This window comes from Pseudomonas peli, from assembly GCF_050563605.1.
Classification (GTDB): Bacteria; Pseudomonadota; Gammaproteobacteria; order Pseudomonadales; family Pseudomonadaceae; genus Aquipseudomonas; species Aquipseudomonas peli_A.
The window spans coordinates 55,289-112,229 of record NZ_JBNXUH010000008.1; the positions used below are offsets into that span (position 1 = coordinate 55,289).

At 61.2% G+C, this 56,941-nt stretch carries 49 protein-coding genes and 1 riboswitch (2 of these 50 cut by a window edge); of the genes, 24 read left to right on the forward strand and 25 right to left on the reverse strand.

The features are described 5' to 3' along the window. A protein-coding gene (locus tag ACQ4LH_RS11595) for a globin (protein WP_430697299.1) crosses the window boundary here: on the forward strand, positions 1-217 show its 3' portion. It extends 176 nt beyond the left edge of the window; the window shows 217 of its 393 coding nt (coding positions 177-393); the start codon falls outside the window, past its left edge; it ends in the stop codon at positions 215-217. Here ACQ4LH_RS11595 and ACQ4LH_RS11600 read toward each other — a convergent pair whose 3' ends face one another. Next, positions 218-787 (reverse strand): pseudouridine synthase, encoded by a 570-nt coding sequence (locus ACQ4LH_RS11600; RefSeq protein WP_430697433.1) that lies wholly within the window; start codon positions 785-787, stop codon positions 218-220. 204 nt (positions 788-991) lie between these two features. Between ACQ4LH_RS11600 and ahr the strand changes: the two genes are divergently transcribed. Further along, the gene (gene ahr, locus ACQ4LH_RS11605) at positions 992-2,026 is read left to right on the forward strand and encodes an NADPH-dependent aldehyde reductase Ahr (RefSeq protein WP_430697300.1); all 1,035 of its coding nucleotides are present in this window, start codon (positions 992-994) and stop codon (positions 2,024-2,026) included. 58 nt (positions 2,027-2,084) lie between these two features. Beyond that, the gene (locus ACQ4LH_RS11610) at positions 2,085-2,525 is read left to right on the forward strand and encodes a GNAT family N-acetyltransferase (protein WP_430697301.1); all 441 of its coding nucleotides are present in this window, start codon (positions 2,085-2,087) and stop codon (positions 2,523-2,525) included. Positions 2,526-2,529: 4 nt separating this feature from the next. Here ACQ4LH_RS11610 and amn read toward each other — a convergent pair whose 3' ends face one another. Together amn and ACQ4LH_RS11620 are read right to left on the reverse strand one after the other, a co-directional pair. Beyond that, positions 2,530-4,002 (reverse strand): AMP nucleosidase, encoded by a 1,473-nt coding sequence (gene amn / locus ACQ4LH_RS11615; RefSeq protein ID WP_430697302.1) that lies wholly within the window; start codon positions 4,000-4,002, stop codon positions 2,530-2,532. Between the two features lie 83 nt (positions 4,003-4,085). Beyond that, positions 4,086-4,412 (reverse strand): DUF3703 domain-containing protein, encoded by a 327-nt coding sequence (locus tag ACQ4LH_RS11620; protein WP_430697303.1) that lies wholly within the window; start codon positions 4,410-4,412, stop codon positions 4,086-4,088. A gap of 107 nt (positions 4,413-4,519) precedes the next feature. Between ACQ4LH_RS11620 and ACQ4LH_RS11625 the strand changes: the two genes are divergently transcribed. Then, entirely contained in the window at positions 4,520-5,263 is a 744-nt protein-coding gene (locus ACQ4LH_RS11625) for a hypothetical protein (RefSeq protein WP_430697304.1), read from the forward strand. 4 nt (positions 5,264-5,267) lie between these two features. Here the strand turns inward: ACQ4LH_RS11625 and ACQ4LH_RS11630 are convergent, their stop codons facing one another. From ACQ4LH_RS11630 to ACQ4LH_RS11650, 5 genes are all read right to left on the reverse strand, one after another. After that, the gene (locus ACQ4LH_RS11630) at positions 5,268-5,948 is read right to left on the reverse strand and encodes an energy-coupling factor ABC transporter permease (RefSeq protein WP_430697305.1); all 681 of its coding nucleotides are present in this window, start codon (positions 5,946-5,948) and stop codon (positions 5,268-5,270) included. Between the two features lie 55 nt (positions 5,949-6,003). Next, a riboswitch (cobalamin riboswitch) is annotated at positions 6,004-6,211 on the reverse strand. Between the two features lie 32 nt (positions 6,212-6,243). Next, complete coding sequence (locus ACQ4LH_RS11635; protein WP_430697306.1) at positions 6,244-6,699, reverse strand: PaaI family thioesterase; 456 nt, start codon at positions 6,697-6,699, stop codon at positions 6,244-6,246. A 10-nt stretch (positions 6,700-6,709) separates the two neighbouring features. After that, the gene (locus tag ACQ4LH_RS11640; protein WP_430697307.1) at positions 6,710-8,362 is read right to left on the reverse strand and encodes an acyl-CoA dehydrogenase family protein; all 1,653 of its coding nucleotides are present in this window, start codon (positions 8,360-8,362) and stop codon (positions 6,710-6,712) included. After that, a complete protein-coding gene (locus tag ACQ4LH_RS11645; RefSeq protein WP_430697308.1) occupies positions 8,359-9,012 on the reverse strand; it encodes a TetR/AcrR family transcriptional regulator in 654 nt (217 codons plus the stop codon). The genes ACQ4LH_RS11640 and ACQ4LH_RS11645 overlap by 4 nt, the downstream gene beginning before the upstream one ends. 188 nt (positions 9,013-9,200) lie before the next feature. Next, positions 9,201-11,582 (reverse strand): 7TM diverse intracellular signaling domain-containing protein, encoded by a 2,382-nt coding sequence (locus ACQ4LH_RS11650; protein ID WP_430697309.1) that lies wholly within the window; start codon positions 11,580-11,582, stop codon positions 9,201-9,203. A 246-nt stretch (positions 11,583-11,828) separates the two neighbouring features. On the opposite strand from ACQ4LH_RS11650, the gene ACQ4LH_RS11655 reads away from it, so the two are divergent. The 5 genes from ACQ4LH_RS11655 to ACQ4LH_RS11675 all read left to right on the forward strand — a co-directional run bounded on the left by ACQ4LH_RS11655 (position 11,829) and on the right by ACQ4LH_RS11675 (position 15,920). Then, complete coding sequence (locus tag ACQ4LH_RS11655) at positions 11,829-12,623, forward strand: hydroxymethylpyrimidine/phosphomethylpyrimidine kinase (protein ID WP_430697310.1); 795 nt, start codon at positions 11,829-11,831, stop codon at positions 12,621-12,623. 27 nt (positions 12,624-12,650) lie between these two features. Further along, positions 12,651-13,277, forward strand: a complete 627-nt coding sequence (gene thiE, locus ACQ4LH_RS11660) for a thiamine phosphate synthase (protein ID WP_430697311.1) — start codon at positions 12,651-12,653, stop codon at positions 13,275-13,277. A gap of 53 nt (positions 13,278-13,330) precedes the next feature. Further along, complete coding sequence (hemL, locus tag ACQ4LH_RS11665; RefSeq protein WP_430697312.1) at positions 13,331-14,620, forward strand: glutamate-1-semialdehyde 2,1-aminomutase; 1,290 nt, start codon at positions 13,331-13,333, stop codon at positions 14,618-14,620. Beyond that, positions 14,620-15,276, forward strand: coding sequence for a DUF6962 family protein (locus ACQ4LH_RS11670; protein WP_430697313.1), 657 nt, complete (start codon positions 14,620-14,622; stop codon positions 15,274-15,276). Before hemL ends, ACQ4LH_RS11670 begins: the two co-directional genes overlap by 1 nt. Before the next feature lie 92 nt (positions 15,277-15,368). Further along, the gene (locus ACQ4LH_RS11675; protein WP_430697314.1) at positions 15,369-15,920 is read left to right on the forward strand and encodes a tetratricopeptide repeat protein; all 552 of its coding nucleotides are present in this window, start codon (positions 15,369-15,371) and stop codon (positions 15,918-15,920) included. Between the two features lie 132 nt (positions 15,921-16,052). On the opposite strand, the gene ACQ4LH_RS11680 is transcribed toward ACQ4LH_RS11675, so the two are convergent. Further along, a complete protein-coding gene (locus ACQ4LH_RS11680; protein ID WP_090249225.1) occupies positions 16,053-16,376 on the reverse strand; it encodes a DUF1820 family protein in 324 nt (107 codons plus the stop codon). A 135-nt stretch (positions 16,377-16,511) separates the two neighbouring features. On the opposite strand from ACQ4LH_RS11680, the gene miaB reads away from it, so the two are divergent. The 5 genes from miaB (at position 16,512) to lnt (ending at position 21,900) form a co-directional block, all read left to right on the forward strand. Continuing rightward, positions 16,512-17,855, forward strand: a complete 1,344-nt coding sequence (gene miaB / locus ACQ4LH_RS11685) for a tRNA (N6-isopentenyl adenosine(37)-C2)-methylthiotransferase MiaB (RefSeq protein WP_430697315.1) — start codon at positions 16,512-16,514, stop codon at positions 17,853-17,855. An 88-nt stretch (positions 17,856-17,943) separates the two neighbouring features. Further along, entirely contained in the window at positions 17,944-18,948 is a 1,005-nt protein-coding gene (locus tag ACQ4LH_RS11690; RefSeq protein ID WP_397492658.1) for a PhoH family protein, read from the forward strand. Continuing rightward, positions 18,941-19,399, forward strand: a complete 459-nt coding sequence (gene ybeY / locus ACQ4LH_RS11695; protein ID WP_430697316.1) for an rRNA maturation RNase YbeY — start codon at positions 18,941-18,943, stop codon at positions 19,397-19,399. Before ACQ4LH_RS11690 ends, ybeY begins: the two co-directional genes overlap by 8 nt. 40 nt (positions 19,400-19,439) lie before the next feature. Further along, entirely contained in the window at positions 19,440-20,279 is an 840-nt protein-coding gene (locus ACQ4LH_RS11700) for an HlyC/CorC family transporter (RefSeq protein ID WP_430697317.1), read from the forward strand. Positions 20,280-20,379: 100 nt separating this feature from the next. Continuing rightward, on the forward strand, positions 20,380-21,900 hold the full coding sequence (gene lnt / locus ACQ4LH_RS11705) for an apolipoprotein N-acyltransferase (RefSeq protein ID WP_430697318.1): 1,521 nt from the start codon (positions 20,380-20,382) through the stop codon (positions 21,898-21,900). Here lnt and ACQ4LH_RS11710 read toward each other — a convergent pair. Genes ACQ4LH_RS11710 through ACQ4LH_RS11730 form a run of 5 tightly spaced genes read right to left on the reverse strand, consistent with a single transcriptional unit; the run spans position 21,897 to position 28,957 of the window. Further along, entirely contained in the window at positions 21,897-22,799 is a 903-nt protein-coding gene (locus tag ACQ4LH_RS11710; RefSeq protein ID WP_430697319.1) for a biotin-dependent carboxyltransferase family protein, read from the reverse strand. The genes lnt and ACQ4LH_RS11710 overlap by 4 nt on opposite strands. Next, the gene (pxpB, locus tag ACQ4LH_RS11715) at positions 22,796-23,473 is read right to left on the reverse strand and encodes a 5-oxoprolinase subunit PxpB (protein ID WP_430697320.1); all 678 of its coding nucleotides are present in this window, start codon (positions 23,471-23,473) and stop codon (positions 22,796-22,798) included. Before pxpB ends, ACQ4LH_RS11710 begins: the two co-directional genes overlap by 4 nt. Further along, positions 23,470-24,213: a 5-oxoprolinase subunit PxpA gene (locus tag ACQ4LH_RS11720; RefSeq protein ID WP_430697321.1), complete on the reverse strand. Its 744-nt coding sequence runs from the start codon at positions 24,211-24,213 to the stop codon at positions 23,470-23,472. Before ACQ4LH_RS11720 ends, pxpB begins: the two co-directional genes overlap by 4 nt. A gap of 48 nt (positions 24,214-24,261) precedes the next feature. Continuing rightward, on the reverse strand, positions 24,262-26,784 hold the full coding sequence (locus ACQ4LH_RS11725) for a PepSY domain-containing protein (RefSeq protein WP_430697322.1): 2,523 nt from the start codon (positions 26,782-26,784) through the stop codon (positions 24,262-24,264). A gap of 55 nt (positions 26,785-26,839) precedes the next feature. Then, complete coding sequence (locus ACQ4LH_RS11730; protein WP_430697323.1) at positions 26,840-28,957, reverse strand: TonB-dependent receptor; 2,118 nt, start codon at positions 28,955-28,957, stop codon at positions 26,840-26,842. A 303-nt stretch (positions 28,958-29,260) separates the two neighbouring features. Here ACQ4LH_RS11730 and ACQ4LH_RS11735 point away from each other — a divergent pair, with 303 nt between their 5' ends. From ACQ4LH_RS11735 to ACQ4LH_RS11750, 4 genes are all read left to right on the forward strand, one after another. Beyond that, the gene (locus ACQ4LH_RS11735; RefSeq protein WP_430697324.1) at positions 29,261-29,860 is read left to right on the forward strand and encodes a PepSY-associated TM helix domain-containing protein; all 600 of its coding nucleotides are present in this window, start codon (positions 29,261-29,263) and stop codon (positions 29,858-29,860) included. A 10-nt stretch (positions 29,861-29,870) separates the two neighbouring features. After that, positions 29,871-30,383: a DUF2271 domain-containing protein gene (locus ACQ4LH_RS11740; RefSeq protein WP_430697325.1), complete on the forward strand. Its 513-nt coding sequence runs from the start codon at positions 29,871-29,873 to the stop codon at positions 30,381-30,383. A gap of 32 nt (positions 30,384-30,415) precedes the next feature. Beyond that, complete coding sequence (locus ACQ4LH_RS11745) at positions 30,416-31,279, forward strand: DUF4198 domain-containing protein (protein WP_430697326.1); 864 nt, start codon at positions 30,416-30,418, stop codon at positions 31,277-31,279. A 91-nt stretch (positions 31,280-31,370) separates the two neighbouring features. Continuing rightward, positions 31,371-32,885 carry a sulfite reductase subunit alpha gene (locus ACQ4LH_RS11750; protein ID WP_430697327.1) on the forward strand — a complete coding sequence of 505 codons (1,515 nt, stop codon included), beginning with the start codon at positions 31,371-31,373 and terminating at the stop codon, positions 32,883-32,885. A gap of 335 nt (positions 32,886-33,220) precedes the next feature. Here the strand turns inward: ACQ4LH_RS11750 and ACQ4LH_RS11755 are convergent, their stop codons facing one another. The 5 genes from ACQ4LH_RS11755 to ACQ4LH_RS11775 form a co-directional block, all read right to left on the reverse strand. Beyond that, positions 33,221-35,431, reverse strand: a complete 2,211-nt coding sequence (locus ACQ4LH_RS11755; RefSeq protein WP_430697434.1) for a TonB-dependent receptor — start codon at positions 35,429-35,431, stop codon at positions 33,221-33,223. 85 nt (positions 35,432-35,516) lie between these two features. Continuing rightward, a complete protein-coding gene (locus ACQ4LH_RS11760; protein WP_430697435.1) occupies positions 35,517-36,638 on the reverse strand; it encodes an alpha-hydroxy acid oxidase in 1,122 nt (373 codons plus the stop codon). 5 nt (positions 36,639-36,643) lie between these two features. Beyond that, positions 36,644-37,324 (reverse strand): Fe2+-dependent dioxygenase, encoded by a 681-nt coding sequence (locus tag ACQ4LH_RS11765; RefSeq protein WP_430697328.1) that lies wholly within the window; start codon positions 37,322-37,324, stop codon positions 36,644-36,646. Positions 37,325-37,539: 215 nt separating this feature from the next. Next, positions 37,540-39,837 (reverse strand): TonB-dependent receptor, encoded by a 2,298-nt coding sequence (locus ACQ4LH_RS11770; protein ID WP_430697329.1) that lies wholly within the window; start codon positions 39,835-39,837, stop codon positions 37,540-37,542. A gap of 283 nt (positions 39,838-40,120) precedes the next feature. Beyond that, the gene (locus ACQ4LH_RS11775) at positions 40,121-41,284 is read right to left on the reverse strand and encodes a type III PLP-dependent enzyme (RefSeq protein WP_430697330.1); all 1,164 of its coding nucleotides are present in this window, start codon (positions 41,282-41,284) and stop codon (positions 40,121-40,123) included. 477 nt (positions 41,285-41,761) lie between these two features. Between ACQ4LH_RS11775 and ACQ4LH_RS11780 the strand changes: the two genes are divergently transcribed. The 3 genes from ACQ4LH_RS11780 to ACQ4LH_RS11790 all read left to right on the forward strand — a co-directional run bounded on the left by ACQ4LH_RS11780 (position 41,762) and on the right by ACQ4LH_RS11790 (position 44,576). After that, entirely contained in the window at positions 41,762-43,345 is a 1,584-nt protein-coding gene (locus ACQ4LH_RS11780) for a peptide chain release factor 3 (protein WP_430697331.1), read from the forward strand. Between the two features lie 120 nt (positions 43,346-43,465). Beyond that, entirely contained in the window at positions 43,466-43,783 is a 318-nt protein-coding gene (locus tag ACQ4LH_RS11785; RefSeq protein WP_430697332.1) for a hypothetical protein, read from the forward strand. A 10-nt stretch (positions 43,784-43,793) separates the two neighbouring features. Further along, positions 43,794-44,576, forward strand: a complete 783-nt coding sequence (locus ACQ4LH_RS11790) for a TatD family hydrolase (protein ID WP_430697333.1) — start codon at positions 43,794-43,796, stop codon at positions 44,574-44,576. 62 nt (positions 44,577-44,638) lie between these two features. Here ACQ4LH_RS11790 and ACQ4LH_RS11795 read toward each other — a convergent pair whose 3' ends face one another. Continuing rightward, the gene (locus ACQ4LH_RS11795; protein ID WP_430697335.1) at positions 44,639-46,669 is read right to left on the reverse strand and encodes a methyl-accepting chemotaxis protein; all 2,031 of its coding nucleotides are present in this window, start codon (positions 46,667-46,669) and stop codon (positions 44,639-44,641) included. Between the two features lie 219 nt (positions 46,670-46,888). On the opposite strand from ACQ4LH_RS11795, the gene ACQ4LH_RS11800 reads away from it, so the two are divergent. Continuing rightward, a complete protein-coding gene (locus tag ACQ4LH_RS11800; RefSeq protein ID WP_430697337.1) occupies positions 46,889-47,791 on the forward strand; it encodes an ROK family protein in 903 nt (300 codons plus the stop codon). Here the strand turns inward: ACQ4LH_RS11800 and ampE are convergent. The 3 genes from ampE to ACQ4LH_RS11815 form a co-directional block, all read right to left on the reverse strand. After that, the gene (ampE, locus tag ACQ4LH_RS11805; protein ID WP_430697338.1) at positions 47,784-48,620 is read right to left on the reverse strand and encodes a regulatory signaling modulator protein AmpE; all 837 of its coding nucleotides are present in this window, start codon (positions 48,618-48,620) and stop codon (positions 47,784-47,786) included. The two genes, ACQ4LH_RS11800 and ampE, sit on opposite strands and share 8 nt — an antisense overlap. Further along, positions 48,617-49,180 carry a 1,6-anhydro-N-acetylmuramyl-L-alanine amidase AmpD gene (gene ampD / locus ACQ4LH_RS11810; RefSeq protein ID WP_430697339.1) on the reverse strand — a complete coding sequence of 188 codons (564 nt, stop codon included), beginning with the start codon at positions 49,178-49,180 and terminating at the stop codon, positions 48,617-48,619. Before ampD ends, ampE begins: the two co-directional genes overlap by 4 nt. A gap of 140 nt (positions 49,181-49,320) precedes the next feature. After that, positions 49,321-51,636, reverse strand: coding sequence for a DUF1631 domain-containing protein (locus tag ACQ4LH_RS11815; protein WP_430697340.1), 2,316 nt, complete (start codon positions 51,634-51,636; stop codon positions 49,321-49,323). A 363-nt stretch (positions 51,637-51,999) separates the two neighbouring features. On the opposite strand from ACQ4LH_RS11815, the gene nadC reads away from it, so the two are divergent. After that, positions 52,000-52,848: a carboxylating nicotinate-nucleotide diphosphorylase gene (gene nadC / locus ACQ4LH_RS11820; protein ID WP_430697341.1), complete on the forward strand. Its 849-nt coding sequence runs from the start codon at positions 52,000-52,002 to the stop codon at positions 52,846-52,848. A 106-nt stretch (positions 52,849-52,954) separates the two neighbouring features. Here nadC and ACQ4LH_RS11825 read toward each other — a convergent pair whose 3' ends face one another. Next, positions 52,955-54,613, reverse strand: a complete 1,659-nt coding sequence (locus ACQ4LH_RS11825; protein ID WP_430697342.1) for a Wzy polymerase domain-containing protein — start codon at positions 54,611-54,613, stop codon at positions 52,955-52,957. Positions 54,614-54,690: 77 nt separating this feature from the next. Further along, positions 54,691-55,134: a pilin gene (locus ACQ4LH_RS11830; RefSeq protein ID WP_430697343.1), complete on the reverse strand. Its 444-nt coding sequence runs from the start codon at positions 55,132-55,134 to the stop codon at positions 54,691-54,693. Positions 55,135-55,357: 223 nt separating this feature from the next. Here ACQ4LH_RS11830 and pilB point away from each other — a divergent pair, with 223 nt between their 5' ends. Then, positions 55,358-56,941: the 5' portion of a type IV-A pilus assembly ATPase PilB gene (gene pilB / locus ACQ4LH_RS11835; protein WP_430697344.1), read on the forward strand. Its footprint extends 120 nt past the window's final position; 1,584 of the gene's 1,704 nt are visible here — the first part of the coding sequence; the start codon lies at positions 55,358-55,360; its stop codon lies off the right edge, out of view.

A 56,941-nucleotide genomic window follows, 5' to 3' on the forward strand; every position in this document is an offset into this window, starting at 1 on the left:
GATGCATGCGCGCGGCATGCCCGACACCAAGCTGCGCGCCCTGGGCTGCAGCCACTCCCGCGCCGCCATGGACATTCGCCCAGAGCTGTATGTGCTGTGGCAGCAAGCGTTGCTGCAGACCATCGGCGAGCATGATCAGCAGTACTGCAGCGAAACCCGTAGCGCCTGGAATGAGGTGCTGGATAAAGGCATCGCGGTTATCAAAGCCGGTTACTGATCAATCCAGCCGGGCCGGCACTTCGCGCCACTGCCCAGGCTGCAAGCCGTCCAGGCTGAACGGGCCGATACGCACCCGCACCAAGCGCAGCGTCGGCAGGCCAACGGCAGCGGTCATACGGCGCACCTGACGGTTGCGCCCCTCGCGAATTACCAGCTCCAGCCAGGCCGTCGGAATGCTTTTGCGAAAGCGTACCGGCGGGTTGCGTTCCCACAGTTCAGGCGCTTCCAGTAGACGCGCCTCGGCCGGCAAGGTCGGGCCGTCATTCAACTGCACGCCGTCACGCAACTGCTGCAGCTGCGCCTCGCTCGGCTCGCCCTCCACCTGCACCCAATAGGTTTTCGCCAACTTGTGTTTGGGATCGGCGATGCGCGCCTGCAGGCCGCCATCGTTGGTCAGCAGCAGCAGGCCTTCGCTGTCGCGGTCCAGACGCCCGGCCGGATATACGCCGGGCACGCTGACAAAGTCCTTGAGGGTGGCGCGGCCCTGCTCGTCGTTGAACTGGGTCAGCACGTCGAAGGGCTTGTTCAGAACCAGCAAACGCGGCTCGGCGGGTGGCGCCTTGGCCACGCGGCGCACCGCAGGTTTGCCGCTGTGCGGACGGGAGGACGCAGGACGGGGTGGGCGCGACATAGGTGATCCAGCAACAGGTTACGAGGCGGCCAGTGTAACCGAGGCCAAGGTTGGACTATCAGGCTGAGTGATCCGCACAGCCTTGGCCGGTGTAGCGGGCTATGCTGGCAAAGTTGTGTTTCCCGTCCCGAGGCCATTGTTATGAGTTCGTCCGAATCCATCGTCGATACCTTTACCGGCTGGGCCGCCAAAGCCCCCGGCGCGCCCCTCGAACCGCACAGTTATGACCCCGGCCCGCTGGGCGCCGAAGAAGTCGAAGTGGCGGTGGAATACTGCGGCATCTGCCACTCCGACCAGTCAATGATCGACAACGAGTGGGGCAACGCGCGCTACCCCTTTATCCCCGGTCATGAAGTGGTCGGCACCGTGGTGCGCCTCGGCCCGCAGGCACGTGGCCTGAAACTCGGCCAGCGCGTGGGCATCGGCTGGTACAAGGGCAGCTGCATGCATTGCAGCTCGTGCATGGAAGGCTCGCATCAACTATGCGGCACGGTAAAACCCACGATTGTTGGCAGCAACGGTGGTTTCGCCGACCGCCTGCGCAGCCACTGGGCCTGGGCCGTGCCGCTGCCAGACGGCCTCGATCCAGCACTGGTCGGCCCACTGTTCTGCGCCGGCTCCACGGTGTTTAGCCCGTTGCTGGATTTCAACGTGAAACCCACTGACAAAGTCGGCGTGGTCGGCATCGGCGGCCTTGGTCACCTGGCGCTGGGCTTCCTCAATGCCTGGGGCTGCGAAGTCACCGCCTTCACCTCATCGCTGAGCAAACAGGAAGAAGCCAAACGCCTGGGCGCGCACAAGGTGGTGGCCTCCACCGACAGCGCGGCGCTGAAAGCGATTGCCGGCAGCCTGGATTTCCTGCTGGTTACCGCCAGCGCCGACCTCGACTGGAACGCGATGATCGGCACCCTGCGCGGCAAGGGCCGTCTGCACTTTGTTGGGATCGTGCCGAGCGCGATTCCGGTGCATGTATTCAACCTGATCCCGAAACAGAAGAGCCTGTCCGGCTCGCCCGTTGGTTCGCCGGCGAATATGGCGACCATGCTCGAGTTCTGTGCGCGTCATCAGATCCTGCCGCAGGTCGAGCACTTCCCCATGAGCAAGGTCAACGAGGCCATCGACCACCTGCGTGCCGGTAAAGCGCGCTACCGCGTGGTGCTGGACGCCAGCAAGTGACAGCGGGGGCAAATCAGTCGCATGATTTGCCCCTTTTTTACCGCCTCATGAGCCACAGATGTCACACCAGATTGAAACACCCCGAACCGCCGACCTCCCGTGCCTGCTGGAGGTTTGGGAGGCGGCAGTACGCGCCACCCATGACTTTCTCGAAGAACACGACATTCAGCTGCTCAAACCCTTACTGATCGAGCAGTACTTCCCCCAGGTTCAGCTCAGTTGCATCCGTGGCCCGGATGGCAATATCACCGGCTTTCTCGGCTATGCCGAGGGCAAGGTAGAAATGCTCTTCGTTGACCCAGAGGATCACGGCACGGGTATTGGTCGAGCACTACTCAGCGATGCGGTGGCACGCCTCGGCGCAACCCAAGTCGACGTCAATGAACAGAACCCCAAGGCGCTGGGTTTTTACCTGAGCCAAGGCTTCGCAGTCGAAGGCCGCTCACCGCTGGATGGCGGCGGGCGGCCTTTCCCGATTCTGCACCTGCGCCTCGCTTGATGCGTTAGCGGAACGGCGGTTCGTCAAAGCTGCGCAGCTTGCGCGAATGCAGCGAGTTGAGCTGGTTGCGCAGCAGATCCAGCGCGGTGATGCCGATATGCAGGTGCTGGGTGACTGCGCGCTCGTAGAACGCACCTGCAGCGCCGGGCAGTTTGATCTCGCTATGCAGCGGCTTATCCGAGACGCACAGCAGCGTGCCGTAGGGCACCCGCAGGCGGTAGCCTTGGGCGGCGATGGTGCCGCTTTCCATATCCACCGCCACGGCGCGCGACAGGTTGATCAGTGGTCGTTCCTGGGCCCAGCGCAGTTCCCAGTTGCGGTCGTCATAGGTCAGCACGGTGCCGGTACGCAGGCGCTTTTTCAGCTCGTCGCCCTGCTCGCCAGTGACCAGCTTGGCGGCCTCCTGCAATGCCTGCTGCACTTCTGCCAGGGCCGGCAGCGGGATATGCGGCGGCAGCACGCGATCGAGAATGCCGTCGCGGCGCATATAGGCGTGGGCCAGCACGTAGTCGCCGATGGTCTGCGACTGACGCAAGCCGCCGCAGTGGCCAATCATCAGCCAGCAGTGCGGGCGCAGCACCGCCAAGTGGTCGGTGATGTTCTTCGCGTTGGACGGGCCGACGCCGATATTCACCAGGGTAATGCCATGGCCGTCCTCGGCCTGCAGATGGTAGGCCGGCATCTGGTAACGGTGCCAGATGACGTTCTCGATAATCGCCTGCATCTCGCCTTCGGCCATGCCGCGCTCGATCACCACGTTGCCCGGCAGCACCATACGGCTGAAGCGCGACTCACCGACCAGCATGTCCAGGCCATGGCGAATAAATTGGTCGACGTAGCGGTGGTAATTGGTCAGCAGAATCCACGGCTGCACATGGCGCCAGTCGCTGCCGGTGTAATGCACCAGACGGCGCAGGGAGAAATCCACCCGCGCCGCATCGAACAGCGCCAGCGGCAGCGGGTCGGTGTTTTCCCAGTCATACAGGCCATCGGCGGTGCCATCGGTAGCGGCGGACAGATCGGTGCTAGGGAACACCCGCGCCAGCTCGGCGGCGGTCACCCCGGAACCGGCCAGCTCATCGCCCTGCTCGACCACGTACGGATAAGGAATGTTCTGCTGGCTGATGCCCACTTCCACGCGCACGGTGAAGTCGCTCATCAGCGGGCGCAGCTGCTCCAGTAGGTATTTGCGGAAAGCTGCGGGGTGGGTGACGGTGACGCTGTAAGTACCCGGCACCTGCACCTTGGCATAGGCGCGCACGGTGGTCGGCACTTCGCCCTGGCACAGGTAGATCAGGCGCAGCTCCGGGTAGCGAAAACGCGACTGCTCCTCAGCATCCGGCTTGATGCGCTCCTTGAGATAGCGCTTGAGCGCCTGGCTCAAGCCCGTGGTCGCCTGCAGGTGCAAGGCGGCCAGACGATCCACCGCTTCCTCAGCGGTGTTGGCGACAATAAAGTCATCGGAACAAGGGTTCACAAAGCACCTTCCTGGCTGATCTCAATGGCTCTATCTTGCCCTGATCCGCCGCATTTGCGATAGCGCGACGTTGCCCGCGCAGGCTACTTGAGCAGCGTTTGCAAATCCTCGGGCACAGCCTGCGGGGTCAGCGGACCGACGCGTCGCGTACCCGGATTACCCAAGGGAAACAGCCCCAGCAGCGAGCCCAGGCTGCCGGGGATGCGCAGCAGTTGCGCCAGGCCCTCGGCCCAATCACGCTGACGCCAGGCCCAGGCGAGCATCCATAAATGGCTGCGCAGGTGTTCGCCGAAATAACGCTGGCCGAGAATATGCGCCCGTTCCAGGTGGCGCAGTTCGGCAGCGGGATCAATACCGCGCTGTGCGCGGGCCAGTTGGTATTCCTGCCAGAAAGCTTGTTCGCGGGTCATGGAAACACTCCAATTTAAGCTGCGCCGTCAGTCTGCAAGTGCGGGGCGGCCCCCAGGTCAAGCATCCGTTGCTAATCTTCTGTCAGCTCATCTTCTAAGGAAAACTCATGCCGCGCGCCCTGCTCACACTTGTGCTCTGTCTGTTACCCAGCTTTCTGCTGGCCGATAGCCTGGATGGCCATTACCTGACCACGCTGGACGGCCAGCCAGCCGAAATGCACCTGCGCAGCCAGGGCCAGCAAGTCACGGGGGAATATGTAGAGGGCGCGACGCTGCGCCTGCAGATCAGCGGCAACTTTGACGGCCAACTGCTCAGTGCGCAGATCAGCGAACCGAAGTCCGGGCAAGTGATTGCCAATATGAATGCCACCTACGGCAATGGCGTGCTCAACACCCATATCGCCGCACGCAACCCGACGACCGGGGCCACCCTGGAGCGCAAGGCGCTGTTCCACCGGCAGAACCTTAATGCTGCAACGGCAGTGCCAAGCAGTAGTCCAAGCAGCAGCGCCACACGCGATCCGGCGCTGATCGGCACCTGGGTGCACGAGAAGATCATCAACAGCGGCGGCGCCAATTTCGCCTCCATGACCACCCAGATGATCCTGCAACTGCAGGGCGACGGCAGCGTCTCGCAGTGGACGCGCAGCGTCGCAGGCGGTGCCGACTGGAACTACGACAGCCCTGGCGAGCTGCAGTACAGCGGTCGCTGGCAGAGTAACAACGGATTGCTGGAAGTGCAGATGCAGGGCCGCAATGACTATCAGCCCGCCGCCTACTATCGCTTCAGTGACCAGTACCTGGTCACTGAGAGCAATACCGGCAAGCTGATCTGGCAGCGTCGCCAGTGATCAATCAGGCCGGCTGGTGCAGACGCGAGTTGAACAGCGGCCCACGGCTATAAGCGGACAGCGCCTTGGCAGCGGCCAGCACACCCAGATCAACCAGTGGCTCGATCAGAATCACGCTCATATACGCCAGACCAAAACTGCCCACGGCCATCAGGTTCTCGCCGGAGAAACCGTTGCCGTAAAACGCCCAGAAGCCGACCCAGGCGACGATACCGCCCTGATAAGCAGTCGACAGCGCCAGCGCCTGCTTGTAGGAGAGATCAACATAAGCGGTACCCGGCGCGATAATGCGCTTGGCCAGCAGGCTGATACCCCACAGAGGTAACAGCAGCGTGGTGACGTTCATGCCGTACTGCGGCAGGTCGAACTGAGCGAACAGCAGCCCCTGCAGCAGTAGACCGAGCGCCAGACCAACAGCCGTGGCGCCCGCGCCGAACAGCAGCAGCAGGGTCGAACCGAGGATCAGGTGAACCTCGGAAACCCCGACCGCATGATGCGGAAAGACCTCGAAGAAGCAGAACACCAAGGCAGTGGTCAGCAGGCTACGCAGAGCCAGGGCGGCGGCGCCACCGTTGCTGCGTACGCTGTCGAGGGCAAGCTTGGCCGTAAGGCCAAAAGCGCCTGCGGCGGTTGCATAACTGAGGAAGAGTTTGGCGCCAGTGACGACTTCTGGTTCGATGTGCATAGAGATTCCTGTACCGCGCCCACCGCGCGATGATCTGGATTGAGGGGTTGGGCATAAGCGCCCGGCTTCGATGGCAGGTCTCCTGGCTCACGGTTTGACACTTCGCCCGCCTTCCCGACCTTGTGGCCAGTGGCATGTGGGCGTCATTCACCGTTTACAGTTGCGGGGGCAGCCATGGCTTCGGCACCGGTTGTGGTGCTTTCCATGTTCCCTTTTCATCCAGTCGCATCACACGAGCTGGAACCATCGGCGGCCACCTTACCCGGCGGCCGAGAGAAATGACAGAGCCCGGCGTTTACCGCGCAGGTAAACCAACGGACTGAGTAGCGCCTGACGCCGTATGACGCAAGCTGGTGAAGACGGCGCTGGCGTTGGCGCACAGCTGCCCCTGAGCATCATGCAGAGTGGCTTGCGCAGATACCTGTCGACCCTCGCGCTGCAGCACTCGTGCTTCGGTGCGCAGCGGCAAAGCCGCAAGACCAATCGGGCGCAGGTAATTTACCTGCAGGCTGGCGGTCACATAGACCTCTTCGGCGCTGGCCTGCGAATACACCGCCACCCCCAGTGCCGCATCGAACAGCGTGGCGGTGTAGCCACCGTGCACTCCGCCGAGCGGATTGAAGTGCACGCCCGGCGGCTGACTGCTGAAGCTCGCCACTCCGGCTGCCGCCTGCAGCTGAGAGATACCGTAGTCCGTACCGATATCACCGGCCAGCCAGGCCTGTAACTGCTGAAAAAGACTCGCGTGCATGCTCGGCGCCTTAGATCAAATGCGGCGTGCTGCGCGCCACCAGCGCGTCAACATCCTGCCCGCGCGGCAAGGTGCCGTACACCCGTCCGCCCTGCCCGCCCAGACGGCTGGCGATAAAGGCATCCGACACCGCCGCATTGCCGGCTTCCAACAGCAGCTTGGCTTGCAGCGCCAGGGCCACATCCTCTGTCAGCTGACGGGCGCGGTACTGGATATCGGCGGTGTCGCGAAAGTCCGCCTGCAGCTTGGCGATATGCGCCTTGAGCCGTGCATCGCCATGGCCATCGCCGAGCTCATGGAACAACGCATCGAGCACGCCCGGTTCCTTGGACAGGGCGCGCAGCACGTCCAGGCACTGCACGTTGCCCGAGCCTTCCCAGGTGGAGTTAACCGGTGCTTCGCGGTACAGACGCGGCAGGATGGTGTCCTCGACATACCCGGCGCCGCCCATGCATTCGGCGGCCTCGTTGATCATGGCCGGCGCGCGCTTGCAGATCCAGTACTTGCCTACGGCGGTGACCAGACGGGCGAACTTGTCTTCCTGCTCGTCGTGCGGATTGTCCAGCGCCTTGCCCATGCGCATGGTCAGCGCCAGCGCCGCTTCGCTTTCCAGGGCCAGGTCGGCCAGCACGTTCTGCATCAGCGGCTGTTCGCTCAGTACACGACCGCCAACCTGGCGATGGGCGCAGTGGTGCGCGGCCTGGGTCAGGGCCTGACGCATCAGGGCGCTGGAGCCGATCATGCAGTCGAAGCGGGTCAGCGCGACCATCTCGATAATCGTCGGCACGCCACGGCCTTCTTCGCCAACCATCCAGGCCAGGGCGCCGCGAAACTCCACTTCACTGGAGGCGTTCGACCAGTTACCCAGCTTGTTTTTCAGGCGCTGGATATACAACTCGTTGCGCGTACCGTCCGGACGGTGGCGCGGCAGCAGAAAGCAGGTCAGGCCCTTGGAGGTGTACGCCAGGGTCAGGAAGGCATCGCACATCGGCGCCGAGCAGAACCATTTGTGGCCGACCAGCTCATAGGCCTGACCGGGGCCGCCGAGGCCAACCGGATAAGCCCGCGTGGTGTTGGCGCGCACATCGGTGCCGCCCTGCTTTTCGGTCATGGCCATGCCGATGGTCGCACCGGTTTTCTGCTCGATCGGCAGGTTGCGCGGGTCGTACTGGGTGGAGAGGATCTTCGGCAGCCACTTCTCGGCCACATCGGCCTGCAGCTTGAGCGCGGGCACGCTGGCGAAGGTCATGGTCAACGGGCAGCCGCTGCCGGCTTCGGCCTGGCTGTGCAGGTAGCTCATGGCGGCGCGCGCCACCTGAGCGCCGGCACGCGGGTCGGTCCAGGGCATGGACGGCAGGCCATGCTCGATGGCCGCACTCATCAGCTGGTGATAGGCCGGGTGAAACTCCACCAGATCGGCGCGATGGCCATAGCGGTCGTGGCTTTTGAACACCGGCTTGTTCTCATTGGCGAGAAAGCCTGCGGCCATCAACTCGCCGCCCGCCAGGCCGCCATACACATCCAGGCGCTGCTCGGCCCAGCCACCGCCGAAGCGTTTGCTCCACTCCTGCAGTGGCAGGTCAACACGGTACAGGTTGGCACCGTCCAGCGGCGGCACCTGGTTGAACACTTCATGGGTTTCGGCGTGTTGGCTGGCATTCATGGCTGAGGCTCCTCTTCGGGCAATGGGGCGCCCACGGCGCGTAGACAAAAGGTGACCAGGGCCTGGCTGACTTCAGCCAGGCTGGGGGCGGGATAACCGGCTTCGCGGGCCGCACGCGCTGGCGGCGACAAGGGTCCGACCAAGGCTTCGGCAATGGCGCCGACCAAGCAGGCGGCGACCAGATTGATCTGCTGTACGCGAAACACGCCCAACGCGGTGCCTTCCTGCAGCAATTCGACGAACAGATCGGCATAGGCTTCGCGGTAGAGCAGACGCTGCTCGTCGACCTCTGCGTCGACCGGCTCGGCGATCAGCGCGAAGGCCAAGCGACGGCTGTCCCAGGCCCGCGCGGCAAAGCGCTCAAGCCCTGCGGCCAGACGCTGTACCGGACTGCCGAGGCCGCGCACGGTGGCAGCCAATGCATCCACCTCACGCTGGCTGGCCACGGCAAACACCTCGGCCGCCAGGCTGCCCTTGCTGCTGAAATGACGGTACAGGCTACCGGTGGCAATGCCGACATCCTCGGCCAGCGCCTGCATGGTCAACGCCGCAAAGCCGCCCTCGGCAACTCGCGCCAGTGCGGCGCTGATGATGCGCTCACGCAGCGCCTGGTCGCGGTCGATACGCAGTGCAGTGGTGCGATAAGCCATGGTCTGAATCCTGATTCACTATTGCTCAAGTGAATCAGGATTCAGACCATGGCTAAAGGGCGATTCCGGGCACAACAGCGGGCATATTGGCCAGCTGCTGGCGTATACAACTCAATAACGAATTTACGATCTTGCGAGCTTGAGCCTGCCTTTAACGCAGTAGGGCCGACGCGCAGCAGATCGTAAGATCAGGACTCGCGGCAGAGCACCCAGTCGTGCAATAGATTACGCAGCTGCTCGAACTTCACCGGCTTGGCCAGGTAGTCGCTCATACCGGCGGCCAGGCAGCGCTCGCGGTCTCCGCTGTGGCTGTGGGCGGTGATCGCCAGCACCGGCAGCAGCTGACAGCCGGGCAGGTTGCGCAGCGCCCGGCAGGTGGCGAAACCGTCCATCACCGGCATCTGGCAATCCAGCAGCACCGCGTCGATGGTTTCGTTGCGCAGCACTTCAAGGGCTTCGGCGCCGTTATCGGCGGTGCGCACCTGATACCCGAGTTTGAGCAGCATGCCGCGGGTTACCAACTGGTTGATCGCGTTGTCCTCGACGATCAATACCGTGCACTGCTCAGGCGCGCGCAGCGCCGGGCCGGTGGCGCGCAGCACAACGGCGGCTGGGGAGGTCATCTGCACCGGCAAGGCCAGCGGCAGTTCCAGGCGGAAACAGCTGCCCTGCCCCGGATGGGATTCATGGCTGAGGTCGCCGCCGAGCAGGTCGACCAGTTGCCGACAGATCGCCAGGCCAATGCCCAAGCCGCCGTACTCGCGGGTCATGGAACCGTCCAGCTGCTGGAAGCGCTGATACAGCTTGCCGTCGGCCGGTATCGCGAAACCCACGCCGCTGTCGATCACCTCAATGCGCAGCGGCAGAATATCGCTGGCCGTGCCGCCACGGCTGACTCGCACCCGCACTTCGCCATGCAGGGTGAACTTGATGGCGTTATCCAGCAGGCAATTGAGGCTCTGCACCAGCTTGTTGGCGTCGCCTTCGAGGGTGTCCGGCAGGCTGTCGTCCAGTTCCAGAATAAAGCGCAGACCCTTTTCTTCGGCGCGCGGCGCGTACTGCGCACGCAAACCGTCGAACAGGCCGCGCAGGCTGAACGGCTCACGACGCGGGTACAAACGACCAGCCTGCAACTCGGTGAGGGCGAGAATGTCATTGACCATGCGCATCATGTCGCGGGCGGAACTGGCGGCAGTGCGCTGGTAATGCGCCAGCTCGCCATCGATCTCAAGCATCTGCATCAGTTCCAGTGAACCAATCACCCCGTTCATCGGCGTGCGCAGCTCGTGGGTGACGGTGGCGAGGAATTCATCCTTGAGGCGGTTGCTGTTGGCCAGTTCCTGGTTGAAGGCTTCGAGCTTGAGCCCGGCCTCCTGGAGGATGCGCGTGCGCTCTTCCTTCATTGCGTTGATGCGGTCGGCCAGGGCCAGCGAGAGCAGGCCCACTTCCAGCGCCGAGCCAATCTGGCTGGCGTACATGGTGAGGAACATGTTCGGCAGGTAGCCCAGCACCATCAGGGTGTTGATCATTCCGCCGGCGAGAAAGGCAGTCCAGGCGATGATGAAATAACGCGCCACGCGCATGCCGCGCATCCAGGCGAGGATGCCAGCACTGAAGATCACCACGGTAAAGCCCAGCGCCAGGTAGGTGGCCAAGCGCAGCGACAGTGCGTAGCTGGCCGTCAGCGCCAGGGTCATCACCAACACGCCCGAGGCCATCATCAGCAACAGGGCGCGGTCGACCCAGGGGCTGTGCTCGGCGGTATGCAGAAAGCTGCGGGCGAACTGACAACCAAACAACGCCGCCGCGCCAATCAGGAAGGGCGTGGCGGCGTTCGCCCACCAGGGGCTGTTGGGCCAGAAATACTCGATGGCGGCGCCGTTGACCGACAGCTGATAGAAGCCGAAGGAGGCGATATAGAGGATGTAATACAGGTAGCTGGTGTCGCGCACGCTGAGGAAGATAAACAGGTTGTAGATCAGCATCACCAGCAGCACGCCGTAGATGATTCCTAGCACATAGATGCGTGCCGGCTGTTCTTCCAGATAGGCATTCGGCGCCCAGAGGGTCAGCGGCGCCTGAATCGAGCCCTGACTTTCCAGGCGCAAATAAACGCTTTGCTGCTGCGCCGGTGGCAATTGCAGCTCGAATACATAGTTGTGCTGTTTGATCTCGCGGCTGGAGAACGGCAAGGCATCACCGGTGTGCTGGCGCAACTGATAACGCCCTTGCCCATCGGGCAGATACAGCTGCACATCGTCGAGCGGCGGATAGGCCAGCTCCAGCAACCAGGGCTGTGCGCCTGTCGCTTGCTGCGGGCGGTATTCCAGATCCAGACGAAGCCAGAACACCGAGCGCGAATAGCCGGCGTTCAGTACACCCTTGTCGTGCTGACGGAAACTGGCCTGCAGGGCCGGCGAGGTGATGTCCTCGATGCTGGCATCGCCGCGTACATCCTCAAATACCGACATGGCCTTGCCGAGCGGCAGGCTGCGGGTGTTTTCGTCAAAAACCAATGCCCCGGCCAACCCTGGCACCAGCATGAAGAAACAGAGAAGGATGTAGTGCATGCAACTCAGCCAGAGTAAGCCAACAGCGCCACGGTGCGCCGCGGGAAGCGGTGTATTTGGATGCTGGCACTCTAGCATAGGCCTTTGCGCCAGAGCCCCAGGAAAAACCTGAACTGTCTGGAGTTTTTTGCCCTTCGCAGACTGATGCAGCTGCTCTATGCCGGCATGCGACAGATCGTCCGCTTGGCTGGCTTTCCTGCCGCGGCGGGGTCTGCAAGCCGTGGTTTGGTGGTAAGCTCGCGCACCATGAAAACGCCTACCTCTCGCCCCGTAGTGCTGTGCCTGTCCGGTCATGACCCCAGTGGTGGTGCCGGCCTGCAAGCCGATATCGAAGCCCTGCTCGCCCAAGGCTGTCACGCCGCTCCAACCGTGACCGCGTTGACCGTGCAGGACACCGTCAATGTGTCCGACTTCCGCGTACTCGACCGCGACTGGGTATTGGCCCAGGCCAATGCGGTGATCAATGACCTGCCGATCGAAGCCGTAAAGCTCGGCATGCTCGGCTCGGTGGAGATGGTCGAAACCGTGCTGGAGATCATGCAGCGCCTGCCGGGTATCCCGCTGGTCTGCGACCCGGTGCTGCGTGCCGGCGGCGGTGGCGCGCTGGGCAAGGATGAAGTCGGCTACGCCATGCGCGAGCGCCTGTTCGCCGTCTCGACCATCGCCACGCCGAATCTGCCGGAAGCCCGTATCCTCGCCGAACTGCCGGATGGCAGCGCCGATGAATGCGCCGAGAAGCTGCTGCCCTATATCCAGCACCTGCTGATCACCGGTGGTCATGGCGATGAGCACGAAGTGCACAACCGCCTCTATAGCCGCGACGGCAGCCGCCACACCTTTACCTGCCAGCGCCTGCCCGGCAGCTACCACGGTTCCGGCTGCACCCTGGCCAGCACCCTGGCCGGGCGCCTGGCACTGGGCCAGGAACTGGTCAGCGCCGTGCAATTTGCCCTCGACTACACCTGGCGCACCCTGCGCGATGCCGAACAACCTGGCCACGGCCAGTTTATTCCACGCCGCCTGCCGCTAGATGCTTATTAATAGAAAGCCGCTGATGGAGCGTTTGCGATGAAACTGCGTGGCCTGTATGCCATCACCGACAGCGAATTGCTCAAGGGCAAGCTGCTGCCCTACGTCGAAGCTGCGCTCAAGGGCGGCGCGACGCTGCTGCAGTACCGCGACAAATCCACCGATGACGCCCGCCGCCTGCGCGAAGCCGAGGCCCTGCGCGAGCTGTGCAACCGCTATGGTGCCGCGCTGATAATCAATGACGACGCCGAGTTGGCCGCCCGCCTGGGTGTAGGCCTGCATCTGGGCCAAGGCGATGGTTCGTTGTCCGCCGCCCGCGCCCTGCTCGGGCGCCAGGCGATTATCGGCGGCACCTGCCACGCCCAGCTCGAGCTGGCCGAGGCCGCCGCCAAGGAAGGCGCCAGCTATGTCGCCTTCGGCCGTTTTTTCAATTCCACGACTAAACCTGGAGCACCGGCGGCTGATGTAGAGCTACTGACGGCGGCAAAAGCCAAGGTCAACCTGCCGATTGTTGCCATCGGCGGCGTGACTCTGGATAACGCACCCGAGCTGATTGCCCACGGCGCCAGCATGGTCGCGGTGGTACACGGCCTGTTCGGCGCCGACTCGGCTGCCGAAGTCGAGCGCCGCGCCCGCGCCTTTGGCGCCCTGTTTACCCAGAATTAATCCTTGTCAGGGGCAGCCCGGCTCGCCCCAACTCCCCTTTGAGAGGCCCTGCCATGTCCCGCTCCGAAACCCTCTTCGCCAACGCGCAAAAGCACATCCCCGGTGGCGTCAACTCGCCGGTGCGCGCCTTCAAAAGCGTCGGCGGCACTCCACTGTTCTTCAAGCACGCCGAAGGTGCCTACGTCACCGATGAAGACGACAAGCGCTACGTGGATTACGTCGGCTCCTGGGGCCCGATGATCCTCGGCCACAGCCACCCGGAAGTCCTCGACGCAGTACGCAACCAGCTGCAGCACGGCCTGTCCTACGGCGCACCGACCGCCATGGAAACCGAGATGGCGGACCTGGTGTGCAGCCTGGTGCCGTCGATGGAAATGGTGCGCATGGTCAGCTCCGGCACCGAAGCAACCATGAGCGCCATTCGGCTGGCCCGTGGCTACACCGGCCGCGACAACATCATCAAGTTCGAAGGCTGCTACCACGGGCATTCCGACAGCCTGCTGGTGAAAGCCGGCTCCGGCCTGCTGACCCAGGGTGTACCGAGCTCCGCCGGTGTGCCGGCGGACTTCGCCAAACACACCCTGACCTTGCCATTCAACGACCTGGCCGCGGTTGAGCAGATGCTCAGCGAAGTCGGCTCGAGCGTCGCCTGCATCATTGTCGAGCCGGTGGCCGGCAATATGAACTGCGTGCCGCCTGCGCCGGGATACCTGCAGGGCCTGCGCGAGCAGTGCGACAAACACGGCGTGGTGCTGATTTTCGACGAGGTGATGACCGGTTTCCGGGTCGCCCTCGGTGGTGCCCAGGCGTATTACGGCGTAACCCCGGACCTGACCACCTTCGGCAAGATCATCGGCGGCGGTATGCCAGTCGGCTGCTTCGGCGGCAAGCGCGAAATCATGCATTGCATCGCCCCGCTCGGCCCGGTCTACCAGGCCGGCACCCTGTCGGGTAACCCGCTGGCCATGGCCGCCGGCCTGGCTACTTTGCGCCTGATCAAACGCCCGGGCTTCCACGCTGAGCTGACCGACTACACCAGCCGCATGCTGCAAGGCTTGCAAGACCGCGCCGATGCGGCCGGCATCCCCTTCGTCACCACCCAGGCGGGCGGCATGTTCGGTCTGTATTTCAGCGGCGCCGACGACATCGTCACCTTTGACGATGTGATGGCCAGCGATGTCGAACGCTTCAAGCGCTTCTTCCACCTGATGCTGGACGGTGGTGTGTACCTGGCACCAAGCGCCTTCGAAGCCGGCTTCACCTCGATCGCCCATGGCGATGCCGAGCTGAAAATCACCTTGGACGCCGCCGAGCGCGCTTTTGCCGAGCTGAAGAAAGCCTGATGCAGTACAGCACTGCCTTTAGCGACGCGATCCTGGCACTGGCCTGCTTGGCCTGCGCAATCGCCATCGGTAAAGCCCGCAAGCACTATGGCGAGGCCGATCAGCCAGCGCTGTTCTGCGCCTTGCTGGGGTTTCTCCTGCCGGCTGCAGCGGCAGCCGTGGGGGTTATTCGCTTTGGCATCGACCCCAGCGCGCAGGCCGCGCACCTGTGGCTAAGCCAGGCCAGCAGCTTTCTCGGCCTGCCGCTGCTCGGCGCCGCCGCGCTGGCACTGGGCCGCGGCTGGCAATGGAGCCGCGCCAACTGGGGGCGCATCCTGCTGGGGCTGTGCGCGTTCTTCGAGTTGTTCCGGCAGATGAACCAGCTGGAGGATTACCGCCTGCTGCTCAACCTGGCGACCCTGCTGCTGATCGTCTACGCCGGCGCCGTGCAATGGCCCAAACGCGCGCCCCTGGCTGCGGCGATTGCGGTGGTCGGGCTGTTTCTGCTGGCCGGCCTGGCCGTGGGCACCGAGGGTTTTATCGGCTCGTTACGCCGAGTTGACCTGTTCCACGCCCTGCTGACACCGACTTATCCGCTGCTGGCCTGGCTGCTGCTAAGCCTGCCTGGTAATGCAAAACTTGGCCGCACAGAAGAAAACCCGGTAAAGACTTTGTAAGAACGCCGCTGCTTATTTCATAATGTGACGGCCGCCGCGTTCCGGCGGCCGGGCACATCGCTCGCTTTGCATCCCGAGGTAAACGGATTTTCATGAAACGCACCGGCCGCACCCTGTCCCTGGGCTGCCTGTTGCTCCTGCTGCCACTGCTCGCCTCGGCGAGCGGCAACTCCTTGCTGATCCCCGCGCTTGGCAGCTGCTCACTCAACACCGCCCCCGAAGAACTGCCCGCCGCCCTTGAGGCCTGTGAGCAGGCTGCGCTCAATGGCGACCTGCAAGCGGAGTTCGAGCTGGGCGAGTTCTATTACGATGGCAAGCGCGTCGAACGTGATCTCAGCCAGGCGCTGAAATGGTTCGAACAGGCCTCGCTGCAAGGCCACGCGCAATCGCAGTACCGCCTGGGCATGATGTTCTTCCGGGGCGAAGGCGTGCCGGCAAACGCCGTGCAGGCCTATATCGTGCTGAAAATGGCGGCGGTGAATGGCTCGGACGAAGCCATGGACAGCGCCGACCTGATTGCCGCGCAGATGCCCCGCGATGAGCTGGAAATCGCCAGTCAGGTGCTCGGGCAGATATTCCGCAACTACCTGCTGGAGTTGCAGAACGCCGACACCCTCACCTCGCCCTTCGCCCCGCTGCCGTAGTCAAACCGTTTTGGCGTGAAGCGTAGCGAGCGAAGAGCAGGCAAGGCAAAAACTGGCGAGGCAGCGGAGTTTACTGGTGTAAATGAGCATGCCGAGCCAGTTTTTAACGCCGCATGGTCGAGCGCAGTAGCTTCACTTATCCGGCATGGGCATAGGGAACGGCATCACATTACCGCCACCCTTGGCTTCGCTGATCTTCGGCGTACCCAGGCGCTCGACTTCGTCGATGCGGATGATCGCGTGCATGGGGATAAAGCTGCGCACCACACCGTCAAACTGCGCCTTGAGCTTTTCCTCGCTGGGGTCGACGACCACCTGGGTGCGTTCGCCGAAGACGAACTCCTCCACTTCCAGAAAGCCCCACAGATCGCTTTGAAAGATCTGCTTGGCGTACATCTCGTACACCTGACCCTGGTTGAGGAAAATCACCTTGTAGATGGGTTCGCGCTTGCTCATGGCTATGCAGTTCGTACCGATGGGTTAATTGAAAGGGCGCGGATCATAGCATAGCCGCCTAGCAGCCAACGCTAGGAACCCTGGCACTAGCTCCCTATAATGCGCGGTTCTTCGAATCACTCTTTTTGAGCGCGCATGACCAAGAAGCTTTATATCGAAACCCACGGTTGCCAGATGAACGAGTACGACAGCTCGCGCATGATCGACCTGCTGGGCGAACATCAAGCCCTGGAAGTCACCGAGACGGCGGCGGACGCTGACATCATCCTGCTCAACACCTGCTCGATCCGTGAAAAAGCCCAGGACAAGGTGTTCTCGCAACTCGGCCGCTGGCAAAAACTGAAGATTGCCAACCCCGACCTGGTGATCGGCGTCGGTGGCTGTGTGGCCAGCCAGGAAGGCGCGGCGATTCGTGATCGCGCGCCCTACGTCGACGTGGTCTTCGGCCCGCAGACCCTGCACCGCCTGCCGGAAATGATCGATGCTGCACGTACGACCAAGATCGCCCAGGTCGACATCAGCTTCCCCGAAATCGAGAAATTCGACCGCCTGCCCGAGCCACGCGTCGATGGGCCCAGCGCCTACGTGTCGGTGATGGAAGGCTGCAGCAAGTACTGCACTTTCTGCGTGGTGCCCTACACCCGCGGTGAAGAAGTCAGCCGACCGATGGCCGACGTGCTGGGTGAAATCATCCACCTGGCCGAACACGGCGTGCGTGAAATCACCCTGCTCGGGCAGAACGTCAATGGCTACCGCGGCGCGACCCAGAACGGGCAAATTGCCGACTTCGCCGAGCTGCTGTATGCCGTGGCGGCCATCGATGGCATCGACCGCATTCGCTACACCACCAGCCACCCGCTGGAATTCTCCGATGCGCTGATCCAGGCCCACGCCGAGATTCCCGAGCTGGTGAAATACCTGCACCTGCCGGTGCAATCGGGCTCCGACCGGATTCTCGCGGCGATGAAGCGCAATCACACCGCGCTGGAATACAAGTCGCGCATCCGCAAGCTGCGCGCCGCAGTGCCGGACATCCTGATCAGCTCGGACTTTATCGTCGGCTTCCCCGGTGAAACCGAGAAGGACTTCGAGCAGACCATGAAGCTGGTCGAGGATGTCGGTTTCGACTTCTGCTACTCCTTCGTCTACAGCTCGCGCCCTGGCACCCCGGCGGCCGACCTCCCCGACGACACCCCGCTGGAACTGAAAAAACAGCGCTTGGCACTCCTGCAACACCGCATCACCCAGCAGGGCTTCGAAAATAGCCGACGAATGGCGGGCACCGTGCAACGCATCCTGGTCAACGATTACTCGAAGAAGGACCCCGGCATGCTCCAGGGCCGTACCGAGAGCAACCGGGTGGTCAACTTCCGCAGCGACAACCCGCGCCTGATCGGCCAGTTCGTCGACGTGCATATCGACGAAGCCATGCCCAACTCGCTGCGCGGCACGCTGATCAACGAAACCGTCTGCAACTAAAGCCGCAGCGGCCCGAGCTTCCCCCTCGCGGCCGCTAGCGCTATTCTTCGTTTCACTACCCCAGCCGACTGGCGGCCATCACACGACCTTGAACGCACCCATAGAACCACTCCGTTTTATCCTTGAACCCTTTGAGGCTCGCCGCTTCGCTAATCTGTGCGGCCAATTTGATGAGCACCTGCGCCTGATCGAACAGCGCCTGAGCATCGAATTGCGCAACCGCGGCAACCAGTTCGAACTGGTCGGCACCGCCGGTCAGACCCGCGCTGCCGAGCAGCTGCTGCGCCGCCTCTACCGCGAAGCCGAAAACACCGAACTGTCGCCCGACCTGGTGCACCTGTTTCTGCAGGAGTCCGGGATTGAGGAAATGAGCAACCCGACCGTCGAGGCCAGCGTCGCCTTGCGCACCCGCAAGGGCATGATTCGTCCGCGCGGCGCCAATCAGCAGCGCTACGTCAAAGCCATCCTCGACCACGACATCAACTTCGGTGTCGGCCCGGCCGGTACCGGCAAAACCTACCTGGCCGTGGCCTGCGCCGTGGACGCCCTGGAGCGCGAGCAGATTCGCCGCATCCTGCTGGTACGCCCGGCAGTCGAAGCCGGCGAGAAGCTCGGCTTCCTCCCCGGCGACCTGTCGCAGAAAATCGACCCCTACCTGCGCCCGCTCTACGACGCTCTCTACGAGATGCTCGGCTTCGAGCAGGTGGCCAAGCTGATCGAGAAACAGGTGATTGAAGTCGCGCCGCTGGCTTATATGCGCGGCCGCACGCTGAACAACAGCTTTATCATCCTCGACGAAAGCCAGAACACCACCCTGGAACAGATGAAGATGTTCCTCACCCGCATCGGCTTCGGTTCCACCGCAGTGATCACCGGTGATATCACCCAGGTCGACCTGCCGCGCGGCACCAAAAGCGGCCTGACCCACGTGATTGACGTGCTGCGGGACGTCCCTGGCATCAGCTTTACCCATTTCAAGCCCAAGGACGTGGTGCGCCACCCACTGGTGCAGCGCATCGTCGAAGCCTACGAGCGCTACGACAACCGCATGCACGGCAAACTGGATGACGAGCAGGATGAGCGCAATGCTTGAGCTTGACCTGCAGATCGCCAGCGACGCCGCCGATCTGCCGAGCGAGGCGCAGTTTCGCGCCTGGTGCGAGATTGCCCTGCGCCAGCGCAGCGCCGACTCCGAGCTGACCATTCGCCTGGTCGATGAAGCCGAGGGCCGCGAGCTCAATCACACCTGGCGTCATAAGGATTACGCCACCAACGTACTATCCTTCCCTGCCGATGTACCGGACGAGATGCTGGATATCCCACTCCTGGGCGACCTGGTGATTTGCGTGCCGGTGGTTGAGCGCGAAGCCCAGGAACAAGCTAAAACCAGCGAGGCGCATTGGGCGCACCTGGTGATCCACGGCTGCCTGCACCTGCTCGGCTACGACCACATCGACGATGAGGAAGCCGAAGAGATGGAAGCGCTGGAACGAGAATTGCTGGCTGAGTTGGGTCACCCCGACCCTTACGCCGACCACGAATAATCCCCTCAACGAAAATACAAAAGGTTCCTGAGTAACCACCATGAGCGAAGACCGATCGAGCAACGAGCAGAAGTCCTGGTTTAACAGACTGACCCAGGCTTTTGCTCATGAGCCGAAAAACCGCAAGGAATTGCTGGAAGTGCTGCGCGAAGCGCATCAGAACAAGCTGCTCGACAGCGAAGCACTGGCCATCGTCGAAGGTGCAATTCAGGTCGCCGACCTGCAGGTTCGCGACATTATGGTGCCTCGCTCACAGATGATGAGCATCAAGGCCAACCAGACGCCCAAGGAATTTCTGCCCTCGATCATCGAGGCCGCGCACTCGCGCTATCCGGTGGTTGGCGAGAGCCTCGACGATGTTATCGGCATCCTCCTGGCCAAGGATCTGCTGCCGCTGATCCTCTCGGGCGAACAGCCCAACTTCAATATCAAAGACCTGCTACGCCCGGCCACCTTCGTGCCCGAGTCCAAGCGCCTCAACGTGCTGCTGCGCGAGTTCCGCGCCAATCACAACCACATGGCCGTGGTGATCGATGAATACGGCGGCGTCGCTGGCCTGGTGACCATCGAGGACGTACTTGAGCAGATCGTCGGTGATATCGAAGACGAACACGACGTGGAGGAAGACAGCTACGTCAAACCGCTGCCCTCCGGCGACTTCCTGGTCAAGGCGCTGACGCCGATTGAAAGCTTCAACGAAGCCTTCGATACCGAATTCTCCGATGACGAATTCGACACCGTCGGCGGCCTGGTGATGAGCGCCTTCGGCCATCTGCCCAAGCGCAATGAAGTCACCCAGATAGGCGAATTCCGCTTCCGCGTACTCAACGCCGACAGCCGACGCATCCACCTGCTGCGCCTGACCCCGGTTAGTAATTGATCCATAACCGGCCACCTTCAGGGTGGCCGGTTCGCAATACTTCCCCCGTCTGCCCTCCCGCTTTACCCTTGCGCCACCTCAATCCAAGGACCTGCATGCAATGCACTGGATAACCCGACCTGGCTGGCCCGGCAACCTGATCGCGCTGTTGGCCGGCGCTATCACGCCCCTGGCGCTGGCGCCTTATGACCTGTGGCCGCTGGCCATCCTCTCCATCGCCCTGTTCTACCTCGGCCTGCGTGACCTCACGCCACGTCAGGCAGCGCTGCGCGGCTGGAGTTATGGCTTTGGCATGTTCGCCGCAGGCACCAGCTGGGTGTACGTAAGCATCCACGATTACGGCGCGGCCTCGCCGCCCCTGGCCGTCTTTCTGACCCTGCTGTTTGTCGGCGGCCTCGGTCTGCTGTTCGCCCTTAGCGCCTGGGTCTGGACGCGCTGGCTACGCCGGGTCGAAGCGCCGCTGGCCGATGCCCTGGCCTTCGCCGCTCTGTGGCTGGCGCAGGAAGCCTTCCGCAGCTGGTTTCTCACCGGTTTCCCCTGGCTGTATGCCGGTTACAGCCAGCTCGACGGTCCACTGGCCGGGCTGGCCCCGGTGGGCGGCGTGTGGCTGCTATCGTTTGCCTTGGCGCTAAGCGCCGCGCTACTGGTGAATCTGGCGCAACTGCGCACGCGCAAGGCGTTTCTCGCCATCGGTGTGGTGCTGTTAGTCGCCCCGTGGATCGCCGGTCTCGCCCTCAAGAATCATGCCTGGACCCAGCCGCTGGGCGAACCGCTGAGCGTGTCGGCCATGCAGGGCAATATCGAACAGAACATGAAGTGGGACCCCGAGCAGCTCAACGCTCAGCTCGCGCTGTACCGCGATATGACCTTCAGCGCCAAGCCAACCGACCTGATCGTCTGGCCGGAAACCGCCATCCCGGTGCTCAAGGACCGCGCTCAGGGCTACCTGGGCATGATCAATCGCTTCGCCAATGAGCGGAATGCCGCGCTGATTACCGGCGTGCCGATTCGCCAGAGCAACGAGCGTGGCGAGCAGCGCTACTACAACGGCATCAGCGTGGTTGGCCAGGGCAGCGGTGATTACCTCAAGCAGAAGCTGGTGCCGTTTGGTGAATACGTGCCGCTGCAGGAAGTGCTGCGCGGGTTGATCGCCTTCTTCGACCTGCCGATGTCCGACTTCGCCCGTGGCTCCGCCGAACAAAGCCTGCTGCAGGCCAAGGGCCATTCGATTGCCGCGTTTATCTGCTACGAAGTGGTCTACCCGGAGTTTTCCGCCGGCCTGGCCGCGCAGAGTGACCTGCTGCTGACCATCAGCAACGACACCTGGTTTGGCCGCTCAATCGGCCCGCTGCAACACTTGCAGATGGCGCAGATGCGCGCGCTGGAAGCCGGCCGCTGGATGATCCGCGCGACCAACAATGGCGTCACCGCGCTGATCGACCCGCAAGGCCAGATCACAGAGCAGTTGCCGCAGTTCGAACAGGCGGTGCTCTACGGCCAGGTGCAACCGATGCAGGGGCTCACGCCTTATCTGTACTGGCGCGGCTGGCCCATGCTGATTATCTGCCTGCTGTTATTCGCCTGGGCGTTGCTGGCCAGCCGTATGGCCAAGACCCTTTAACGACGAAAGAAGCGGTAGAACTCGCGCAGCTCAGCCTGCGCGTCGCCGATGCTGACCGGGGTGAAGCGCAGCGGATGGTGCGCCGGGCATTGCGCCAGGCGCCCCTGATCGAGCGGATGCAACCAACCGAGCAACGGGTAACCACCCATGCTCTGGTGATCGGCCTGCAGGATGATCGGCTGCCCATCCGGCGGCACCTGAATCGCCCCCCGGCCAACCCCCAATGACCACTGCCGCACGGGCGGCTGCACGGCCTCGCCGAGCAGCCGTGCGCCCATGCGGTCGGAGTGCGGGCTGAGCTGCCAGGTTTGAGCGAAAAAGCCCTGCAACTGGTCTTCCTCGAAACTCGCCGCATCGCCGCCGGTAATCACCCGCAGCAAGGGTTTGCAGGCGTAATCCGGCAGATAGGGCCAGGGCACGCTGGCGGCGTGAGTGAAATGCGCGGGCCGGCAGGCCAGCAGATCCCCTGCCTGCAACGCCTGCCCCAGGCCTTCACGCAATTGCACGCTGACGCTGCCCAACATCCGCGCTGCGATAAAGCCGCCCGACACCGCCAAGTAGGCGCGCTGGCCACTGCGGGCAAAGCCCAGACGCAGCAGCTGGCCTTTGCGCAGCGGCAAGCGTGTCCACAACGGCTGCGGCTGATTATCCAGGCTCAGCGGCACCTGCGCGCCGCAAACCGCCACCCAGGTGTCGACCTCGGCCTGCATTTCGACGCCGCCCAGGGCGACTTCCAGCAGCGGCGTGCCCCAGGGATTGTTCAGCAGATGATTGGCCCAGGCCGCACCATGCCAATCCAGCGGCCCGGCTGGCGATACGCCAAGGTGTTGCCAACCCAGCCGCCCAGCATCCTGCAGCAGGCTCTGCGGCCCAGGTTTGATCACCCGCAGGCCACTCATAACTGACCGCCTTCGCGGATAAAGTCGCGCTCATCAATGCTGCGAAAACGCACCCGATCACCCAGCGCCAGCGGACAGGGCGGCGTTCGCGCGGCATCGAACAGCGACCAGGGGCAACGGCCAATCAGGTGCCAGCCGCCGGGCGAGCTGTGTGGATAGATCGCCGTCTGCCGCTCGGCAATCGCCAGGCTACCGGCCGGCACAGCAATGCGTGGGGTGGCGCGGCGCGGCAACGCCAGGCGCGTGTCCAGCTCACCGAGATAGGCAAAGCCTGGAGCAAAACCAATCGCGCCAACGCGGTACTCGGTCACCGCATGCAGCTCAATCACCTGAGCGCTGCTCAGTTGGCACAGCTGGGCGACCTCGGCGAGGTCTTCACCGTTATACAAGATAGGGATTTCATGCAGCCGCCCGGCCCGCGCGACAAAGGGCTCGGCCAGCCAGCGCTCCAGCAGCGGCTTGAGCCGCTCGGCCAGTTCCAGGTGATCGGTGCGCATCAGGTCGTAATGCAGTAGCAGGCTGGTCCAGCCCGGCACCAGATCGGTAAGCACTTCGCCCAGCTCGCCACGAATGCGCTCGGCCAGCAGGGCGATCCGCTGCGGCAGCTGCGCATCCGGCTGCTCGGCCAGCACCAGCAGCAGCGCTTCGGCACCGGCCGGTTCGAGGCGGATCATAGGGCGTCCAGGCTGGCCCGCAAACGCCGCAGCACGGCCAGGGAGTCGGCGTTATCGCCATGCACACACAGGCTGTCGGCACGCAGCTGCAGCGGTTTGCCATCGATATCGGCAAACGGTTCACCGCGGGCAATCGCCAGGGCCTGCTGGAAAATCCGTTGCGGATCATGGTGCACCGCGCCGCTCAAACGCCTCGGTGCCAACTGCCCATCGGCCAGATAAGCACGGTCGGCAAAGGCCTCGAACATCAACGGCACATCGGCGGCATCGGCCAGGCGCAGCTCACGGCTGTTGTCGGCCAGCGCCAGCACCATCAACGGCAAGCCCTTGCGGTAACTGGCGCAGGCCTCAAGCACCGCGTTGAACAGCGCATCGTCACGCACCAGGTCGTTGTACAGCGCGCCATGCGGTTTGACGTAGGCCAACTGGGTGCCGGCCGCGCGGCAGAAGGCATCCAGCGCGCCAAGTTGGTACAGCACCAGTGCGGTGACCTCCTCTGGCGAGCAGGCGATATGCCGACGGCCAAAACCGAGCAAATCCGGATAGGCCGGGTGCGCACCAATGCTCACCCCATGCTGCACCGCCAGGGCGACGGTGCGCTGCATGGTCATCGGGTCGGAAGCATGAAAGCCGCAAGCCAGGTTGGCCTGATCAACCAGCGGCATGGCATGCACATCATCGCCCATGCTCCACACGCCGAAGCTTTCACCCATATCGCAGTTCAGCAGGATTCTTTTCATGCCCATCAGCTTAGTGGTGCATTGCCGTGGCGGGAAGCCTGGGCCGGCTCAATACACGTCGCGGCGATAACGCCCCTCTTCGCGTAGCGTGTTGACGGCGGCTTCGCCGAGCAGCTCGTGCAGCACGTTATCCACCCCCGCCGCCATGCCATCGAGGCTGCCGCAGACGTAGATTGCGGCACCCTCGGCCAGCCACTCGCGCAGCTGCTCGGCGGATTCACGCAGACGATCCTGCACGTAGACCTTGGCGGCCTGGTCGCGGGAGAAAGCCAGGTCCAGCCACGCCAGGTCGCCGGTGGCCAGCCAGCCCTGCAGCTGCGCCTGGCAATAGAAGTCATGCGCCGCGTTGCGTTCGCCGAACAGCAGCCAGTTAGCGGTGTACCCCGCGACGATCCGCGCCTTGAGCAGGCTGCGCAGCCCGGCCAGGCCGGTGCCATTGCCGATCAGGATCAGCGGCCGCGCATCGTCCGGCGCATGGAAGGCGCTGTTACGCCGTACCCGCGCCAGTATCTGGCCGTGCAGCACTGCGCCTTCGGTCAGCCAGCCGGAGCCGAGGCCCAGTGAGCCGTCGGCATGCCGCTCCTGACGCACGATCAGTTCCAGTTCGCCGTCGCTGGGCAAGGAAGCGATGGAATATTCGCGCGCAGCCAACGGCACCAGCGCGTCCAGCAGAGCTTGGGCATGCAAGCCAACCAGATGGGTGAACTGCTCGGGCAGCTGTTTGCCGCGCAGCGCCTGCTGCAGCGACTGCGTCAGACCGTCGAGGCTGACCGTTTGCTTGCCGTCCACTGCATGGGCCTGCAACCAGGCCTGCACGGTGGCGTCGCTGTGACGCGGCGGCACTTCGAGAATATCGCCGGCACTCCAGTTCGCTGGCTGCTCAGCACGCAATGCCAGCAGATAGGTCGGCGCGCCCTGGCTGCCGGGGTTAAGCAATTCGCGGCGCGTCAGAGCCCACAGGCCATAGGGTGTTTCGCCCTGGTGCAGCGGCTGGGCACCGGTCAGTTCGCCGAGCTGACGCTGCCAGCTGGCCAGTGCCGTGGTATCGGCGGCGTCTACCTGCACCGCATCGAACAGGCTGCGCGCGCCCTGCCGCACCAGCCAGTCCTGCACGCGCAGGGCAAAACCGCAGAAGTGCTGATACTGACGATCACCGAGGGCCAGCATGGCGTAACGCAAATGCGGGAGATCCAGGGCCTGGCCGAGCAACTTGCGCTCGAAGCCGCGCGCGCTGTCCGGCGCCTCGCCGTCGCCAAAGGTACTGAGCACGAACAGCGCGTTGTGCGCCTGGCGCAGCATCTGTTCATTGAGTTTGGCCAAGGGCTGCACGCTGACGACCAGGCCGGCGGACTGCAACTGGCCGGCGGTTTGCCAGGCCAGCTGTTCGGCAAAGCCGCTCTGGCTGGCAAAACCGATCAACCAGCCCTCGCCCGGCCCTGCGCTCGGCTGCAGCGCGCCACGCGCCTGCAGCATTGCGCGCTTCTTGCGCCGCCGATCGAGGTACAGCAACCAGCCGGTGATGGCGAACAGCGGCATACTCAGGCTGGCGAGAAACATCAGGATGCGCCCGGGCAGGCCGAAGTAACTGCCCACGTGCAGGGCATACATGCTGGTCAGCAGCTGATCACCAAAGGCCTGCTGGTCATAGCGCTTGTGCTGCTTCACCGCACCGCTTTGGGCATCCAGGCTGAGCGAGTTGAAGGCACGCTCATGGGGCGCGTCTTCACGCATATAGAACACCGTCACCGGCTGCTTGGCTGCGGCCGGCAAGCGCAGGCTATAGCCGCTCAGCTGCGGGCCGGCGGCTTGCTGCAGGCCAGCCCAGAGCGCCGGGTAATTCACCTCTGGCACTGTTCCGGCAGTTGGCCGAGCGCCGCGATTGCGCTGCTCACCAGCAGACTCGCTGGTGAGCAGCGCGGTCAGCCCTTCGCGGTACCAATCGTAGGACCAATACAGCCCGGTCAGTGCCGCACACAGATAGAACGCCAGGCACCAGGTACCGGCCACCGCATGCAGATCCCAATTGAACGCGCGGCCGCGCTTGGCCCAGTCCAGACTTAGCCAGACGCGCCAGTTCAAGGCCTGACGCGGCCAGCGCAGGTACAGCCCGGAGAGACAGAAGAAGATCAGCGCCAAGGTGCTGGCAGCGGTGATCTGCTTGCCGTACTCGCCTGCGGCGAGAAAACGGTGCAGATCCACCATCAGGTCGAAAAAAACCTGACCAATCGGCTCGCCCAACAGCTCGCCGGTATAGGGATCGAAGTAGCGCGACTCTCCACGGCGCTCGCCCGCAGGCGGTGCGAAGCCTACTCGCCCAGCGTGCTCGGCATCCGCTTCCACATTCAGGCGCACCACGCGCTGCTGGCTGGCGGCCTCGATACGCGGCACCAGCACGTCAGGCGCCAGCACGCCGCTGGCGCGTACTTCAACCTGCAACACCTCGGGGTTAAACGCGCGCAGCAATTCGTCCTGAAACGAATACGCCGCGCCGGTTACGCCCATCAGCGCCAATACCAGGCCAGCAGTGATGCCGAAAAACCAGTGCAGTTGGAAGAGGACTTTCTTCAGCATTTTTCCGACTCAGTAACTGCCCGGTTTGGGCTCGCGATGGTTTAAAAGCGGCTGTTTAGAAAGTGAGTCGATAACCCAGGGTCACGGTGCGCCCACGGCCCATAAACATCTGATCGTCACGTTTGCTGGCAGCCTGGGCGTAGTAGCTCAGGTATTCCTTGTTCAGCAGGTTCTCGATGCCCAGGCTGGCCTCACCGACCGGCAGGCGATAACCGAGCGAGGCGTCGACCAGGCTGTAGCCGTCGAAGTCCAGATCCGGGTCGTCAAAGCCACGGCTGACGTAGTGATTGGCCTGCACACGGGTATTCAGCTTGTCGGTCCAGTTGGCCTGCCAGCTGACGCCGTAACGGTCCGGAGAGATGTTGGCACCGTCCAGATCGGTATCGACCTTGCCGTCGCCGTCGGTATCGGACTGACCATTGATCTGGGCATAGGTGGCCTGCACGCGATGCACCGGGTTGACCTGCCAGCCGGCCGTGGCCTCAATGCCGTCGATTTCGCTGCGCTCGCGGCGAACCTGGAAGGCACCGCCGACATTCTCCAGACGCGCACCCAGGTCGGCATTGGATTCGTAATAACCGATTTCCGCATCGAACGGACCATGGTTGAAACGCAGGCCAACCTCGCGGTTGTCGGTGACGATCGGCTGCAAATCAAGAAAGCTGTCGACACTCATGCCCGGCTGGCTGATGCCGCGCAGCACACGGCCAACATCAGGCATGCCAAAACCTTCGGAGTAGTTGGCGTAGAGCTGCGCCCAGTCGGTGAGCTCAAACACCAGGCCGGTGTTGAACAGGGTTTCCTCGAACGTCGGGCTACCGCCTTCGACACTTACCCCACCGCGCGGCGTGGTGGTCGAAGCGATGGTGTGGAAGCTACCCACCTCCAGTTCGGCATATTCGTGGCGCACCCCGGCGTGCAGGGTTAGCCGTTCATGGGCGCGGATTTCCGCCTGCAGAAAGGGCGCAAAGTTGCGAAACCGGGTCTCGGGTACCCACTCACGGTCGGTGGCGATCAGCATCTGGCTGGTGGTGTCCTGCAGCACATCGAGACCACCGGTGAGCATCAGGTGGTTGTCGAACAGGCCATCGCGGCTCAGGGTGAACTTGCCGCCGTACTTGTCCGACTCGTTCTGCGACTGGTCGAACAGGGTGCCGACCGGCGCAATCGAGGCATCCTGGAAAGACGCCAGGCTGTTGCCACCAAAACGCGCGCGAAAGCGCTGACTGTAAAGCTGCGCGCTCAGGCGATTGCCGTACAGGTCGTCATGTTTGTAGCTCAGGCTGGTAGCCAGCACCTCGTTCTGCGGCGCCTCGCCGGGTGGGCTGCCCTTGCGCGAGGTGGCCGGAGTGCCCGCCGCGCGATTGCCCGGCACATTGACGTATTCGTGCTCGCCCTCGATCTCGAAGCGATTGACCATCAGTTCCAGGTTCTGGTCGGCGTCGAACCAGTAACCGAGCTTGAGCAGCAGGTCGCTGCTGTCCGAGTTCATGATGTCGCCCTGGGTGTCGTCGACGCCGATCAGCGTGCCGTCGGCGTCGTAGGACATGCCGCGGGTCTGCCAGCTGGCGGCGGCCAGGTAGTCCCAGCTGCCCTCGTTGCCTTCAACCCGGTAGTCCAGCTTGTAGCCCAGGCCGGCGGACTCATAGTCAGTCGGCGCGTCAAAGCTGACTCCGGCATGCTGCTTGAGCGTACCGCCCTGTGGACGACGGGTGACGTAGTTGATGATCCCGCCAGTGGCGCCCAGGCCGTGCTCGGCGCTGGCACCGTGGATCACTTCGATGCGTTCGACCATCGCCATATCAATGGTGTAGCCATCGCGGGCGCTGTCGCGCAGCGGCGTGGACTGCGGCACGCCATCAATCAGCACCAACGCCGAGCGGCCACGGAAAGTCTCCCCGGCGCTGCTCATCTTCTGCCGGCTCGGCGAATAGGACGGAATCAGGTTGCTGAGGATCTGCCCATGATCGGAAGTGATCGCCAGTTGCTGCTCGATCTGCTCGCGGGTAATCACCGTGATCTTCTGCGGCGTCTTGCCCGCCTCGCTCTTGGCACGGGTGGCACTGATGGTCACCGCCTCCAGCTCGACCGCCTCTTGCGCGATTACAGAAACACCCGGCAAGGCGAGACAGGCCAGGGAAATGCTCAGACAGAGGGGAGAACGGTAGAACACAGGGGGCGGCCTCTTGAGGGAATTGCGCAGGGAACGCATCAGGGGCGCGCACAATACATCAAATACGAATAGCTTGCATTAGCGCCTGTATCAAGCTATCAACGCGCGTGATACGCCGAGCCATCTCCCTCGGTCCGCTACCACGATAAAAGCGCGAGACGCCTCAACTCACGCCCTAAGCGTGGCGAATGCGGGGCGCGCTATGGTCGATGATTTATCGAGAATGTATAGCCTTTGTAAATATTTAGTATTTGCATCCAGGCCTTTATAGAATCGCCCTTCTTTCCTGACCTCGCGAAGCCTATGAACGCTCTCCCCTGGCTCGGCACCCTGCGCCAATGGCACTGGATCAGCTCGGCGCTGTGCCTGGCCGGCATGCTGCTGTTTGCCGTGACCGGCATCACCCTTAACCATGCTGCGCAGATCGAGGCCAAGCCCCAGGTGATCAGCCATCAGGCGCAATTGCCCGAAGCGCTGCAGGCTGCGCTGCAAGACAAGCAGCCAAGCCAGGGACTGCCGCTGGATCTGCGTCAGTGGCTGGAAGCGGAACTGGCGATTCGCCTGGATGGCCGCGACGCCGAATGGTCGGATGGCGAGTTGTATATCGGCCTGCCGCGCCCCGGCGGCGATGCCTGGCTAAGCCTGGATATCGAAACCGGCGCGCTGGAGTTCGAGTCCACCGACCGCGGCTGGATCGCCTACCTGAATGACCTGCACAAGGGCCGCAATACCGGTACGGCCTGGTCCTGGTTTATCGATGCATTCGCCGTACTGAGCGTGGTGTTCTGCCTCAGCGGTCTGTTGCTGCTGCAACGCTACGCCGGTAACCGCCCCAGCACCTGGCCGATGCTCGGCCTGGGCCTGGTGCTCCCTGTTCTGCTGGCTCTGCTGTTTATTCATTAAGGACATCGTTATGCCGAAACGCTTGCTGCTGCCCCTCTGTGCCCTGTTGAGCGCGCCCGTCCTGGCTGCCGAGTTGCAGCTTGAGGTGGAGATCCCACGCCTGCAGGTGGCCGAGTACCACCGTCCGTATGTCGCCATCTGGCTGGAGCAACCGGACCAGAAGCATGTCGCCAACCTGGCCGTGTGGTACGACCAGAAGCTCAAGGACAAGGAAGGCGAGAAATGGCTCAAAGACATGCGCCAGTGGTGGCGGCGCAGCGGCCGTAGTCTGGAGATGCCGGTCGATGGCGTCAGCGGTGCAACCCGCGCCGTGGGCAAGCAGAGCCTGAGCTTCAACAGCACCGATGCCCCGCTCAAGCAGCTGGCACCTGGCGAGTATCGCCTGGTAGTGGAAGCCGCCCGCGAAGTCGGCGGCCGCGAACTGCTGCGCCTGCCATTCACCTGGCCACCACAGCAGGCCGCCAGTCACAGCGCCCAGGGCAGCAGCGAGCTGGGCCAGATCAACCTGCAACTCAAGCCTTGAACCTCAGCCCCCACTTATTAAGGAAGCTTGCCATGCACCCACTCGTAAAATGGACCGCCCTGACCCTGGCCATCTGCCTGCCGCTGTCCGCCCAGGCCCACCGCGCCTGGATGCTGCCATCGGCCACCGTGCTGTCCGGTGAAGATCCATGGGTGACCGTGGATGCGGCCGTATCCAACGACCTGTTCTACTTCGAGCATTTCTCCATGCACATCGCGGGCGTTGGTGACGTAAGCACGCAACCCACCGGCCAGCGCGCCCGCCAGGCCGCGAAGCTGCACGTGTTCGCCCCGGACGGCAGTGAAGTGAAGCCGCAGAACGGCGCCATCGGCCGCTACCGCAGCACCTTCGACCTGCACCTGACCCAGAAAGGCACCTACAAACTGGCCATCGCCAACAGCGGCCTGTTCGCCAGCTGGAAAGAAGGCCAGGAAAACAAGCGCTGGATGGGCAAGGCCGAAGATTTCGCCAAGCAGGTTCCGGCCAACGCCGCCGAGCTGAAAGTGGCGCAGAACAGCAGCCGTATGGAGGTCTTCGTCACCTCCGGCAACCCGACCACCAGCGTGCTGAAAACCACCGGCGTGGGCCTGGAGCTGGCGCCGATCACCCACCCCAACGACCTGTTCGCCGGCGAAGCAGCCGAGTTCAGCCTGCTGCTCGATGGCAAGCCGGCCGCCGGTGTGGAGGTCAGCGTGATCCCCGGTGGCAACCGCTACCGCGACGAGCTGGGCGAAATCAAAACCACCAGCGATGCCAACGGCAAGATCAGCATTACCTGGCCGAACGCCGGCATGTACTGGCTGGAAGCCAAGCTGAGCAGCAAAGAAGGCGTCAGCGCCCCAGCCACCGAACGCCGGGCCTCCTACAGCGCGACTCTGGAAGTGTTGGCGCCCTGATGCCAGCCCGAACGCTGTCGCCGCCCGGCGACAGCGCTTCCCACCTCTTAGCTGAATAATCGACTTGATCACCACCCCGCGACTTCACGCCTTGCGCCACTGGCCTCTGCCGACCTGCCTGTTACTGGCCGGCCTGCTGCTATGGCTGCAACCGGCGCGCGAACTCAGTGCCGGGCTGATCAGCGTCACCTATCTCGCGCTGTGCCTGCATTATTGCTGGCCGCAGCGCCGCAAGGCGCAGACCGGCGAACTGCTGGTCGCCTACGCCAGCCAGGGCGGCAAAGCCCAGCGCTTGGCCGAGCGCAGCTGCGCGCAATTGCTTGCCAGCGGCATGCCGGCGCGCTGCATCGCCCTCAACCAACTCGGCAGCGCCCAGCTGACAACCCTCGAACGTCTGCTACTGGTGGTCAGCACCTACGGCGACGGCGAAGCGCCGGACAACGCCGCACGCTTCGAACGCGCGCTGCAAAGCCTGCCAGCACTGCAACAACTGCGCTTCGCCATCCTCGCCCTGGGCGACAGCGGCTACCCGCAGTTCTGCGCCTTCGGCCAGCGCCTGCAACAACGCTTGCAGGCGCTGAAAGCGCAGCCGCTGTTCGACCTGCTCAGCGTCGATCGCCTGGATGCCGGCACCCTGCGCCACTGGCAGCAGCAGCTCGGCCACCTCAGCGGCAACAGCGACTTTGTCGACTGGCAGCCGGCGCACTATCACCCCTGGCGGCTGGAGCGGCGCAACTGCCTAAACCGCGAAAGCGTTGGTGCGCCGATCTTCCAGCTGAGCCTGAGCAGTACTGAAACAGTCGACTGGCGCGCCGGCGATATTGCCGAAATCGGCCCACGGCATGCCCCGCAACGGGTTATCGACTGCCTGCAGCAACTCGGCCTTGAACCGCACACTCGCCTAGCTAACGGCCAGTTGCTAAGCGATGCCCTGAGTAAACTCCATCTGCCCAAAACCCGCCCTGATCAAAACGCCATAGAACAGTGGCTAGCCGAGCTAACGCCCCTGCCCCACCGCGAATATTCGATTGCCTCCAGCTACGGCGGCTCGCTTGATCTGCTGGTACGCCTGCAACATCAGGCCGATGGCAGCCCCGGCTTGGGCTCGGGCTGGTTATGCCAGCATGCCGCAGTGGGCGGCACGCTTGATCTGCGCGTCCGCCGCAACCCCGGCTTCCACGGCCCGGACTCCGCTACGCCGCTGATTCTGATCGGCAGCGGCAGCGGCCTCGCCGGCCTGCGCGCGCACCTGCAGGAGCGCGCCGCCGATCCACACTCACGCAACTGGCTGCTATTTGGCGAACGTAACGCCGCCCACGACGCCCTGCTGATCGACGAACTACACGCCTGGCAACGCAGCGGCCACCTCGCACGCCTCGACCTCACCTATTCGCGCGACGGCAACCCGCAGCGCTATGTGCAGGACGCCCTGCGCGCCGCCGCCCCCACTCTGCACACCTGGCTTGCCGACGGCGCGGCCATCTACCTATGCGGCAGCCTCGAAGGCATGGGCCGCGACGTCGACGCGTGCCTGCGTCAGTTGCTGGGGGATGAGCAGTTGTCGAAGCTAAGCCAGAGCGGCCGTTATCGGCGTGATTTGTACTGAGGGCGACCTTACGCTCCTAGCTGATGGATTACAGCGCATTGATTACGCTGCGGTTAATACCCTTACGCTTATGCGCCCAATCCTACGCATGAGCCTTTGCCCGCAACGCTGATGGGCGCTGCGCAACTCGTAGAAGCGCCCAGGTCGCGATGCTTTCGATTCGCGGGTAAGCCTGGCTCTACGAGACTTACCACCCCCGCAACGCCCCGCTTACCCCTTTTAAAAGCCACACAAAACAAAACCCCGGTCACTGCAGGCAGTGACCGGGGTTTTGAGTGAATCCATGTCTTGCGGCCACCTACCTGTAGATCCGGCAGGTAGCAGCATATGCAGGCTTAGAAGGCGTAAGTCGCCGACAGCACTGCCGAACGCGCATCACCGTATTCGATAGCCGAAGAGCGGGTATTGAGGCCGACGTTCTGGCGCACGCTCTGCACATAGTCCTTGTCGAACAGGTTGTTCATATTCAGCTGCAGGTCGAGTTCCTTGTTGACCTTGTAGCCGAGCATGGCGTTGTGCACCCAGTAGGCATCCAGTTTGGCGTTATCGCTGGAGGTCACGTTGCGCTCGCTGGCATAACGCGCGCCGTAGCCGACACGCCAGCCGGCTGGCAGCTCGTAGGTGGTCCACAGGTTGAACGAGCGTGGCGGCGTGTTGCCCAGCGCCTGACCCTCACGGGCGATACCGGCAGCAGTATCTGCAGCCTTGAGAGTTTCGCTGTCGAGGAAGGTGTAGTTGGCGTAGACGTTCCACTGATCGGTAATACGACCGGTCACACCAAATTCGACGCCCTGCACACGCTGCTCACCAGCCAGCTGGGTAGAGCCATCGACCATGGTTTCGCGAGCGTTGGTCTTCTCCACGCGGAACACTGCGGCATCGAGTTGCAAGCGGCTGTTGAGCAACTCCCACTTAGTGCCCAGCTCCCAGGTTTCGTTCTCTTCCGGGTCCAGCTCAGCAGCAGCGGCGTTCAGCGCACCGGAGGATGCCAGCGCTTCGGCGGCCGGGTTGAAGGAGGTGCCGTAAGCCAGGTAGATGCGGCCATTTTCGGCTGGTTTGTACACCACACCGGCACGCCCGCTGAGTTCCTTGTCACGCGAATCCAGGCGCGTCACAGTGCCAGCTGGCAGCGCTACGTTCTTCGAGTCACCTTTGATCCAGTCATAACGCAGACCTAGGCTCAAATCCCACTGCTCATTCAGGGCGATGGTGTCGAACGCATAGATCGCTTCGTTTTCCAGCTGAGTGGAGGTTTCAGCGGAGCGGGCTTTGTTGGTCGGCCCACTGTAGCGACCCGGCGGATTGCCCAGATCGAAGCTCTGACCGGCGAAATCCAGGCCATAGCTGTAGGTGTTGCGGTCGTAATCCTCACGCGAAACCTCAACGCCAGTAACCAGGGTGTGGCCCAGGCCGAAGGTGTCGAAATACGCAGTCAAATTGGTCTGGTTGATCCACATTTCGCTGGTCACATCACGGCCATAACCCTGCGGGCCTGCCGGGCGATAGCGACCAGGCGGGGCGACGGCCAGGTTGACGTGGGATGCCGAAATGACCGTATCACGCTTAACCTGGCTGTAACGGCTGAGGTTCTGCAGGCGCAGGCTGTCGCTGAAATCGTGCTCGAATTTGACGGTGAAGGCATCGGTCTGGATTTCTTCCTTGTCGATGTTCTTCCAGCCGAAAAACGCATCGCGATCTACACCCGCCAACCGCTTGCCATCAAATGCGGGCACGCCGTAGTCCGGCATATTGTCGTCATTCTGGTGCAGGTAGCTTAGGGTCAAACGCGTTGATTCGCTCAAGCCCAGCAGCAGGGAAGGTGCAATACCCCAGCGTTGACGGTCGATCTCGTCACGACCCGGTACATCGTTCTCATGGGCCATCAGGTTGAGGCGCACTGCACTGCCGGTGCCGACGCCTTCCAGGGTCTGGTTGGTGTCCAGAGTCAGGCGGTGGTAGTTGTCAGTACCCAGGCTCGCACCGATCTCGGTGAAGTCGCGCTGAAGTGGCTGCTTACTAACCTGGTTGATGCTGCCGCCGGTGGTACCCGAGCCGCCAAATACCGAGTTGGGGCCTTTGATAACTTCAACGGCTTCGATATTGAAAGTGTCAGTACGGTTGTTCTGCGAGCTGTCGCGCAGGCCGTCGATCTGCATGTTGGCGTTGGCGCTGAAGCCACGGATGTTGATGCTGTCGCCCGAGCCGCCACCGCCTTCACCAGCGTTGAAGGTGATGCCGGATACGTTGGCCAGCACTTCTTTCATGCTCAGGGCTTTCTGCTCTTTGAGCAGGGCCTGTGGCACCACGGTGATGGTTTGCGGGGTATCGAGCAGCGGTACAGCGTATTTAGCCGAGGACGATGCCTCGGTCTTGTAGTCTTCGGCCTGCTGGCCTTTGACCGTTACGCTACCCAACTCAACCGGCGTCCTTGCCTTTTGCGGCGCTTGTTCAGCAGCCACACCAGCGCCCGCCCAGGACGCGATTACCAGACCAATGGCCGAAGCCAGAAGGCGACGCTGCGGCAGGTTGCCGGCTTTTGTACCCATACCCATAAGAACCACCCCCGATCAAAACGAGGCGTAATTCTAATTGATAACTATTATCAAGCAATAGTCGTTTACACCTTTATTCTTATTTAGTTCCATTGCCGCGATTTTTATCTTGTAGGCTCTGGCTGCCAATACTGGCCAGGTCACGGCAGCCGGTCAGCGCCATGGCCACTTCCAGCTCAGCCCGCAGCAGCTGCACCACATGAGCTACCCCACTCGCCCCAGCCGTGGCCAGACCGTAGATATAAGGTCGCCCCACCATTACGGCATCGGCGCCCAGAGCCAGGGCCTTGAACACATCCGTACCGCGACGAATACCGCCATCGAGCAACAGCGGCACCCGCCCTTGCACCGCATCAGCGATTTCTGCCAGCACCTCGATGGTCGCCGGTTGGCCGTCAAGAGTACGGCCGCCATGGTTGGACACGATGATGCCGTCAACGCCTTCGGCCACTGCCCGCTGCGCATCCTCGGCAGTCATCACGCCCTTGAGCAGAATCGGCAGGCTCGTCAATGAGCGCAGCCACTGCACATCCGCCCAGCCAGGCGCTGCCGCCATTAACGCGCCACCGAGCAACAGGCCACCGCTTGGCGGAGCACTCTCATGCAACGACTGCATGCCACGCAGATTGACCGCCTCGACGCCCTCGGGCAGAAAGAAGCCCGCGCGCTGCTCACGGTTGCGCATGCCATTGACCGGCGCATCCACCGTCAGCACCAGCGCCTGATAACCCGCAGCCTCAGCGCGCTTGACCAGCGCCTCGGTAAAGGACCGATCCGGCTGGATATACAGCTGAAACCACAACGGATTGTGCGCCTGCTCGGCCACGTCTTCGAGGGACACACTGGCCTGGGTGCTGAGCACCATGCCGGCTTGTACCGCCGACGCGGCCAGCACCGTGGCCAGCTCGCCATCGGCATGAGCTAAGCGCTGATACGCCACCGGCGCGAGGAAGATCGGGTGAGCGAACGTCTGGCCGAACAGCTGCAGATGGGTGTTGCCACCGCTCAGGTCGGCCAGCACCCGCGTGCGCAGACGAATGCGCTGAAACGCCGCCTGATTCTCCGCCAGGGTCAGTTCATCAGCCGCACCGCCCGCGATATAGGCCCAGGCTTGGGCGCTCATGCGCTCGCGGGCCAGGGGCTCATAGTCCGCCACGGCTGCGATGCTCGGCGGAATATGCGTCAGTTTCGGCAACGGCATATCGGTCATGTATTGGCCCACTGGCGCAGCAGGTTGTGATAAACCCCGGTCAAACGCGCCAGCTCGGCACTCTCCGGCACCTCAAGGGTTAGCGCCTGCACCGCCCGATCCAGCTCCAGCAACAGGCTGCGCTGAGTGTCATCGCGCACCAGGCTCTGAATCCAGAAGAACGCCGCATAGCGCGTGCCACGGGTCACCGGATTGACCCGGTGCAGGCTGCTGCCGGGATACAAGACCAGATGGCCGGCCGGCAACTTGACGCTGTGGCTGCCGTAGCTGTCCTCGACCACCAGCTCACCGCCGTCGTACTCATCCGGATCACTGAAAAACAGCGTGGCCGACAGATCGCTGCGCACCCGATGCGGCGTGCCCGGCACGCTGAAAATCGCGTTATCGATATGGTTGCCATAGGTGCCACCACCGCTGTAACGGTTGAAGCGCGGTGGCAACACCTTTAGCGGCAAAGCCGCCGAGACAAACTGCGGATGATTACCCAGGCGCTGAACAATAAAATCGCCAATCTGCACCACCAGCGGGTCATCCTGAGCCAATTGCTGATTAGCCTTAGCCTTGACCGCCTGATGACCCGCCGTCAGCCGACCATCCAGCCAACTGGCCTGCTCAAAGGCCTGACGGCACTCACGCACCTGCTCAGGCGTCAGCACATCGGCAATGCTCAACATCATGATTCGCTCTCCTCAACGGCCGCCTCAAGCGCCCGCCACCAAACAGTTGCAAATGATTCTAAATAGCTGGAGCGCACTATGACAGCGCCGCACGCCGGGACCGTTGATCCAGCCCAATAAATTGAGCCGATGCACTGGCCCGCCGGCTAGCGGCACAGCATAAAAAACGCCCCGGAGGCCAAAGCATCCGGGGCGCGTTTTACTGCCTGAGCGACTTAGAAGCGGAAGTCGGTGCTCAGGGTCAGGGTGCGTGGATCGCCGAGCATGGCGCGACGACCATTCCAGTTGGTAGAAATGGCGTACTCCTCATCGGTCAGGTTATCCAGGTTGACCCGTACATCCAGGTTCGGGTTGACCTCGTAGGACGCCATCGCATTGAAGGTGGTGTAGCTCGGCAGCTTGCCCACTGCGCCGTTGGGGATAATGCGCTCGGCATCGTCCGGACGGCCCAGGTAGGACGAACCCACATGCTTGGCACCCGCACCGATGGTCACGCCAACCGGCAGACGGTAGGTGGTCCACAGGCTACCCGACACGCGCGGGGTAAAGGCCAACTCATCACCACTGGTGCGATCCACTGTGCCGTAGTCAGCGGCGTTGGCACGCTTGCGTACGTCATCCAGGTATGCACTGTGCTTACGCTCGCTGTCCATAAAGACGATGCCGGCAAACACATTCCAGTCGTCAGTAATTTTGCCTGTGGCACTTAGCTCCAGACCTTTGACGATCTGCTTGCCATAACCCTTGAGGGTAGCTGGCGCTGCCTGCCCCGCATCAAGCCCGGTAATCGGCACGTCCTTTTTCACGGTGTAGAACAGCGCAGCGGCCGTCGAAAGACGCTTGTCGAAGAAGTCCCACTTGGTACCCAGCTCGTAGCTGTCGGCCTTAACCGGACCGGCGCCATCCACCAGCCCTGGCATAGCCTGACCAGCGACGCGGGAAATGTCAGCGTTCGACAGGAAAGAACCTGCTGGCTGCACCGAGCGGCCATAAGCGGCGTAGATGCTGCCGTATTCCACCGGTTTGTAAACCAGGCCCAGCTTGCCGGCCACGGTGAACTCGGTGTCATCGTAGCCATCCGGCCCTACAGGTGCGCCGGCAACGGTCTTGCTGCTGATATCGACCTGGTAGTTCTCCAGGCGCAGGCCGCCGGTGACTTGCCACTGCTTGTTCAGCTCGATGGTGTCGTACACGTACAGGGCAACCGTATCGACCGTCACCTCATTGCGCTCGGCAGCACGCTCGGCGGCAGGCCCGGCACGGTTGTAATCCGGATCAAAGATATTTGCATTACCCGGATTGATCGCAGCGTAGGTCGCGCCTTCGGACTTTTCGCGAGTCAGCTCCAGACCGGTCGCCAGATTGTGCTGCAGGCTGCCGGTGGCGAACTGCGCAGACAGGTTGGTCTGGTTGGACAGACTGGTGTTAACCCGATCATAAAACTGTGTATCGGTACGCAACTGGTCACCGCCCAGGAACTGGAATGGCACGGTGTAACGCGCATCACGGTCAACCCGCGCCCAGCGAGTCTGATTGCTCAGGGTCAGGCCAGTGGACAAATCGTGCTCGACACGCGCCAGGAAGGCATCGCTGGTGGTGTCGTCATAATCGGACTTGAGGCCATAGAACTTGTCGCGATCTACCGACGATAGCGACGGATCATAAACAGCCTTGAGCCCCTTGACCGACGAGCCGGACACGCCCCAGTCCGGGCGATCACTCATCTGCACATGCTCATAGGCAAAGATCGCGCGGGTATCGGTACCCAGGCCAAAAGCCACCGACGGTGCAACGCCCCAGCTGTTGTTCTCCGCGTGCTCGCGGCCGGCCACGCCGCTGTCTTCCAGCAGCAGGTTGAGGCGCGCGGCAGTAGTCTCGTTGATCACCTGGTTGGTATCCAGGGTCATGCGCTTGCGTGCCTCGGAATCGTACTGGTCGAAGGCATAGCTGATGCCGCCACCGATAAATTCTTCCAGGGTCGGCGTCTTGGTCACCAGGTTGATATAACCACCAGCACCGCCACGGCCATTATCGGCGGCCGGACCCTTGGCCACTTCGACCGACTCGACGTTGAACACGTCGCGGGTGTAGCTGCCGTTGTCGCGCGCACCGTCGATAAAGATGCTGCCGCTGGTGTCGAAACCACGCAGGCTGAAATTGTTGGTGCCGCTGGCAAAGCCGTTTTCGCCGGCATTGAAGCTGATACCCGGAGTGTTGCTCAGCACGTCCGTCAGGTTGCGCGCGCCTTGCTCCTTGAACAGCGCTTCAGGGATCACGCTGAAGGTCTGCGGCGTATCCAGCAGTGGCGCGGTCTGCTTCGGCGAGGAGGCCTTGTCGACCTTGTAACCTGTGTCCTGCTGACCTTTGACCGTAACGCTGCCCAGCTCTACCGGAGCTTTCTCGGCTTCGGCGGCAAAGCTGTGGCTGGCGCACGAAGCAATGGCAAAACCGATGGCACTGGCCAACAGGCGGCGTTGTGGGAGATTTCTGCGCTTTTTATCGTAGTTGTTCATGAGAATCGCTCAGGCTTTAAAAACTGGCGCGATTCTAATTAGTAAGCACTCTCAATCAATCTTTACATCTCGTTTACAGAAACTCCTTTGTAACAAAATTGTCAGCCTTCACCGCCGAGCGCATGCGGGGCTATCACTAGCGGAATGACGCAAAGGCTCTAGCGCAAGTAATAGCGACTGGAGCCGGCGCATTGGCTGGCATGTAACGCGCGGGCAAAATGTTGCGCGCACAAAAAAGGCACGGGGTCAGCCCGTGCCTTTTTGCCCAGCGCTAGGCCAGGCGTTACAGGTAAAACGACTTCAGCGGCGGAAAGCCGTTGAATTCCACCGCGCTGTAGCTGGTGGTGTAGGCGCCGGTAGACAGCCAGTACAGGCGGTCGCCGATAGCCAGGTTGAGCGGCAGGCCGTATTTGTAGTTCTCGTACATGATGTCGGCGCTGTCGCAGGTTGGGCCGGCGATCACCACTTCTTCCACTTCGCCTTTCTTCTCGGTCCAGATCGGGAACTTGATCGACTCGTCCATGGTTTCGATCAGGCCGCTGAACTTGCCCACGTCCACGTAAACCCAACGCTCGACGGCGGTACGCGATTTGCGCGCGACCAGCACCACTTCGCTGACCAGGATGCCGGCGTTGGCGATCAGCGAACGGCCCGGTTCCAGGATGATTTCCGGCAGGTCGTCACCGAAGTCTTCCTTGAGGAAGCGGATGATTTCCTCGGCGTAGGTTTCCAGGCTGTTGGTGCGGGTGATGTAGTTGGCCGGGAAACCGCCACCCATGTTGATCAGCTTGAGGACGATGCCGTCTTCTTCTTTCAGGCGCTCGAAGATCACCTTGACCTTGGCAATCGCCGCATCCCACACCGAGATGTCGCGCTGCTGCGAGCCGACATGGAAGGAGATGCCGTAAGGCACCAGGCCCAGGTCACGGGCGAGAATCAGCAGATCCATGGCCATATCGGTCTGGCAGCCGAACTTGCGCGACAACGGCCAATCGGCAGTGGTCGAACCTTCGGTAAGAATGCGTACATAGACTTTCGAACCCGGCGCGGCCTTGGCGATATTGCGCAGGTCGGCTTCGGAATCGGTGGAGAACAGACGCACGCCCTTCTCGTAGAAGTAGCGGATGTCCTTGGATTTCTTGATGGTGTTGCCGTAGCTGATACGGTCGGCACTGACGCCGCGATCCATCACCTTGTCCAGCTCGTAGATCGAGGCGATGTCGAAGCTGGAGCCTTTTTCCTTGAGCAGGTCGATGATCTCGACCGCCGGGTTGGCCTTGACCGCGTAGTAGATCTTGGCGAAGTCGAAACCGGCGCGCAGGTCATCGTAGGCCTGGCTGATGATCGCGGTATCGATCACCACGAACGGGGTTTCCTGGGTGTCGGCGAACGCCTTCATGCGCTGAAAAGTAGCGGGTGCGTAATAATCTTCGACCTTGATCGACATGCTCGGACTCCAGTTGGCTGAACCAGTTAAAACATTTTTAGTCAGGCAAACGCTGCACACGCAGGCAGTTGCCCATCATTTAGGGAGGCTTGGCGGGTGGCCCGCACAAGCAGAACGTCTGATCAGTTTCCCCACTTTGGTTCGCCTACTTCCCAAGGCATGTCGCCGAGTACCTTACAGGTCTCTCGTCGTCAGTACTTGAGCCGGATGGATCGTTGCCAGCATGGACGTTCGGGCGCGAACTTTAGGGCCATGGGGGGCTGAGATCAATCAAAAAATGCCGTGCTTTTGACCCTCTTTGTCGCCTTATTGATTGATCGTTTTATATTCAAAACAAAACGTCAGGAATGCTGCACAAAGCGCAGAAAAACCGTGGTTTTGTCCTCTGACTACAGGTCGCCGCGCTGAACGGCGTTTACCGTTATAATCGCCGCCTTTTTTGACAGACCGACTATTCAGTCGACGGGTTCCCGCACAATGACCATCCAGGCCACCGAAGTCGGCAAACGCCGTACATTCGCGATCATCTCTCACCCCGACGCCGGTAAGACCACCATTACCGAGAAGCTGCTGCTGATGGGCAAGGCGATTGCCGTGGCCGGCACGGTGAAGTCGCGTAAATCCGACCGTCACGCGACGTCCGACTGGATGGAAATGGAAAAGCAGCGCGGTATCTCCATCACCACCTCGGTGATGCAGTTCCCCTACCGCGAGCACATGGTCAACCTGCTCGACACCCCGGGCCACGAAGACTTCTCGGAAGACACCTACCGCACCCTGACTGCGGTGGACAGCGCGCTGATGGTGCTCGACGGCGGTAAGGGCGTTGAGCCTCGCACCATCGCCCTGATGGATGTGTGCCGCCTGCGCGACACGCCGATTGTCAGCTTTATCAACAAGCTCGACCGCGATATCCGCGACCCGATCGAACTGCTCGACGAGATCGAAGCGGTACTGAAGATCAAGGCTGCGCCGATCACCTGGCCGATTGGTTGCTACCGCGACTTCAAGGGCGTGTACCACCTGGCCGACGACTACATCATCGTCTACACCCCGGGCCACGGCCACGAGCGCACCGAAACCAAGATCATCCAGCACCTTGACTCCGATGAGGCCCGCGCCCACCTGGGTGACGAGTACGAGCGCTTTATCGAGCAGCTGGAACTGGTGCAGGGCGCCTGCCACGAGTTCGACCAGCAGGAGTTCCTCGACGGCCAACTGACTCCGGTGTTCTTCGGCACCGCGCTGGGCAACTTCGGCGTCGACCATGTACTCGACGCGGTAGTCGACTGGGCACCCAAGCCACTGGCGCGCGTGGCCAACGAGCGCACCGTGGAGCCGGTGGAAGAGAAATTCAGCGGCTTCGTGTTCAAGATCCAGGCGAACATGGACCCCAAGCACCGCGACCGTATCGCCTTTATGCGCATCTGCTCGGGCAAATACAGCCAGGGCATGAAGATGCGCCACGTGCGCCTGGGCAAGGACGTGCGCATCGGCGACGCCCTGACCTTCTTCTCCAGCGAGCGTGAAATGCTGGTCGAGGCCTATGCCGGCGACATCATCGGCCTGCACAACCACGGCACCATCCAGATCGGCGACACCTTTACCGAAGGCGAAGCGCTGGGCTTCACCGGTATCCCGCACTTCGCCCCGGAACTGTTCCGCCGCGTACGCCTGAAAGACCCGCTGAAATCCAAGCAGCTGCGCCAGGGCCTGCAACAGCTGGCCGAGGAAGGCGCGACCCAGGTGTTCTTCCCCGAGCGCAGCAACGACATCATCCTCGGCGCGGTCGGTGTGCTGCAGTTCGACGTGGTCGCCAGCCGCCTGAAAGAGGAATACAAGGTCGAATGCGCCTACGAGCCAATCACCGTGTGGTCCGCGCGCTGGATCGACTGCAGCGACAAGAAGAAGCTTGAGGAATTCTCCAACAAGGCGGTGGAAAACCTCGCCCTGGATGGCGGCGGCCACCTCACCTACCTGGCCCCCACGCGGGTCAACCTGGCGCTTATGGAAGAACGCTGGCCAGACGTGAAATTCCGCGCCACCCGCGAGCATCACTAAGCCCTAGCGAAGCCGCGCACTCACTGATGCACGGCTTTTGCCTCAGCGCATGGAGCGCCACACTTCCCATGGGCAAGGCACTGGCTTAGGCTGGCGCCTCAACCTACAGGGAGTAACTCCATGCGCACGATGCTCTTCACCGCTTTAAGCCTGTTCGCCAGCTACAGCCTCGCCGGGGTGGAAATCCGCCAATCCTACTGGTACGTCGAACTCTCCTGCGAGGGCAACTCACAGTGCTTTGCGGCCAGCAACGGCAGCTACACCTCCAACCAGAGCGCCGCCCGCCGCTTTGACGATGCGAACAAGGCGCAGCGCTTTGTCGACAGCTTCACCAGTAGCATCAGCGGGAAATCCCCGCGAATCGTCCAAGGCGCTGACAGTAAGTGCGTGAGCGACGACGAAGCACGCCGCCTGAACCTCTCTGGCAACCGCTGCTAGCCGTGATGCTATGCGCCTGATCGACACCCATACCCATCTGGACTTCCCCGACTTCGATACTGATCGCGCCGAGCTGCTGGCCCGCTGCCGCGATCTTGGCGTCGAGCGCCTGGTGGTGCTGGGTGTGCATCAGGCCAACTGGCAGCGTGTGTGGGATCTGGTACAGACCGAAGATGGTTTGTACGCCGCCTTCGGCCTGCACCCGGTGTACCTGGATGAACACCAGCCCGAACACCTGAACGAACTGCGTGACTGGCTGACTCGCTGCGCCGGCCATCCGAAGCTCTGCGCCGTGGGCGAGTTCGGCCTGGACTACTTTCTCGAACAGCTGGATCGCGAGCGACAGCAACAGCTGTTCGAGGCGCAGCTCAAACTGGCCAGCGAGCTCGAGCTGCCAGCCCTGCTGCACGTACGCCGCGCCCATGCGCCGACCATCGCCACGCTCAAGCGCCTCAAGCCAGCGCGCGGCGGCATCATCCACGCCTTTGCCGGCAGCACTGAAGAAGCCCGCGAATACCTCAAGCTCGGCTTCAAGCTCGGCCTGGGCGGCGCACCGACTTGGCCGCAGGCACTGCGGCTGCGCAAGGTAGTGGCGCAACTGCCGCTGGAGGCCATCGTGCTGGAAACCGACTCACCCGACATGGCCCCCGCCATGCACCCAAACCAGCGCAACAGCCCGGAATACCTGCCGGACATCTGCACAGCCCTGGCCGAGCTACGCGGCATCAGCGCCGACGAGCTGGCCAGCGCCAGCAGCCGCAACGCAGCCGAGTTGTTTGGCTGGAATAGCTAAGTCTGACTAACGCCCATAAAAAGCCCGCCAAGATGGCGGGCTTTTTCCAAGCGAGTTGCTGATCAGACGCGGAATGCACCAATCAACTGCTTCAAGCGCGCCACCAGCCCGGACAGCTCGCGGCTGGCCTGCTCGGTCTGGCTGGCGCCTTCGGCAGTACGCTCACCGGCCTGGCTGATCTCGACAATGTTCTGGTCGATATCCTGCGCGACGGCGGTCTGCTCTTCGGCAGCGGTGGCGATCTGCTGGTTCTGGTCGACAATCATGCCCACCGCGCCGAGGATATTCTCCAGCGCCTGCTGCACCTTGCCCGACTCGTTAACGGTGGTATCAGCCATCTGGTGACTGGCGTTCATCGCCTTGACCGCCGCGCCGACGCCGCTTTGCAGCTTGGCGATCATCGACTCGATTTGCTCGGTGGACTGCTGAGTACGCTTGGCCAGGTTACGCACCTCATCGGCCACTACGGCAAAGCCGCGACCCTGCTCACCGGCACGCGCGGCCTCGATGGCGGCGTTGAGCGCCAGCAGGTTGGTCTGTTCGGCAATGCCCTTGATCACGTCCAGCACCTGGCTGATTGAGGCGCTGTCACTGGCCAGTTTGTTGATCACCGCCACCGACTGGTCGATTTCCCCAGCCAGGCGCTGAATGCTGCCCACCTGGGACTCGACCAGCGCACGGCCGCTAACCGTTTCATCATTCACGCTCTGCGCGCTGCCCACTGCGGCGGCAGCGCTATGCGCCACTTCCTGGGCAGTGGCAGACATCTGATTCATTGCGGTGGCGATCAGGTCGATCTGCCCACGCTGGCCGGCCACCGCCTGGTTACTTTCGCCAGAGACCTGCTGCACACGGTCCGCCTGGCGCTCAACCTCAACCACGGTCTGCCCCACGCGTTCGATCAACTGGTGGATCTTGCTCACCGTCTCATTGAACACCTGACCCAGCTCGCCCAGCTCATCCTGGCTCTGCGCCTTGAAGCTGACGGTCATATCGCCCGCTGCCACCTGGTTCATCACCTGGCCGAGCTTTTTCAGGGTGGTACGGATTGATACGTAGAAGCCGCCGTACAGGTAAACGATCAGCAGGAACACCACCAGCAGAGCAGCGACCAGCAGCACCATCTGTGTACGGTTTTCCTCCAGGCGCACCTGCAGCTGCTTGTCGAGGAACACGAGCACGGCATCATTGAGCTGATAGGTCTGCTCCATGGCGCCGCTGATATCCGCGTAGAACTGCGCCCAAGGCGTATCCAGCGAGTCGGCGATAACCACCTTGTCTTCAAACAGCACCGCCGTGGTCTTCAGGGTTTCCAGGCTGCTCGCGGCCTGACTGGCCAGCTCCGTGCGCGCCTGCGCGCTGCTGTTGAGCGACGCCTGCAGGTTCAGACCGTACTCGCCATGCAGCTTTTCCAGCTCCAGCAGCAGTTCATCGAAGGCGGTACTGGCCGATGAGTTGAGAAAGCCTTGGGCCAGGGAATAGGCGCCTACTGCACGGCCTTCGCTAAGCGCCGCGGTGACCTTGGGCGTGTCCACGGTGACCAGTTCGATCATCTGTCGCACGGCGCCCTGACGGTCCTGGCTCAAGCCGGCTTGAGCGGCGACCAGTTTGATAAACACCTGAGAGCTGCCCAGCAGCTTTTCCGCCAGGGCGATCTTGCCCTGCAGCGAGGTCTCGGCCTGCACCGCGCCCAGCTCGGTAATCAGCTGATCGCGCTTGCTGTTGAACTCTTCAATTTGCTCAGGCTCGCGCACTACCGCCGCCATGCCCTGCAACGCTTCGCCAATGCTGCCTTGCAGCTTGACCAGACGCGCCTCAAGATCGCCCGCCTGGCCGGACTGACCGATCATGGCGTTGACCTCGATAAGGTCGACGAAGTCTTCGAGATTACGCCGCAGCGTGAGGCTTTCACCGAGCAGATCAATGCTCTCGAGAGCCGCCTGAGTACTGACGAACTGCCGGTAGGAGTCACGCACCAGATAGAAGTTGGTGACCAGCATGGGCAGAAAGAACAGAACACTGATCAGACTGAACTTCATGCCGAAGCTGAGGCGATTCATTAGCGCGATGGCCGGATACAACACGGTCTTCACAGGACGTCTCCAGTTCTAATTATTGTCGTGTAAGGTTACAAAACGGCCGTGCAGAATCTCAAACGGCGGCGTGTATGTCCCTTGCTGCTCGACCTGTGGCATTTGCATCAACGGGGTAAATATGGGCAGATTAATGTGATCAATGTCACAAAATAACGGTCGAACATGGCGCCATGTATACCTCTTATCGACCCCAACCTCTGTAACTTAAGGTTAATGATGCGCACACCACTGAAGCTCGGCATTGATCTGGGTGGCACTAAAGTCGAAATAATCGCACTGGAGAACGGCCAGCAAATCTTGCGCCGCCGCGCACCAACACCTCAGGGGGACTACCAGAAAACCGTCACCCTGATTGCCAGCTTAGTTGAAGATTGCGAGCGCGAACTGGGCAGCCGCGGCAGCGTCGGTGTCGGCATACCCGGCACCCGTTCCCCCGATCATGGGCGGATCAAGAATGCCAACTCCCAGTGTCTGATCGGCGAGGATCTGCAGGCCGACCTTGAGCAACGGCTACAGCGTCCAGTGCGCCTGGCCAATGACGCCGACTGCTTTGCCCTGTCAGAAGCCTGCGATGGCGCAGGCGAGGATGCCATAAGTGTTTTCGGAGTCATTCTTGGCACCGGCGTCGGTGGTGGCCTGGTAGTGCGCCAGCACCTGCTTAGTGGGCCGAATGCGATTGCCGGAGAATGGGGCCACAACCCCTTACCCTGGCGGAGCAACGAGGACGGCCCGAGTAGACGCTGTTATTGCGGCCAGGATGACTGCATTGAAACCTTTCTAAGTGGCCCGGGCTGGGCAGCACGCAGCAATCTTGGCCTGGACGCAAGCGCCCTGACGAACGCCGCAGAAGCGGGCGACCCACCCGCAAAACAGGCTTTTGCCCGCTACTGCGACCAACTGGCACGTGGCCTGGCATCGGTGATCAACCTGATTGATCCGCATGTGATCGTGCTGGGTGGCGGCATGTCCAACAGTGCCGCGCTCTACTCCCAGGTGGTGCCCCTGCTGCCGCGTTATGTGTTCTCCGATCAGGTCAACACGCGACTGCTGCAGGCCCGCCACGGCGACTCTAGCGGGGTACGCGGCGCCGCCTGGCTGTGGAACGACGATCTCAGATAAGCAGGGTCCAGACGGCAAACACCGCGTACCAGAACACCGCCGCACGCACCAACAGTTGCCATAGCCCATCCAGGCTGCTGACCCCAGCCTCGCCAATTACCGGCTCCGGCGTTTCGCCAGCTGCCCGCGCCGTAATAATCGCCAACTGCGCCGCGCTGATATCCCAGCTGAGCAGCTCATGCAGCAACGCCCGGCTGACCCCGGCAAAGTTGCCCACCAGCGCAAAACTGGCGGCCAGCACACGCACCGGTAGCCAGTCGAAGCCATGACGCACCTGTACGGCAGCCTCACGCAAGGCTGGCAGAGTGGCATGCTCGCCGGCCAGAGCAACCAGCCGATACGCCAGCGCCGCCAAAGGCCCCAGCAGCGCATACCAGAAGATCACCGCAAAGAAGCTCTGGTAGGCCTGCCACACCAGATGCCCCTGTACGCGCTGGAGCAACTCGCCCTCTTCGTCCGCCTCCAGCGCCAGATCACGCCGCGCCACCAGATAAGCAGCCTCGGCATCCTCACGGCGCCAGCTATCGCGAAACGGCCCCAGTGCCGCCAGCAAATCACCGCGACCCAGGCTGTAGATCACCACCAACAGATGCACCGGCAACGCCAGCCAACCATAGGCCACAGGCTCGAGCACCAGCAGAATCAGGCCCAGAGCGAACAACGGCAGCAGCACCAGCAGGGCCAACGCCAGCCAGGGCCGCTCAGCCCAGTGCGGCTTGCTCTCAGTCGCAGCCAGCAAGCGCAGCCACGGGCCATCGTGTTGAATGGGCTTACGCCAGGAAGAGAACTTCTCGACCCAGAGCACCAGCAGTAGCACCAGAAAATTCATGTCAGCTCCTTGTCTTGCTGCAATGCCATGCGCACGCGCTGCCAGTCGAATGCCCGGCCGGGGTCGGTCTTGCGGCCAGGCGCGATATCGCTATGGCCACAAATGCGCTCCAGAGTGATGGCCGGGTAAGCCGCCTGCAGCTGCCGGGTCAGTTCAATCAGCGCTGCATACTGCGCGGCAGTGAACGGCAGATCATCCGTACCTTCAAGTTCGATACCTAGGGAAAAATCATTACAGTTTTCCCGCTCGGCAAACCGCGACACACCGGCATGCCAGGCGCGCTCATTACAGGAGACGAACTGTGTGACGGCACCATCACGCTCGATAAAGAAATGCGCGGACACCTGCATGCTGGCGATGCTGGCGAAGTAAGGATGCTCCTCGGCATCCAGACGATTCTGAAAAAACGCCTGCACCTTGCCCGTGCCGAACTGCCCAGGCGGCAGGCTGATGTTATGGATCACCAACAGAGAAACTTCGCCCAGCGGCCGCTGATTAAAATTCGGCGATGGGCAGCGCTGGATGCCATCGCACCAGCCACTGGAAGGGTCCAGCTGCATAAAGACTCCTTGAACGAGCCACCACTCTAGTGCAGCGCCTGCTCAAGGCCAAGGGCGAATACCCGAGCAAACACGCAGATGCAAAAACGCCGCCGGGGCATTACCCCGGCGGCGTTGTGGTGACGCATCATTACAGACGATCAGGCGCCCTTGAGCTTGCGCAGGTTGCCAATCACCGATTCCAGCGCCCGATCAAACAGCAGCGCATCATCGAGCAGGCGAATCGCGCCGCGGCGGAACTCCACGGCCAAGCCCATGCGGGTTTTCTCCAGCACCTTCATACCGGTACGGTTGACGAAGATGTACTTGCCGGTTGGCTTGATCACCGCTGCCAGCTTGCACCGCAGCTTGTGTTCTTCATCTTCCTGAAACTCGACCCAACTGCCGACCCGCAAGTTATCGACCTGCAGCAGCGACTCATCGTCGTCCGGCAAGCTGGCTTCCGGCTCGGCGGCACGCAGTTCGCCAGGCGCCAGCAGAATGATCTCTTCGACCACCTCGACCATTGCCGGCTCTTCAACCGCTTCCGCAGCCGGTAGCTCCAGCAATGGCAACTCGATACCAGCCTCGGCCAAAGCAGCGCGCTGCTCTTCACCGATTTCAGCAAGCGGTGGCACGTCACCCTGCGGATTTTCTTCTGGCAAGCTGCGCTTGAAGCGCTGAAAAGCCTGCACATGTAAAGCTTCCAGCTGGCTAAAAAACTCACCGGTAGAGAACGGATCAAAGGCCGCGCTGGCCATGCCTTCGCGCAGCGCCTTAAGCAGCCCCGGCACCATCTCCAGCAAACGCATACGCGCTTCCGGCTCTTCGTGCAGCTCAACACTCCAGACCAGATCATCCATGGTTGCCAACGCTGCTTGCCACTCAGCCGACTCAACGCCGTGCTTCAGGCAGGTCAGCATAAGCACCTTGCTCCAGGCTTCCTGCAGCAGACGCACCACCACTTCCGGCAGAGTCTTGCCGAGCAAGCGCTCATTCAACGCCTGCTCGACTTCACGCCTCGCCAATGCAGCCTTGGCACTGCCTTCCTCGGCATCACGGGTACGCTGCTCAAGCAGCTCACTACGGCGGCGCTCATCACCGGTAAAGGCCAGAAACTCTGCCAACAGCTCGGAGAAGATCACCGGATCATCGACAAAGTCATTGAGCAGGCGTTGCACCACCTGCTCAATCTTCTGATACAGGCTGTCGCGCTGCGCATCGTCTTGCTCACCCCAACCCAGGGCGGCTGAGGCGATTTCATTGAGCAAACGGCGAGCCGGATGGCTGCCACGACTGAAGAAGGTCTTGTCAATCACCGCCACTTTCAGCATCGGAATCTGCAAGCGGCCAATCAGCGCCTTGAGTGAGTCCGGCAAGGTGCGATCGTCGAGGATAAATTCGAACAACATCGACACCAGGTTGATCACATCTTCATCAACCTCACCGACCACACGAGCCTTGCCCGCCTTGGCACTGGCACGGGTCAGCAAGCCTTCAAGCTGCTCACGCAGGTCAAAATCATCGCTGACCTGCGCTGGCGCACGCTGCTGCATATGCGAGAGCAGGCGCATCAGGTCATTGCTGGAGATCGGCATGGCGTCAGCCGGGCGGTTGCGCCGCGGAATCACCGAGCCACGCGCTTGGGAAAGCAGTTCCTGCAGGGCGCCGAAGACTTCCTGCACGCCCTCATCGGCAAATTCAGCCGAGAGTTCCGGCGATGCGTCCTGACGCGCACCACCAGCCGATGCACTGGCGCGCGAAGGATTCCGCCGCGCAGGTGCAGATTTGAGCTCCGGCAATACACCGGCAGCGATCAATGCTTGGTTGGCTTCGGCATACAGCTGATCGAGGTCGCTAAGTACGTACTTCTCGAACAGCTTAAGGATAATCAGCTTGACCCGGATCTCGACGCCCAGGCTGCTACAAGCATCAAGGAAGAATTCGCACAGACTGGTCGGACCGACGGGGTTGCTCTTATCGTCCAGCTTCTTGCTAACCATGGCGTTGAAGCGTGTGGTCAGGTGGCTGAGCGCCGTACCGTCGCGACTAACGACCTTGGCCACCATGGAATCCAGAGCGACCGACTCTTCCAACGCGTCGTTCTGCACCAGCGACAGGGTGTCAAACGACACCGCATCCAAAGGTGCAGGCTTGCCAATTTCATACTGATTAAGGGTGGCGAAGGCTTCGAAGACCTTCTGCAGGAAGCCGCGCTCGATATTCTTGCGCTTCAAGCGCAGATCGCGCATCGCCTCGAAGAACGCATTCTGCTCGGCATTGCTGGTGGCGCGATCCGCCATCTCGAACAGCGTATCGTCCGCATTGTCGAACAGCGCCTGCAACGCCGTTTTCAGCTGTTGCGCCGCTTTGTCACGCACATTTGTCAGCGCCACAGGCAGTCTTCCTACCGGCGAGGTGGGCGATTGCTCAGGGGCCACCTTGCTCAGGTGAACCACATTCGCATCAGTCTTCATTGCGAGTCTCCTGCAGACTGCCCCTCTTGGGCTAACCGATCTGCACAGCGATCAACTGAGCGTCATCCGTAACGTCAAAGGCCTGGCGTCAACAATTCTAAAAAGTAAAGCCATTATAGGGATGCGCGCACGCATACCAAGCTGACTTTTCCTCCAGACATGACCCGCGTCACAGATGCAGCGCCACAGCTTCCCAACGGTTACCTACACGCGACCAACGCAACAATCTATACATATCGGCGCATACAGCCAACGAAGAACTTCCATCAGCATAGCCCCACAGCCGCCAGAGAACAGCCGCAAACACTGCGCAAAAAGCTATCAATCCCTATAATCGGCGCATTCTGCTGACTGGAGCCCATCATGCCTAACCTTATCCTCGCCGACCTCGCCAACGAAATCGAGGCCAATGTGCGCCGCGCACTGGCAGAGGATATCGGCAGCGGCGACATCACCGCCCAACTGATCCCCGCCGAGCGTCTGGCGCATGCCAAGGTCATCACTCGCGAGCCCGCAGTAATCTGCGGCACTGCCTGGGTCGATGCCGTATTTCGCCAACTCGACCCACGAGTAGCCGTGCACTGGCATATCCAGGACGGCCAACGCGCCGAACCAAATCAGATATTGTTTGAACTGGAAGGCCCCGCCCGCGCCCTGCTCAGCGGTGAACGCAGCGCCCTGAATTTTCTGCAAACACTCTCAGCCGTAGCCACCCGCTGCCAGCACTATGCCGACCTAGTGCAAGGCACCACTGTCAAACTGCTCGACACCCGCAAAACGCTACCCGGCCTACGCCTGGCGCAGAAATACGCCGTGACCCAAGGCGGCTGCCACAACCACCGCATCGGCCTCTACGACGCCTTCCTTATAAAGGAAAACCATATCGCCGCCTGCGGCGGTATCGCCCAGGCCGTAGCGGCCGCGCACAAAATCGCACCCGGCAAGCCGGTGGAAGTTGAAGTGGAGAGCTTGGATGAACTGCGCCAGGCGCTGGACGCAGGGGCCGATATCATCATGCTTGATGAGCTGAGCCTGGAGGAAATGCGTGAAGCCGTAACCCTAGCTGCTGGCCGTGCAAAACTTGAAGCCTCGGGCGGCGTAAACGAAAACACCTTACGGGCGATTGCCGAGACCGGGGTGGACTATGCGTCAATTGGCGCGCTAACTAAGGATGTGAAAGCAGTAGATTTATCGATGCGTTTACGACAATAAAGCTTGGGCAGCACCTCACAACATCATAATGCCCTGCCAGTACACATACTGGCAGGGCAAATTTTGCTAAAAATGCCCTAAACATCATGGCATCACAGGCAAAAAGCTAGTCTTTATGCATTACAGAAAGCAATAGGAGAGCAGGATACTTCTCTGCCAATACATCTAGGCTAACCATCGCGCGATCAAAGCTTACTTCTCCATGTAAAGCCCTAAGACGTAGAAACTCACTATTGGCTTCTTCTATTTCCCCACTCAAGGCCAACGCAACACCTAAGCGGAATAGCGTATACGAGTAGGGGTTGCGATAAGCAACTTGCCGCATCCACGCCAGCTCATCGACACTCATCTCTTTCAAATATTCAAACCGGGAAAATCGTATTAACTCTCTTAAGCCAGAAAGCATTACCACATCAGGCGCATCGCGATCAGCCTTTAAAGTCCCGATCTTAAGATCTTCAAACCGCATCAGCCGATAATCCTCTTCGACCTTACGATATTCAAAAAACACCAGAAAAAACACCGCAAGGCAGGACACCCAAAAACCCAAAAACAAAGGCCGAGGCACTTTCCCAGCGGAAGATTCAGTTTCGGCGATTATAACGCCCAACATAAACCCCACTGGCAATAAAAAAAAGGCATATTCCAGGGGAAACTCGAGCATGCTATGTATCAAAACAAAACCAACAATTAAAAACAACAAAACGCTTTCACTGCGCCTGACTTTAACAGCAGTTAGCATCAGCCACCCACCAAGCGCCAACACAACAACCCCACCGACTAGAGGCCCACACCACAACATCAAATCTAAGACGATGTTGTGTGCGTGCTCCGTCGGCAGGGCAAATGGCTTGTCAAGCGAGACAAGCGCTTGGGCTACAGAGACCTGCCCCCAACCATAGCCCCACAAAGGGCCCTCAAAGAGCGCATATACAAATTGAGCCCAGAGCTCAAATCGCTGCATCTGCGACGCGCGCTCAAGCAAGCCGGGAAGGGAAAGACCAATACTTTCTGAAAAAATTGGATAGCCTATGGTTAAACTAGCATAGACCAGCACCCAACCAGCCATATGTAAATACCCGATCCTGAATTGCTCCCCTTTCCACCACCACCACACTAGAGAAAATACAGCACCCACCCATGGCGTCCGAGACTGGGTCAGAACAACCCCAAATATAAGAATAAAAGCAATTATCCCACTAACAAAAGCCCCAAAAAACTTTCGCTCAAACAAATAAATCAAGCCCCCCAACCCCATACATAATAAAGTGGCCAAGTTATTAGGCTGCGCTAGGTTTGCATAAGGCCTACCACCGAGCTGAATATCCACAACCCACATCCCAGAGGACAACCCGAGCCATTGAGCGATTGCTATAAAACAGCTAACAAGAGAAGCAAACACGAAAACACTGGAAAGCCATACACACACTTGCGAGGAGTTAGTTTGACCCAGATTAAACCCCGCAAAAATAGCAACAGAAAATGACGAAATATAGAAAAACGCCATCAAACTGTCACTTAGAAAGAACGTCACTCCAAATAAAAAATAGAAAATAGGCACAAGAGAAAATATAAAAATAAACAGCATAGAGCTGGTAAAGCCCCCCCCTCGATAAAAAAAACAGGCGCTCACTGAAAAAAGCGCAAAAAATGCAAAAAAGTCCTGGTACGCGGTTAGCCAAGGAACTGTATGGTTTGGCAACAGCCATGCCACGACAATGAACACAGCAGCCCAGAAAAAAGAAAGCCTGTAGACAGATGACATATTAACCCTCAAAAAAAAACGCCTCTATTAAAGAGGCGCTCACTACAACCAGCGATTACAATACAGTTTAGCTGGAATTAGTTCCGGCAAGAAGCTGGCAGATGCTTAGCCTCGCCCGCGGTGCGCGCACAAGTCCACTGAAGCTGAGTATCTGAACCTGCGGCGGCAGCGGGTGTCAAAGTAAATGCAGGCTGAGTTGTAGCGCCAGTGTTTTTGGTGGTAACCCGAATCACACCGTTGGCCTCAATACCTACACTCGCTACATATGCATTGGCGCCAGAGCCCTGAGTGAAGCTGTAGCCGCTATTCGAAGCTGTAACGCTTGCAAGACTACCAATGGATGCTGCAGTCTCAGCCACAGCTAGTTTGGCTGCCGAAGCCTGCAACATACCTTCCGAAACCTTTGTACGGATGGTGTAGTCCTGGTAAGCCGGCAGCGCAATGGCAGCTAGAATACCGATGATCGCGACTACGATCATCAATTCAATCAGAGTAAAACCTTTCTGCATTTGGGATTTCATAACTGTCTCCTAGATTATGTTTAGGTCTGTGACCTAAACATAACCTTAGCAGATTACGTGCCAAGTACTCAGCCTCCGATAGCTAACGCTTTTATCGCCAGCCTCGATAACACCAAATAGAGAAAGGCTGGCACTAACTGCCCTTTTTTGTCACATCCAGGTGTTGCGTTTGGCACGCGCCAATCAACTAGGCTATAAGGCGTAGATTGATATGGAGCCTGCAATGAACGACAGCGTGTCCCTTACCGGCCTTGCCCGCCAGATGGTCTTGGCAGAGCTACTGGATGAAAAAACTGCCCAACAGGCTCAAAGCCAAGCCCAGCGTAATAAGCTGTCACTCGTCACGTACCTAGTACAGAACAAACTGGTGAAAAGCCGGGTACTGGCGGAGCTTGCATCTGAGCAGTTCGGTGTCTCGTTCGCTGACCTGAACTCGATTGATAAAGAGAGCCAACCAAAGGACCTAGTAAGCGAAAAACTAGTACGCCAACACCGCGTGCTGCCGCTCTGGCGTCGTGGCAACAAGCTGTTTGTTGCTGTGTCTGACCCCACCAACCATCAGGCCGTTACCGACATACAATTCAGTACCGGGATGAACACAGAGGCCATCCTGGTTGAAGACGACAAGCTTGGCGAAGCCATTGAAAAATTCTTCGATTCTGCCGCCAGCGGCATGGACGATCTAGGAGACATTGACCTCGACGGACTAGATGTTGAAGCTGTTAACGATGATGGCCCAGACAGCGGCGAAGGCAACGCAGCTGATGACGCTCCGGTAGTACGCTTTGTCAACAAGATGCTGCTGGATGCCATTAAAGGCGGCTCATCTGACCTACATTTCGAGCCTTACGAGAAGACATATCGCGTGCGTTTTCGTACCGATGGAATTCTGCATGAGATCGCCCGCCCGCCCATTCAGCTATCACCGCGAATATCTGCACGCTTAAAGGTAATGGCCGGACTGGATATTTCTGAACGCCGCAAGCCACAGGACGGGCGCATCAAGATGCGCATATCCAAAACAAAATCAATCGACTTTCGCGTCAGTACCTGCCCAACCCTATGGGGCGAGAAGATCGTGATGCGAATTCTTGACTCAGCAAGCGCCCAAATGGGTATCGACGCCCTAGGCTATGAAGAGTCGCAAAAAGATCTTTACATGTCGGCGCTCAAACAGCCTCAAGGTATGATCCTTGTGACCGGCCCCACCGGCTCTGGAAAAACTGTATCGCTGTATACCGGGTTGAATATCCTCAACACCGTTGACGTAAATATCTCCACAGCAGAAGACCCTGTGGAAATCAACCTGGAAGGCATCAACCAGGTCAACGTCAATCCCAAGCAGGGCATGGACTTTACCGCCGCACTCAAATCCTTCCTGCGCCAGGACCCGGACATCATCATGGTCGGTGAGATTCGAGACTTGGATACAGCCTCCATCGCCATCAAAGCTGCCCAGACTGGCCACATGGTCATGTCAACCTTACACACCAACAGCGCAGCAGAAACCCTGACCCGCCTTCGCAACATGGGGGTTCCGTCATTCAACATCGCAACCTCGGTCAACCTGATCATTGCCCAACGCCTGGCCCGCAAGCTTTGCAATAACTGCAAGAAAGAAATACAGATTCCCCGGGAAACCCTGCTTGAAGAAGGTTTCCCAGAAAACAAGATTGGCACCTTTAAGATTTTCGAGCCCGCGGGCTGCGAAAATTGCAATGGCGGCTACAAAGGTCGTGTCGGAATTTATGAAGTGGTTAAAAACACGCCTGCACTGCAACGGATTATCATGGAGGAAGGCAACTCT

What these genes read in the sequence shown, in the direction of transcription:
- ahr (WP_430697300.1), top strand. Translation starts at nt 992, where the DNA reads ATGAGTTCGTCCGAATCCATCGTCGATACCTTTACCGGCTGGGCCGCC.
- ACQ4LH_RS11610 (WP_430697301.1), top strand. Translation starts at nt 2,085, where the DNA reads ATGTCACACCAGATTGAAACACCCCGAACCGCCGACCTCCCGTGCCTG.
- ACQ4LH_RS11620 (WP_430697303.1), bottom strand. Translation starts at nt 4,412, where the DNA reads ATGACCCGCGAACAAGCTTTCTGGCAGGAATACCAACTGGCCCGCGCA.
- ACQ4LH_RS11625 (WP_430697304.1), top strand. Translation starts at nt 4,520, where the DNA reads ATGCCGCGCGCCCTGCTCACACTTGTGCTCTGTCTGTTACCCAGCTTT.
- ACQ4LH_RS11630 (WP_430697305.1), bottom strand. Translation starts at nt 5,948, where the DNA reads ATGCACATCGAACCAGAAGTCGTCACTGGCGCCAAACTCTTCCTCAGT.
- ACQ4LH_RS11635 (WP_430697306.1), bottom strand. Translation starts at nt 6,699, where the DNA reads ATGCACGCGAGTCTTTTTCAGCAGTTACAGGCCTGGCTGGCCGGTGAT.
- ACQ4LH_RS11640 (WP_430697307.1), bottom strand. Translation starts at nt 8,362, where the DNA reads ATGAATGCCAGCCAACACGCCGAAACCCATGAAGTGTTCAACCAGGTG.
- ACQ4LH_RS11645 (WP_430697308.1), bottom strand. Translation starts at nt 9,012, where the DNA reads ATGGCTTATCGCACCACTGCACTGCGTATCGACCGCGACCAGGCGCTG.
- ACQ4LH_RS11650 (WP_430697309.1), bottom strand. Translation starts at nt 11,582, where the DNA reads ATGCACTACATCCTTCTCTGTTTCTTCATGCTGGTGCCAGGGTTGGCC.
- ACQ4LH_RS11655 (WP_430697310.1), top strand. Translation starts at nt 11,829, where the DNA reads ATGAAAACGCCTACCTCTCGCCCCGTAGTGCTGTGCCTGTCCGGTCAT.
- thiE (WP_430697311.1), top strand. Translation starts at nt 12,651, where the DNA reads ATGAAACTGCGTGGCCTGTATGCCATCACCGACAGCGAATTGCTCAAG.
- hemL (WP_430697312.1), top strand. Translation starts at nt 13,331, where the DNA reads ATGTCCCGCTCCGAAACCCTCTTCGCCAACGCGCAAAAGCACATCCCC.
- ACQ4LH_RS11670 (WP_430697313.1), top strand. Translation starts at nt 14,620, where the DNA reads ATGCAGTACAGCACTGCCTTTAGCGACGCGATCCTGGCACTGGCCTGC.
- ACQ4LH_RS11675 (WP_430697314.1), top strand. Translation starts at nt 15,369, where the DNA reads ATGAAACGCACCGGCCGCACCCTGTCCCTGGGCTGCCTGTTGCTCCTG.
- ACQ4LH_RS11680 (WP_090249225.1), bottom strand. Translation starts at nt 16,376, where the DNA reads ATGAGCAAGCGCGAACCCATCTACAAGGTGATTTTCCTCAACCAGGGT.
- miaB (WP_430697315.1), top strand. Translation starts at nt 16,512, where the DNA reads ATGACCAAGAAGCTTTATATCGAAACCCACGGTTGCCAGATGAACGAG.
- ybeY (WP_430697316.1), top strand. Translation starts at nt 18,941, where the DNA reads ATGCTTGAGCTTGACCTGCAGATCGCCAGCGACGCCGCCGATCTGCCG.
- ACQ4LH_RS11700 (WP_430697317.1), top strand. Translation starts at nt 19,440, where the DNA reads ATGAGCGAAGACCGATCGAGCAACGAGCAGAAGTCCTGGTTTAACAGA.
- lnt (WP_430697318.1), top strand. Translation starts at nt 20,380, where the DNA reads ATGCACTGGATAACCCGACCTGGCTGGCCCGGCAACCTGATCGCGCTG.
- ACQ4LH_RS11710 (WP_430697319.1), bottom strand. Translation starts at nt 22,799, where the DNA reads ATGAGTGGCCTGCGGGTGATCAAACCTGGGCCGCAGAGCCTGCTGCAG.
- pxpB (WP_430697320.1), bottom strand. Translation starts at nt 23,473, where the DNA reads ATGATCCGCCTCGAACCGGCCGGTGCCGAAGCGCTGCTGCTGGTGCTG.
- ACQ4LH_RS11720 (WP_430697321.1), bottom strand. Translation starts at nt 24,213, where the DNA reads ATGAAAAGAATCCTGCTGAACTGCGATATGGGTGAAAGCTTCGGCGTG.
- ACQ4LH_RS11725 (WP_430697322.1), bottom strand. Translation starts at nt 26,784, where the DNA reads ATGCTGAAGAAAGTCCTCTTCCAACTGCACTGGTTTTTCGGCATCACT.
- ACQ4LH_RS11735 (WP_430697324.1), top strand. Translation starts at nt 29,261, where the DNA reads ATGAACGCTCTCCCCTGGCTCGGCACCCTGCGCCAATGGCACTGGATC.
- ACQ4LH_RS11740 (WP_430697325.1), top strand. Translation starts at nt 29,871, where the DNA reads ATGCCGAAACGCTTGCTGCTGCCCCTCTGTGCCCTGTTGAGCGCGCCC.
- ACQ4LH_RS11745 (WP_430697326.1), top strand. Translation starts at nt 30,416, where the DNA reads ATGCACCCACTCGTAAAATGGACCGCCCTGACCCTGGCCATCTGCCTG.
- ACQ4LH_RS11755 (WP_430697434.1), bottom strand. Translation starts at nt 35,431, where the DNA reads ATGGGTACAAAAGCCGGCAACCTGCCGCAGCGTCGCCTTCTGGCTTCG.
- ACQ4LH_RS11760 (WP_430697435.1), bottom strand. Translation starts at nt 36,638, where the DNA reads ATGCCGTTGCCGAAACTGACGCATATTCCGCCGAGCATCGCAGCCGTG.
- ACQ4LH_RS11765 (WP_430697328.1), bottom strand. Translation starts at nt 37,324, where the DNA reads ATGATGTTGAGCATTGCCGATGTGCTGACGCCTGAGCAGGTGCGTGAG.
- ACQ4LH_RS11770 (WP_430697329.1), bottom strand. Translation starts at nt 39,837, where the DNA reads ATGAACAACTACGATAAAAAGCGCAGAAATCTCCCACAACGCCGCCTG.
- ACQ4LH_RS11775 (WP_430697330.1), bottom strand. Translation starts at nt 41,284, where the DNA reads ATGTCGATCAAGGTCGAAGATTATTACGCACCCGCTACTTTTCAGCGC.
- ACQ4LH_RS11780 (WP_430697331.1), top strand. Translation starts at nt 41,762, where the DNA reads ATGACCATCCAGGCCACCGAAGTCGGCAAACGCCGTACATTCGCGATC.
- ACQ4LH_RS11785 (WP_430697332.1), top strand. Translation starts at nt 43,466, where the DNA reads ATGCGCACGATGCTCTTCACCGCTTTAAGCCTGTTCGCCAGCTACAGC.
- ACQ4LH_RS11790 (WP_430697333.1), top strand. Translation starts at nt 43,794, where the DNA reads ATGCGCCTGATCGACACCCATACCCATCTGGACTTCCCCGACTTCGAT.
- ACQ4LH_RS11800 (WP_430697337.1), top strand. Translation starts at nt 46,889, where the DNA reads ATGCGCACACCACTGAAGCTCGGCATTGATCTGGGTGGCACTAAAGTC.
- ampE (WP_430697338.1), bottom strand. Translation starts at nt 48,620, where the DNA reads ATGAATTTTCTGGTGCTACTGCTGGTGCTCTGGGTCGAGAAGTTCTCT.
- ampD (WP_430697339.1), bottom strand. Translation starts at nt 49,180, where the DNA reads ATGCAGCTGGACCCTTCCAGTGGCTGGTGCGATGGCATCCAGCGCTGC.
- ACQ4LH_RS11815 (WP_430697340.1), bottom strand. Translation starts at nt 51,636, where the DNA reads ATGAAGACTGATGCGAATGTGGTTCACCTGAGCAAGGTGGCCCCTGAG.
- nadC (WP_430697341.1), top strand. Translation starts at nt 52,000, where the DNA reads ATGCCTAACCTTATCCTCGCCGACCTCGCCAACGAAATCGAGGCCAAT.
- ACQ4LH_RS11825 (WP_430697342.1), bottom strand. Translation starts at nt 54,613, where the DNA reads ATGTCATCTGTCTACAGGCTTTCTTTTTTCTGGGCTGCTGTGTTCATT.
- ACQ4LH_RS11830 (WP_430697343.1), bottom strand. Translation starts at nt 55,134, where the DNA reads ATGAAATCCCAAATGCAGAAAGGTTTTACTCTGATTGAATTGATGATC.